The organism is Peribacillus sp. NPDC006672 (assembly GCF_050274955.1).
In the GTDB taxonomy this organism is placed as follows: domain Bacteria; phylum Bacillota; class Bacilli; order Bacillales; family DSM-1321; genus Peribacillus.
The window spans coordinates 460229-502440 of record NZ_JBNNOR010000002.1; the positions used below are offsets into that span (position 1 = coordinate 460229).

At 39.5% G+C, this 42212-nt stretch carries 46 protein-coding genes and 2 pseudogenes (1 of these 48 cut by a window edge); 14 read left to right on the forward strand and 34 right to left on the reverse strand.

Translation table 11 applies throughout. The features are described from left to right. The 8 genes from ACQKKK_RS05655 to ACQKKK_RS05690 all read right to left on the reverse strand — a co-directional run. On the reverse strand, nt 1-79 hold the 5' end (the start) of the coding sequence (locus ACQKKK_RS05655; RefSeq protein WP_427614696.1) for an enoyl-CoA hydratase/isomerase family protein. Its footprint begins 698 nt before the window's first position; 79 of the gene's 777 nt are visible here — the first part of the coding sequence; the start codon lies at nt 77-79; the stop codon falls past the left edge of the window. After that, entirely contained in the window at nt 76-381 is a 306-nt protein-coding gene (locus tag ACQKKK_RS05660) for an EthD family reductase (RefSeq protein ID WP_352922276.1), read from the reverse strand. Before ACQKKK_RS05660 ends, ACQKKK_RS05655 begins: the two co-directional genes overlap by 4 nt. Nucleotides 382-401: 20 nt before the next feature. After that, nucleotides 402-899 (reverse strand): 1,2-phenylacetyl-CoA epoxidase subunit PaaD, encoded by a 498-nt coding sequence (gene paaD / locus ACQKKK_RS05665; RefSeq protein ID WP_427614698.1) that lies wholly within the window; start codon nt 897-899, stop codon nt 402-404. A 25-nt stretch (nt 900-924) separates the two neighbouring features. Beyond that, a complete protein-coding gene (paaC, locus tag ACQKKK_RS05670; protein WP_427614699.1) occupies nt 925-1725 on the reverse strand; it encodes a 1,2-phenylacetyl-CoA epoxidase subunit PaaC in 801 nt (266 codons plus the stop codon). Then, complete coding sequence (gene paaB / locus ACQKKK_RS05675; RefSeq protein ID WP_427614701.1) at nt 1715-2074, reverse strand: 1,2-phenylacetyl-CoA epoxidase subunit PaaB; 360 nt, start codon at nt 2072-2074, stop codon at nt 1715-1717. The genes paaC and paaB overlap by 11 nt, the downstream gene beginning before the upstream one ends. An 18-nt stretch (nt 2075-2092) precedes the next feature. Then, on the reverse strand, nt 2093-3049 hold the full coding sequence (gene paaA / locus ACQKKK_RS05680) for a 1,2-phenylacetyl-CoA epoxidase subunit PaaA (RefSeq protein ID WP_427614703.1): 957 nt from the start codon (nt 3047-3049) through the stop codon (nt 2093-2095). Between the two features lie 131 nt (nt 3050-3180). Further along, on the reverse strand, nt 3181-3420 hold the full coding sequence (locus ACQKKK_RS05685) for a ferredoxin (RefSeq protein ID WP_427614813.1): 240 nt from the start codon (nt 3418-3420) through the stop codon (nt 3181-3183). 539 nt (nt 3421-3959) lie between these two features. Next, nucleotides 3960-5288: a phenylacetate--CoA ligase family protein gene (locus tag ACQKKK_RS05690; protein ID WP_427614705.1), complete on the reverse strand. Its 1329-nt coding sequence runs from the start codon at nt 5286-5288 to the stop codon at nt 3960-3962. Between the two features lie 280 nt (nt 5289-5568). Between ACQKKK_RS05690 and ACQKKK_RS05695 the strand changes: the two are divergent. Continuing rightward, nucleotides 5569-5751 (forward strand): annotated as a pseudogene (locus tag ACQKKK_RS05695) (DUF485 domain-containing protein); the annotation flags it as partial. A 24-nt stretch (nt 5752-5775) separates the two neighbouring features. On the opposite strand, the gene ACQKKK_RS05700 reads toward ACQKKK_RS05695, so the two are convergent. Further along, complete coding sequence (locus ACQKKK_RS05700) at nt 5776-7038, reverse strand: pyridoxal-phosphate-dependent aminotransferase family protein (protein WP_427614707.1); 1263 nt, start codon at nt 7036-7038, stop codon at nt 5776-5778. A gap of 132 nt (nt 7039-7170) precedes the next feature. Here ACQKKK_RS05700 and ACQKKK_RS05705 point away from each other — a divergent pair, with 132 nt between their 5' ends. Together ACQKKK_RS05705 and ACQKKK_RS05710 are read left to right on the forward strand one after the other, a co-directional pair. After that, a complete protein-coding gene (locus tag ACQKKK_RS05705; RefSeq protein WP_427614814.1) occupies nt 7171-7293 on the forward strand; it encodes a 2-oxo-4-hydroxy-4-carboxy-5-ureidoimidazoline decarboxylase in 123 nt (40 codons plus the stop codon). 438 nt (nt 7294-7731) lie between these two features. Beyond that, on the forward strand, nt 7732-7944 hold the full coding sequence (locus ACQKKK_RS05710) for a hypothetical protein (protein WP_427614709.1): 213 nt from the start codon (nt 7732-7734) through the stop codon (nt 7942-7944). A gap of 104 nt (nt 7945-8048) precedes the next feature. Here the strand turns inward: ACQKKK_RS05710 and ACQKKK_RS05715 are convergent, their stop codons facing one another. The 6 genes and pseudogenes from ACQKKK_RS05715 to ACQKKK_RS05740 all read right to left on the reverse strand — a co-directional run. Continuing rightward, nucleotides 8049-8192 (reverse strand): hypothetical protein, encoded by a 144-nt coding sequence (locus ACQKKK_RS05715; protein ID WP_427614711.1) that lies wholly within the window; start codon nt 8190-8192, stop codon nt 8049-8051. Between the two features lie 165 nt (nt 8193-8357). Further along, entirely contained in the window at nt 8358-8498 is a 141-nt protein-coding gene (locus tag ACQKKK_RS05720; RefSeq protein WP_153246179.1) for a hypothetical protein, read from the reverse strand. A 554-nt stretch (nt 8499-9052) separates the two neighbouring features. Further along, the gene (locus ACQKKK_RS05725; protein WP_427614713.1) at nt 9053-9958 is read right to left on the reverse strand and encodes a carbon-nitrogen hydrolase; all 906 of its coding nucleotides are present in this window, start codon (nt 9956-9958) and stop codon (nt 9053-9055) included. A 31-nt stretch (nt 9959-9989) separates the two neighbouring features. Continuing rightward, nucleotides 9990-11615, reverse strand: coding sequence for an amidohydrolase (locus ACQKKK_RS05730; RefSeq protein ID WP_427614714.1), 1626 nt, complete (start codon nt 11613-11615; stop codon nt 9990-9992). 27 nt (nt 11616-11642) lie between these two features. Continuing rightward, complete coding sequence (locus ACQKKK_RS05735; protein WP_427614716.1) at nt 11643-12998, reverse strand: APC family permease; 1356 nt, start codon at nt 12996-12998, stop codon at nt 11643-11645. A gap of 175 nt (nt 12999-13173) precedes the next feature. Further along, nucleotides 13174-13400: pseudogene (locus tag ACQKKK_RS05740) on the reverse strand (gamma-glutamyltransferase); the annotation flags it as partial. A 269-nt stretch (nt 13401-13669) separates the two neighbouring features. Here ACQKKK_RS05740 and ACQKKK_RS05745 point away from each other — a divergent pair. Next, entirely contained in the window at nt 13670-14257 is a 588-nt protein-coding gene (locus ACQKKK_RS05745) for a chromate transporter (protein WP_427614717.1), read from the forward strand. Beyond that, nucleotides 14257-14814 (forward strand): chromate transporter, encoded by a 558-nt coding sequence (locus ACQKKK_RS05750; protein WP_427614718.1) that lies wholly within the window; start codon nt 14257-14259, stop codon nt 14812-14814. Before ACQKKK_RS05745 ends, ACQKKK_RS05750 begins: the two co-directional genes overlap by 1 nt. Nucleotides 14815-14847: 33 nt before the next feature. Here the strand turns inward: ACQKKK_RS05750 and ACQKKK_RS05755 are convergent, their stop codons facing one another. The 3 genes from ACQKKK_RS05755 to ACQKKK_RS05765 all read right to left on the reverse strand — a co-directional run bounded on the left by ACQKKK_RS05755 (nt 14848) and on the right by ACQKKK_RS05765 (nt 16882). Next, the gene (locus ACQKKK_RS05755; protein ID WP_125161023.1) at nt 14848-15324 is read right to left on the reverse strand and encodes an Lrp/AsnC family transcriptional regulator; all 477 of its coding nucleotides are present in this window, start codon (nt 15322-15324) and stop codon (nt 14848-14850) included. Between the two features lie 248 nt (nt 15325-15572). Next, on the reverse strand, nt 15573-16151 hold the full coding sequence (locus tag ACQKKK_RS05760; RefSeq protein WP_427614720.1) for a hypothetical protein: 579 nt from the start codon (nt 16149-16151) through the stop codon (nt 15573-15575). Then, complete coding sequence (locus tag ACQKKK_RS05765; protein WP_427614721.1) at nt 16148-16882, reverse strand: hypothetical protein; 735 nt, start codon at nt 16880-16882, stop codon at nt 16148-16150. The genes ACQKKK_RS05760 and ACQKKK_RS05765 overlap by 4 nt, the downstream gene beginning before the upstream one ends. A gap of 870 nt (nt 16883-17752) precedes the next feature. Between ACQKKK_RS05765 and ACQKKK_RS05770 the strand changes: the two genes are divergently transcribed. The 3 genes from ACQKKK_RS05770 to ACQKKK_RS05780 are packed head-to-tail and all read left to right on the forward strand — an operon-like array spanning nt 17753 to nt 20286. Beyond that, on the forward strand, nt 17753-19081 hold the full coding sequence (locus ACQKKK_RS05770; RefSeq protein ID WP_427614723.1) for a sensor histidine kinase: 1329 nt from the start codon (nt 17753-17755) through the stop codon (nt 19079-19081). Next, nucleotides 19056-19730: a response regulator transcription factor gene (locus ACQKKK_RS05775; protein WP_427614725.1), complete on the forward strand. Its 675-nt coding sequence runs from the start codon at nt 19056-19058 to the stop codon at nt 19728-19730. Before ACQKKK_RS05770 ends, ACQKKK_RS05775 begins: the two co-directional genes overlap by 26 nt. Before the next feature lies 1 nt (nt 19731). Further along, a complete protein-coding gene (locus ACQKKK_RS05780) occupies nt 19732-20286 on the forward strand; it encodes a TVP38/TMEM64 family protein (protein ID WP_427614727.1) in 555 nt (184 codons plus the stop codon). Between the two features lie 360 nt (nt 20287-20646). On the opposite strand, the gene ACQKKK_RS05785 is transcribed toward ACQKKK_RS05780, so the two are convergent. After that, a complete protein-coding gene (locus ACQKKK_RS05785; RefSeq protein WP_427614729.1) occupies nt 20647-21852 on the reverse strand; it encodes a metallophosphoesterase family protein in 1206 nt (401 codons plus the stop codon). Between the two features lie 625 nt (nt 21853-22477). On the opposite strand from ACQKKK_RS05785, the gene ACQKKK_RS05790 reads away from it, so the two are divergent. Continuing rightward, nucleotides 22478-23278 (forward strand): SurA N-terminal domain-containing protein, encoded by an 801-nt coding sequence (locus ACQKKK_RS05790; protein ID WP_427614731.1) that lies wholly within the window; start codon nt 22478-22480, stop codon nt 23276-23278. 417 nt (nt 23279-23695) lie between these two features. Here ACQKKK_RS05790 and ACQKKK_RS05795 read toward each other — a convergent pair whose 3' ends face one another. From ACQKKK_RS05795 to ACQKKK_RS05825, 7 genes are all read right to left on the reverse strand, one after another. Continuing rightward, complete coding sequence (locus tag ACQKKK_RS05795) at nt 23696-25111, reverse strand: SpoVR family protein (RefSeq protein ID WP_427614732.1); 1416 nt, start codon at nt 25109-25111, stop codon at nt 23696-23698. A gap of 168 nt (nt 25112-25279) precedes the next feature. Next, nucleotides 25280-26359, reverse strand: coding sequence for a YkvI family membrane protein (locus ACQKKK_RS05800; protein ID WP_427614734.1), 1080 nt, complete (start codon nt 26357-26359; stop codon nt 25280-25282). Between the two features lie 163 nt (nt 26360-26522). Beyond that, nucleotides 26523-27632, reverse strand: coding sequence for an o-succinylbenzoate synthase (menC, locus tag ACQKKK_RS05805; protein ID WP_427614736.1), 1110 nt, complete (start codon nt 27630-27632; stop codon nt 26523-26525). A 13-nt stretch (nt 27633-27645) separates the two neighbouring features. Continuing rightward, nucleotides 27646-28440 (reverse strand): GNAT family N-acetyltransferase, encoded by a 795-nt coding sequence (locus tag ACQKKK_RS05810; protein WP_427614737.1) that lies wholly within the window; start codon nt 28438-28440, stop codon nt 27646-27648. Next, nucleotides 28433-29587 (reverse strand): M20 peptidase aminoacylase family protein, encoded by a 1155-nt coding sequence (locus ACQKKK_RS05815; RefSeq protein ID WP_427614739.1) that lies wholly within the window; start codon nt 29585-29587, stop codon nt 28433-28435. The genes ACQKKK_RS05810 and ACQKKK_RS05815 overlap by 8 nt, the downstream gene beginning before the upstream one ends. A gap of 54 nt (nt 29588-29641) precedes the next feature. Continuing rightward, nucleotides 29642-30484 (reverse strand): MurR/RpiR family transcriptional regulator, encoded by an 843-nt coding sequence (locus tag ACQKKK_RS05820; protein WP_427614741.1) that lies wholly within the window; start codon nt 30482-30484, stop codon nt 29642-29644. A gap of 202 nt (nt 30485-30686) precedes the next feature. Then, nucleotides 30687-31568: a radical SAM/SPASM domain-containing protein gene (locus ACQKKK_RS05825; RefSeq protein ID WP_289320918.1), complete on the reverse strand. Its 882-nt coding sequence runs from the start codon at nt 31566-31568 to the stop codon at nt 30687-30689. Between the two features lie 114 nt (nt 31569-31682). On the opposite strand from ACQKKK_RS05825, the gene ACQKKK_RS05830 reads away from it, so the two are divergent. After that, complete coding sequence (locus tag ACQKKK_RS05830) at nt 31683-31940, forward strand: hypothetical protein (RefSeq protein WP_427614742.1); 258 nt, start codon at nt 31683-31685, stop codon at nt 31938-31940. A gap of 25 nt (nt 31941-31965) precedes the next feature. Here ACQKKK_RS05830 and ACQKKK_RS05835 read toward each other — a convergent pair whose 3' ends face one another. Both ACQKKK_RS05835 and ACQKKK_RS05840 read right to left on the reverse strand, forming a co-directional pair. Next, entirely contained in the window at nt 31966-32304 is a 339-nt protein-coding gene (locus ACQKKK_RS05835) for a DUF3889 domain-containing protein (protein WP_427614744.1), read from the reverse strand. A gap of 49 nt (nt 32305-32353) precedes the next feature. Next, complete coding sequence (locus ACQKKK_RS05840; protein ID WP_427614746.1) at nt 32354-33322, reverse strand: M14 family zinc carboxypeptidase; 969 nt, start codon at nt 33320-33322, stop codon at nt 32354-32356. 132 nt (nt 33323-33454) lie between these two features. Between ACQKKK_RS05840 and ACQKKK_RS05845 the strand changes: the two genes are divergently transcribed. Continuing rightward, nucleotides 33455-33709, forward strand: coding sequence for a YhdB family protein (locus ACQKKK_RS05845; RefSeq protein WP_427614748.1), 255 nt, complete (start codon nt 33455-33457; stop codon nt 33707-33709). Between the two features lie 121 nt (nt 33710-33830). On the opposite strand, the gene ACQKKK_RS05850 is transcribed toward ACQKKK_RS05845, so the two are convergent. From ACQKKK_RS05850 to ACQKKK_RS05860, 3 genes are all read right to left on the reverse strand, one after another. Further along, nucleotides 33831-34358 (reverse strand): NADPH-dependent FMN reductase, encoded by a 528-nt coding sequence (locus tag ACQKKK_RS05850; RefSeq protein WP_427614750.1) that lies wholly within the window; start codon nt 34356-34358, stop codon nt 33831-33833. Nucleotides 34359-34574: 216 nt separating this feature from the next. Beyond that, nucleotides 34575-36305 carry a phospho-sugar mutase gene (locus tag ACQKKK_RS05855; RefSeq protein WP_427614752.1) on the reverse strand — a complete coding sequence of 577 codons (1731 nt, stop codon included), beginning with the start codon at nt 36303-36305 and terminating at the stop codon, nt 34575-34577. A 154-nt stretch (nt 36306-36459) separates the two neighbouring features. Beyond that, nucleotides 36460-38007, reverse strand: coding sequence for a GNAT family N-acetyltransferase (locus tag ACQKKK_RS05860; protein WP_427614754.1), 1548 nt, complete (start codon nt 38005-38007; stop codon nt 36460-36462). Nucleotides 38008-38271: 264 nt separating this feature from the next. Between ACQKKK_RS05860 and ACQKKK_RS05865 the strand changes: the two genes are divergently transcribed. After that, on the forward strand, nt 38272-38574 hold the full coding sequence (locus ACQKKK_RS05865; RefSeq protein WP_427614756.1) for a disulfide oxidoreductase: 303 nt from the start codon (nt 38272-38274) through the stop codon (nt 38572-38574). Between the two features lie 73 nt (nt 38575-38647). Beyond that, a complete protein-coding gene (locus ACQKKK_RS05870; RefSeq protein ID WP_427614757.1) occupies nt 38648-39118 on the forward strand; it encodes a thioredoxin family protein in 471 nt (156 codons plus the stop codon). A 68-nt stretch (nt 39119-39186) separates the two neighbouring features. On the opposite strand, the gene ACQKKK_RS05875 is transcribed toward ACQKKK_RS05870, so the two are convergent. Continuing rightward, nucleotides 39187-39606: a DUF5365 family protein gene (locus tag ACQKKK_RS05875; RefSeq protein WP_427614759.1), complete on the reverse strand. Its 420-nt coding sequence runs from the start codon at nt 39604-39606 to the stop codon at nt 39187-39189. Between the two features lie 225 nt (nt 39607-39831). Here ACQKKK_RS05875 and ACQKKK_RS05880 point away from each other — a divergent pair, with 225 nt between their 5' ends. Beyond that, nucleotides 39832-40749: an RluA family pseudouridine synthase gene (locus ACQKKK_RS05880; protein ID WP_427614761.1), complete on the forward strand. Its 918-nt coding sequence runs from the start codon at nt 39832-39834 to the stop codon at nt 40747-40749. Nucleotides 40750-40927: 178 nt separating this feature from the next. Here ACQKKK_RS05880 and ACQKKK_RS05885 read toward each other — a convergent pair whose 3' ends face one another. Then, nucleotides 40928-41182, reverse strand: coding sequence for a GlsB/YeaQ/YmgE family stress response membrane protein (locus ACQKKK_RS05885; RefSeq protein WP_427614763.1), 255 nt, complete (start codon nt 41180-41182; stop codon nt 40928-40930). A gap of 605 nt (nt 41183-41787) precedes the next feature. Then, nucleotides 41788-42212, reverse strand: a 425-nt coding sequence (locus ACQKKK_RS05890) for a transposase (RefSeq protein WP_427614765.1), incomplete at its 5' end; no start/stop codon positions are given.

Sequence of the window (42212 nt, forward strand, 5' to 3'; positions counted from 1 at the left end):
TCAGCTGCTTCGGCCGATTTAAAAAGATATAGCCAATGCCATCCCCGATTGACGTTTCAATGAATTGAAGCGCATTCATTTTACTTCTTCGCCTATCATCATCGTTACAAGTTTCCCGGCAAAGCCCATTAGGTCTTTCCCAGATGCTTTTCCTTCCGGGGAACGCATTCCTTGTTGTAATGCATCGTGGTCTTCATAATACATTTCACAAAGAATGTAATACTCTGAATCTTTGCCCATTGGGGTCCCGACTATTTTAGTAACCTCCATTTTTTGAAGGCCAGGAATTTTTTCCGTTATCGGACCATGTACATTGAAATAGTGCTCATCGAATTCTTCCTTGTTTTCAGGTTGTTTGTATAGCGCGATTAACTTTACCATTTTATAGAACCTCCATTTTATTAAATCATTTTTATCATCGGTTTCATCGCTTCGAACGGGTTTTTGCATGCTTTACAATATAAAATACTGCGGCAGGCCGTTGGACCGAAGATATTTTCCATCGTGACATATGTCGATTCACAATATGGGCAATCCACATGCCATGATCCATCACTTTTCATTTGTCGGGGAGGAGGGGAGATTCCGAAAACCTTCAATCCAGCTTTCCCCTTTTCCGTAATTCGATCGGATGTCCAGGAAGGGGAACGTAAAAATTCCACACTTACGTTTTTTACGGCAGGCAGCTGTCGAAGGGCTGTTTCCACATTTTTTTGAATGATCGGCAATGCCGGGCACCCAAGAAAAGTTGGCAGCATTTTTACAGAAACGTCCTGGCCTGAAACTGTCACGTCTTCAACCATCCCTAAATCCAGAATACTTACTGTATCGATTTCGGGATCTTTAACGTCTTCCAGGAGCTTATATAATTCTTCTGTGTCTAACTGTACGGTCGACATGATACCCCTCCCCTTTTCTATTGATTCACCATGAAGCTGCTCTATCTGTTGCGTACACTTCGCTTAACGTTTCTAACGCCTTTTCCAAATCCTCCGTATGCTGGCCATTACGACCATCACCTTGGGCCATTCCTATTTCAATGGTTGTTGCCAAGCCAACACTTTCAAAAATTGGGGTAATAGCCTCGATCCACTTTTTCTGTAAGTCAGCTTCGCCTTCTATCAAGCCAAGCTCAACCATTTCCTCACCATATTGTCCAAGTGAAAATACGCCAGCGAAATCCGGTATCGTTTTCTCAATCGCAGTCTTCATTCTCGAAACCGCTTCTTGGTGACCAGAACCCAGCAATTGGACGAACCATGTTTTCCAGTGCATCAAATGATAGTAAAGTTCCATCTGTACCTTTTGTGCCACTTCAGCAAGCGGTTCATATGAACTTGATTGAAGGGATTGAACCTTAATCGATTTGGCTTGGGTATAAAAATAATTCCGAACTACCGCAAACGCCCAATCATAATCCGGGTTTTTCATATAGTAACCAGGACCATTGACCAATTCGAGAATGATTGCATTACGCCGTTCCTTGGCGGGACGGTCGTGAGCCAGCTTATCAGCATCCCCTTCACCGAGTTCATCAAGCAATTTATAATATATGGCTGCATGCCCCATCGTGTCTTGTGATATCGAAGCGGATGCAACATCTTCTTCGATATGCGGTGCGAGTCCCAGCCATTCTGCACCTCGGTATGAATGGATGAAGTCATCGTCCGCCAGGTGCAGCAGCAATTCCTTGATTGCGATGTTTTTCAATGATTCATTCTTCATTTTTCACACCTCCAGCCCAAGACATTATCTCTTTTTCATCAAGCATTCCCTGCTCATACTTCCGCCATTTTTTCTTTAAATAGCCATACCCTTTTGTAGTCCTGTAATCTTTATTATCAATACGTTGAAGCGTTTTCTTTTCCTCAATCGTCATTTTCCGTATATTCTGTCTTTTGACGACCCAGATATCATCAACTGCTTCACGTCTCATGAAATTTTCTTGTGCCATCATGATGGCGATATCCTCATTGGGGGCAAGCAGGCTAAAGTGGTATTGAACGGGTGAAGATTGCGTTTTACGGCTAAATACTTCAAATTCTTCAAAGTAATTTTCTTGTCTAGTTTCCATATTGTCCTTCCCCCTCCCTTAGTTGATCTTTGGCGCTAACGCCTCGCGTACCCATTTATTATTTTCATATGAAATTCTTCGAAGACTTAAACGGTCCTGCGAACGGGGGCCTTCATTCCTTGCGAACACTTTCAATTTCCCCCAATCGGGTTGTTGGTAAATCCAGGTTTTCGATTCTTTATCAAACCTTAGTGTTTCATCAGGAATTGTAAAGCCCAGTGAAAGGATCCGCTTCACATACTTAGAAAAAAAGGCTTGGCGAAGCTCTTCATTCGTACTTGTCCTGATTCTGTACTTAATCGTTATATCCTGTTTAGATGAGCCCACTTCATTTTTACTGGGAGGTCCAAAGAAGAGTAATAAAGATTCCCACCAATAATTGATGGAGTCTTGAACCAATTTCCTTTGTTCTTCCGTTCCTTCAGCCAAAGCCATGATTATCGCTTCACCATGCTGAGCGTGAAAAACTTCTTCCGCGCAAATCCGCTGTAAAGCTCGGGCATAAGGTCCGTATGAAGCGCCAAGCATGTTCGTCTGGGAAATGATGGCTGCCCCATCAACCAGCCATCCAATCAATCCTGCATCGCCCCAGGATTTGGCTTCCATATGGAAGACATTATGAAACTTTAAATCTCCATTAAATAAATCTTGCATAAGGTCATCCCGTTTTTTACTGTACGGCTTTAGCAAATCCTCGGCGACTCGAAGCAATAATTGTCCATGCCCCATTTCATCCTGCACCTTTGCCATGATTCCAAGTTTCCTATTTAAAGTCGGGGCTTTAGGTACCCATTCCTTTTCTGGAAGCGCTCCCATTATTTCACTGATGCCATGCATCGATATTAACTTGATGAGTGTGCCCCGGTATTCTTCCGGCATCCAATCATCCGCTTCTATCTTTTCTCCTGCTTCGATTCGGGCAATAAATTGGTTTAGTTTTTCTTGTTCTGCCATATCATTTAAAAGAACGTTCATTGAAATCACCTCTCATATCTTAATATAACGTTTATATAACGTTATTATATTTTACCGTTATATTTAATGCAAGACTATTCCGTCTCTTTTTTAAAAATAAAAGGAAATTATCAGGAGGTTTTACGATTCTTTTAATCAACTAAAACTTTAAACGGTGAAGATTCCACTTTAATTGACACTGTTGGGCAGCCTTCCAGTGCATCATCCAGATCATCAAATAAATCTTCTGCGACCTCTGCAGTTCCTTCATTTTCATCCAGGATGACAAATGCCACCCCATCATCATTGTAATCAAAGATTTCCGGTACAGCGGCACCACACGCACCGCAAGCAATGCAAGTTTCTTGATCGACAACTGTATATTTAGCCAAGATGCCTTCCTCCTTCTCTATTTCAAGATTAGTTCCATCTTCTTTTTCATTAAGCTTGTGCCATGAAGGGTCTAAACCTTTTAAAATGGATCGATAAGTACCTTTGCATCGCTGATTGCAGTAGCTGCTTCTCCAAACCCACTGGCTCAACTTTACTTTCCCTTCATAAATGCAGATATCCCCAGCGGTATAAATCTCCGGAATGGTAGTTTCCATTCTTGAATTAACGACAATCGCATTTTTTTCAATATCAGATTCCAGACTTTAATCGGACCCAAAATCCATAGTTAACCACAGCGGCCTCCGCTTTATGTATCTTTCCTTCCCCTTCATTCACGTTTTCGAGCATCACATCGATTTCTTCCTGCTCCATGTATTTCAATCAGGACAGATGGAGTCATAAACTGAACGTCAGAATTCGCATGGTTTCAACGCTATGTTCATGAGCACTAAATTTCCCCTCGGTGTGCAATCTTTACTAGATTGGCGAAAGGTAGGAGCATTAAAACCCAACTAAAGGTACCCTCCTTTCCAGCCAGTTATAAACTAATCACTTCATCTTTCCGCTTATCAACGACACGAATGGCTTTTCCTTCTGAGCGTGGAATACTTTTTGGAATGTTGACAACAATATCCATCGTTACAAGACATGCAGATTTCATATGATGCTGAATCGTTTTCCTTAATATCTCTACATTTTCATGCGTTAAGTCTTCTTCAATCCCCTTATAGAAACCGCTTTCAATTTCAATGTGCAGTTCAACACCATCCATCTTCCCCTTCTTAACGAGATGAATCTGATAATGCGGCACAATTCCCTCCATTTGGAATAACACACGCTCTATTTCAGAAGGGAATACATTCACTCCCCTGACTATGATCATATCATCCGTTCTGCCTTTCACACGGGACATTCTTGTTGTGGTACGCCCGCATTTACACGGTTCATGGGTAATGGAGGCGATATCACCTGTACGATAACGAATGATTGGCAACGCTTCCTTTGTTAGGCTGGTAAAGACAAGTTCCCCATCTTCGCCGTCCTCAACTGGTTCAAGCGTATCCGGATTAATGACCTCGACAAGAAAATGGTCTTCTGCGATATGCAATCCATCCTGTGCTTCACGGCATTCTATCGCAACTCCTGGCCCCATGATTTCACTTAGTCCGTAAATATCGATCGCTTTCAAATTCAGTTTCCTCTCAAGTGTTGCCCTCATTGCCTCTGACCACGGCTCAGCTCCGAAAATACCATACTCAAGCCCATTTTCAGCAGGGTCAATCCCCATCTCCTCCATCTTTTCAGCGATATTCAAAATATAAGTAGGGGTTCCACAAATGCCGCGCGGTTTAAAATCATTGATGATCGTAATCTGGCGATCGGTATTCCCCCCTGAAATCGGTACGGTGGCAACCCCTAGCTTTTCTGCACCGCAATGGAGGCCCAGTCCGCCCGTAAACAGACCATATCCATATGCGTTATGGAAAATATCTGACTTGCGACCTCCTGCAGCTACAATTCCACGTGCGACGATCGTTGCCCAGTTCTCCAAATCGTTTTTTGTATACCCGACAATTGTAGGCTTTCCGCTTGTGCCTGATGAACCATGAATACGCGTTACTTCCTCCATTGGAACTGCGAATAAACCGAATGGATACTGATCACGAAGAGTCTGTTTTTTTGTAAATGGAAGCTTTGTCACATCGTTTAGAGTTTGAATATCTTCCGGATCAAGGCCCATCTCTTCAAATTTTTCTCTGTAATAAGAAACATTTTCATATACATGGCTTAACGTTTTTTTAAGACGTGCCATTTGTAAACTTTCCATTTCAGCACGCGTTGCCGTTTCAACTTCCGGATTGTACATTGTTTCAGTCCCCCTCAATTTTGCTCGTGTTCCATCCGACCCCTCGTTCATAACGGTTATAAAACGGATATCAAATTATCGTTATGATTCATTTTCAAGATTAATACGTCATTTATACGTTGTCAATGATGTTTTTTTCAATTCTACAAAAAAAATGACAGAATAAACAAAAAATATTTTTTAATTTACTAAATTTTCTGACCACGTTAATTTTAACAATGATGTATCACTTTTCCAACGGACGTTTTAAAATCGTACCATAACAAAAAGGGGGATTATTATGGAATCGCCGGTTAAAACGGGGCATTCACCAGCAGGCCATGACAGTGGAAACAAGTATCGTCAATTAATTAAAACGGAAGAATTCGAGGAACTTCTTCAAAAGAAAAAAGCTTTCATCGTACCTGTCACTCTATTCTTTCTTGCTTTTTATTTTGTTCTGCCTATGTTAGCTGCTTATACGGATGTATTGAAAGGTTTTATAAAATCAAAGAGTTCCCTTGGATGCAACCACTTTCTCCCTCTTTCCCACATACACATCGAGTGCAGCCTGCAAAGCCTCTCCCCGATTAACTTGGAACCCCTGGCGCAAAAGGACAGCTTCCAAGGAGGCCAATACAAAGAGAATGTTTTCTTTCCTGCAGCTGAATCCCATCGTCCCAATTCTCCAGATTTTCCCGTGAAGCGGACCAAACGAGGACGCAATCTCGATACTGAATTCATTCAACAGCATGGCCCTTACTGCTTCCCCGTCGATTCCTTTTGGAATTTCGATGCAAGTTACACACGGAAGTTTGTTTTTCCCATCCCCGAATAACGTTAGTCCCATCGCCTTGATCCCTTCAACGAGAGCAGCTTCGTGGAGTTCATGACGGGCAAAGCGCCTTTCCAGACCTTCTTCAAGCACAAGGCGCAATCCTTCACGCAACGCATAAATCATGGAAGTCGCTTCTGTATGGTGATTCAAACGGCGCGGTCCCCAATAATCCTGCAGCATACTTAAATCGAAATAATTACTGGTGATCGGACGGCGGACCGAAACCTTTTGGTTGTCTTCATCCGTCGCAATACCACGTTCCACCTTTTTGCGGGACTTGATGATCTCTTCTATTCTTTCATTATACGTAATCGGTGCCATACCCGAAGGAACGGACAAGCATTTTTGTGTCCCGCCTATCAATCCATCAATACACCATTCATCCACCTTTACATCGGTGCCCCCGATGGAGGCAACCGCATCCACCACAAGCAGGACACCCAATTCACGGCAGGCCAACCCGATTTTCTTCAAAGGCTGCATACGACCCGTGGAAGTTTCCCCATGTACGATTGCTGTTATTTTAGGGGAGACTTTCTTGATTTCCGAGATGACAGCTCGAGGATCGAACACCTCTCCCCAAGGGCATTCAATCGTATGAACTTCAGCTCCGTATCGCTCACAAATTTCCACCAACAAATGACCGAATCTTCCGAATATCGGGACCAGAACTTTATCACCTGGCTCAATGATGCTGCATAGAATCGCTTCATTCCCTGATCTTGAAGTGCCATCTATCGGGAACGCCCATTTATTTTTCGTTTGAAAAACCAAACGCAGCATTTCCATTACTTCATTCATGATATTAGTGAATGCGGGATCGAATTGCCCTAATATCGGTGTGCTCATCGCTCTTAAAACACGCGGGTCCACCTCGACCGGACCTGGCGTCATGATTCTTCTCATCGGTGCATTCAATTCTGAATATGCCATTTTACCCAACTCCTTCAATAGGCTAATTTATATAGTATTTCGCTTAAAACATCTATTCCCCTTTCCAAATTCGGAACACTCGTAAACTTTTAATAATCAACCTGCATCGATGCATGGTGGACATTGTGAGCAATAGATGAATATGAAAATTTCATATCATTGAAGCGGCAATACCTGAATAAATTTGGCTTTCCATTTATCCTGGCTGTACGCGGCAAAAAAAATACTTTTAACGAATCGTTATATACCTTATAAGGTAGTTGCTACAAGTGCTGGAACACTTGTTGGTTGGCCCAAACATGGTATTCGTACATTTTCTTTACTCGTTTTTTCCATTATCATACTCCACTCTTTTTTTTAAATGGAGTATTATCAGGAATATTTAAGCTTTTGTTCAGTTTGCTTCCTACATCTATATCAACTATAGAAAGAATCATACTTAAACTAATCCAGCGGTTTGAAAAGAAACTTGGTCGTTATACTATTTAGCAGAGGTTATTCTACCAAAAAATAATTGTGGTCAATACTATGCCCTTCTCTCCCCCCAAAATTAAAAGCCGCTTTTTCCTACGTAAAAAAAATTTATTGAAGTTAAGTTAGTAAATCGGATTATGAAAAAGATACATGTGTGGCCAAAAACAAGTATAAGAATGTAATAGAGTGGATAAACTAATAAAAAAGGAGTGGGAGATTATGGAGACTAAAACTAAAGAGGGAACTAAAGATATGTGGAGAGAAATCAATCAATGTATAACTCGAATAATTGATGAAAAACATGAATTATCATTTCAAAAGAAGAGTAATGACAATTATATGAATCTATATATTCAAACAGCCGTATTGCATACCTTATTTGGACTTTCAGAAGAGCTCAGGAAAATTGAAAGGAAATATACCGAATTGTGATATCTATCGGAAAGACCTGTGACAAGTTTAACCATTATTGTGGATTAGGATAAAAAACTCCCCTTAGGGATCCTTTTAAATACCAAAGTATCATCCTATCTATCCTAATCCACGTTTGCTTTCCATCTTTTAACCTTACTATGTAATAAGATCATTTCCGATACCAACAATTTGACCAACTTTATAACTGTTCCATTTTTCCTTGCCTTCCGAATAAATACCTCTTTATCATTCCAACTAATATCCATTTTGATTTCAACCCCCTCTACTTAATGAAGTGGAGTAAATAAAAATAACCTCTTAAAACACATGACAAAACCCCACCTGCTCCCATAGCAACTGATGGGGTTTCTAACTGGCTTCTACATCTACATCAACCGGGAGGTCCATCTTGTGCAATCACGCCCTTTCGTTTAAACGGCTAATTTACTGTATTCATCCAACTGATCTTTAGTTAGATTTTTGATGAAATGATCGATGTTTATCGACTCGATTTCATACCTTTCACAAATCTTTAAATAACTTTCATAAGCTTTATCATAAATGTTCATCATCTAGCCCCCTTCTGTTATATAACAATAAATTTAACTTATTAATAATATATAACAACCATAATTTCCCGTCAATTCATTTTTTCTGAAAATTCGGTAATAATTTCATTCTCTTAGTATTTCCCATATTGTTCTTCGCTAACCGTCATATAAAGAAAAAGCCGCCTTAGCGACAGATCCGAACCAAAAAAAGCTAATTCACCCGTTATTTCTCTAAAGCAAGAAATAGAATGCCTGTTTACATTAACGACCATTTGAATAGCGTAAAAAACCAACTCTCCATATAGGAAAATTAGTTTTTTTCTTTTAAACTATGGATTAAAGCAATGCAGTCAGTAATTATTTGTAACTGCTGCAAGCACATCTGTATTTTCAGTTGTACCACTAATAACTCCACCTAAAATTTAGGCCGTCCAACGGAGACTCCTCAGGAGCAAAGGGCGCCGAGAAGGCTCCCTGACCGCCCGCGGAAAGCGAGTGCCTGGATGATTCCGGCAAACTCGATCATTATCAGGTTTGTCTACAGTCTAAGCAGGTACTCCGGCCTGCTATTCCTTTTAATGATTAACTGAACAACGCCCTGTTCGCTCTCTTTTTGAAGAGGATGGGGTTAGAAGTATTTCTTTTTGTAATAAAGGGCCGTATGTATCGACACGTCGGTCTCTAAAGAATTGCAGAATTTTTCTAGTCTTTTCTATCTCTTTTAAATCAATTTCTTGCACAATAATTCCTTCTTTATCATCAAGTGAAGCTAAAATATTCCCTAATGTATCGCTAATGAATGAACCACCGTAAAAATTCATGTCCTTTTCCTGGCCCACTCGATTTGTCGCAGCAACAAATACACCATTAGAAATGCCATGAGCAGAAATTGCCTTTTCCCATGATGATCTTGTTGATATCTCGGGATGATCTGGCTCTGAACCAATAGCGGAAGGATAGAATAATATCTCTGCACCTTGTAAGCTCAAAATTCGGGCAACTTCTGGAAACCACTCGTCCCAACAAATCCCGACTCCTATTTTTCCATAAGCCGTTTCATAGACTGGATACCCAGTATTGCCTGGAACGAAATAATATTTTTCATGATACTGGGGACCATCCGGAATATGATTTTTTCTTGTAATCCCTAAACATTCTCCATCAGCATCAAATACAGCTGCACTATTAAAATAAATACCAGCACCTGCTCTTTCGTAAAAAGGGACAATCAAGACAATTGCTAATTCCTTTGCTAATTCACCCATTTCGGCTAATGTACCGCTATCTACATCTTCAGCTAAATCATAATTTTTCACACTGACCGTTTGCGGAAAATATTGCGAAGAAAATAATTCCTGTAAACAAACGATTTGTGCACCTTTATTTACTGTTTCTTTTATTTTCTCTATCGTTTTTTGAATATTTTGCTCAATGAATTCTCCGCAATGAATTTGGACAAGACCAACTTTTACTTTTGACATCTTCTCACTTCCTCACTTTTATTTTTTTATCTTATACAGGTTGGACGACCGGGTTTTCATATACGATTTTTCCATCCATGATCGTCATCTTCACTTCTGTTTCAAGAATTTCCTTTGTTGATATGCTAAATAAATTTTTATTCAATACAGCGATATCCGCTATCTTCCCTGCTTCCAATGTGCCTAATTCATTTTCTCTAAATGACCCGTATGCCGGTATGGCCGTGTAGTATTTTAACGCTTGTGCCAATGTTACTCCTTCCGACTCTTGCCACGCCTTCCCGGTTAAATCTTTTCTCGTGATTGCCTGATAAATGCCCATCATGGGATTTAGGGGCACTACAGGAAAATCTGTACCAAAGGCAATTTTAGCACCAGTATCCACTAGTGTTTTGATCGGATAATAGAGAGGTTGTTGTTTTTCACTGATCCTGGCTGTATATGCCCCACTTTCCATTAATTCAATGTGTTTAGGTTGAAAGGAAGCGATTACATCCAATTCCTTAAAGCGATGAACATCATCCGGATGCAATACCTCCACATGTTCAATGACATGTCTAGCATTTCTTTCTCCATTTACGTTTCTCGCTTCTTCAAATGCATCCAATGCTAAGCGGACAGCACCGTTACCAATAGCATGGAAACGAATTTGAAATTTTTCCTTATCTGCCTTTTTTACTAATTGTTTAATTGTTTCAGCTGGATAAGTTGTTCCGCCTTTTGTTTCAGGACGGTCTTTGTAATGATCCAATAAAAAAGCAGTATGACTTGTCACAACACCATCTATAAATTGTTTTAATCCAGAAAAGGTGAGCTTGTCTGACTGATAATTTTTTTGTAATTCCTTGGCGGCAGCTAAATCCATTTTTAACTCCGGCGAAAAGTGAATTCTGGTTGTTAGTAACCCTTCTCTCTCAAATTCCTTAAAAATTTCAAGATCGTCTAATGGATTTGGCGCAATTTTGGCTCCGTACAAATCATTAACGGATGTGATTCCCAATCTTTTCGTTTCATTAAGAAAGCCTTGGAATAATTTCACACGTTTTTCTTTCGGTAATTTGTATGCATGTTCTGATGCATACCCAATTGCTTGTTCAAATAGAAGGCCTGTCAGTTGACCAGTTTCGTCTTTTCCAATTTCTCCATATTCAGGATCTGGGGTACCCTTCGTTAATTGAATCATTTCCATTGCTTTACTATTGATCCATGCGTAATGCACTTCTGCATTGAATAATAAAACGGGACGATCACAAATATATTTATCTAGTGTTGTTCTATGTGGCAGCACTTTGTTCTTCCAATTGGTATGATCCCAACCAACACCAAATATCCACTTATCATTTGGTCTCGTTTCTGCAAATTCAGCTACTATTTTGGCTGCATCTTCTTCTGAAGCTGCATCAAATAATTTGGCACTATCTTTCTGTAAAATGCTTCCCATCATAATGTGCATATGAAAATCATGAAATCCCGGAATAATCAGTCCCTCTTCGATGTCATACACTTTTGTTTGCTCTCCAAGGCATGACATTATATCTTCTTTAGAACCAGTTTTAATAATTTTATTATCTTTAATAGCGATAGCTGCTTTTATTGGCTCATCTTGTAACCCAGTAAAAACATGTTGACCAGAAAGAATGATGTCTGCGTTTACCATTTTTATCCTCCTCGATTAATATAGCTTTTATGCTTGCATTTCTTTTTCAATCGCACTATCAATAGAAAGCTCTGGCGGCCGCTTACTAAACATTTTCGTATTTGAAAGCAGCATGATGAAACCAATTCCTAACCATCCCAGTCCGAGTAAAAGCGCCTTTGAATCAAGACTGGTCCATAACCAAATTGTGAAACCAGTACCAATCAGCGGCAATATCAGGTACTTTAGTGTGTTAATCCCGCTTCGCTGTTTTTCTTTAATGAAATAATGGGAAATAACTGAAAGATTAACAAATGTAAAGGCAACGAGCGCCCCAAAGTTAATAAAGGATGAGGCAGTTACTAAATCAATAAATAACGCAGATAAAGCAAAAATGCCCACTAAGATGATGTTGTGTGTTGGAGTTTGAAATTTTGGATGAATATGACCAAAAATTCTCTTTGGAAGAACTCCATCTCTCCCCATCGCATACAAAAGTCGCGAAACACTTGCATGAGCTGATAAACCAGACGCCAGCCCCCCGGTAATATAACCTGCTAGAAAAATAGATTGAAATAAATTACCCCCGATATACATAGCAATTTCCAAGGAAGCGGAATCTGGATCTTTAAAGGCCTGGAAATTTGGGTAAATAAGGTGACTGATGTATGAGATGGTGACAAACAGACCACCCCCTATTAATGCGACGAGGAAAATAGCCTTTGGTATTATTTTTTTCGGATTAATGGTTTCCTCTGAAAATGTGGTAACAGCATCAAATCCTAAAAAAGATAAACACAAAATGGAAGATCCCGCTAATACTAAAGATAGTGGTATATCTCCATTCACAAATGGAGAACTCATGAATAATGTTCCTGAGCCCATTCCGTTAAGTAACCCTTTAATCGAGAGGAATGTAAAAATAACTATTATTAAGAATTGACAGGCAACTAATAAAAGATTTATTTTTGTTGCTATTTTCACTCCAATTATATTTACAGTGGTGATTAAAATGACAAAGGTAATTAACCAGAAGGAAAAAGGAACGGAAGGAAAATATGCGTTTAAGTAAATGGCGATCAGTAATCCATTGATCATTGGCAAAAATAAATAGTCCAATAGGATAACCCAGCCTACCAAAAACCCAAGGTGAGGATTAAAAGCCTTTTGAGTGAATGTATATGCAGAACCGGCAACAGGGTAGGCCTTAACCATTTGACCATAACTATAGGCTGTAAATAACATACCAACTAAAGCTATGATATAAGCAGCAGGCACCATCCCTTTCGTTATTTCCGCAACAACCCCATAAGTAGAAAAAACTGTTGTAGGTGCCATATAAGCCAATCCAAATAGCACTAAAGGAAACACTGTTAACGAACGTCTTAATTTTGCATTCTCCATGTATCACTCCACCCTTATTCGTGATTAATTAACTAATATGCAAATACCATACCAAGCGGAGATTGATTATTTAACGGTTCAATTATCGATACATTCCCAATAATTACAATATACAGATTATTTAATAGATTAATATTTTTATGCAATCTTGCATCAATTATTTAAGGATGCATAATCTATATGCTTCAAGATTGACATTGTTTCCGGAGCGTCCACTTCCATTATTAGCACGAGTTTTTCCATCCTTCTTTTCATATATAAGCCAGAAAGTATCCCCAGCCCGGTCACATGCGGGTAAACTACACCCAAACAGGCACTGACTGCCACATCAAAAGAAATCCCCCCTTTTTCAAGAATTTTAATTCCTGCCATCGATGCAAGATAATGAGGGCTTACCACCATACTTTCGTTCCATTTATTTGTTTTCTCAGAAAATTAATGATGATTGTATTACATCTTGTTTCTTGTTCTTACGTAATTCAAATTTAAGTTTTCAAGACAAAAAGATGTTTTTTTTCATATTAATCATCCTATTTTATTAAAAAAAGATAATCATTCGTTCATTACGTAATTATTATCAAAATTTTATATACATTTCGAAAGCACTTTTGTTATCATTAATTCATAATCTTGGAAATGAATTCTAAATTTTAAAACATGGAGGAATCGTTTTGAAAAATCCATATACGGAATTGACGGTAGGGATGATGAGGACGGGGATTTTAGGCTTCGGCGGCGGGCCATCTGTCATCCCGCTCATCCGCCACGAAGCAGTTTCCCGCTATCACTGGGTCGATGATGATGAATTCGGGGACACTTTGGCAATCGCCAATACACTCCCAGGACCGATTGCCACTAAGATGGCAGCGTATCTTGGTTATAAATTAAAAGGGTGGCCGGGAGCCCTCGTGAGTGTGGCCGCCCACGTTTTACCTTCGTGCTTTGCGATGGTTTTCTTGATTGCGTTCATTAATGTTTTAAGTAATTCAGCAATGATCAGCAATATGATCGCAGCTGTAATGCCGGTTGTCGCCGTCATGCTTGGCCAAATGGCTTATGAGTTTGGCGAAAAGTCGATTAAAGGTTTAGGAAAGGTGCTTGGAATCACCTTTTTTGCGATTTCCTTTTTACTTCTGCAGATCATTTCCCTGCATCCAGGTATCGTCATTATGATCTTCCTTTTATATGGGGCGTTCCATTTTAAATTACGAAATAGATTGAAAAATAAAAAGGGTGATAGGAAGGAGGATTCCGCTTAATGGGTCTTATCATCATTCCAATTGGTGTAGCTGTTTTTCTAGCGTTTTTCATAGCCAATATTCTTGGTTACGGCGGAGGTCCAGCCTCGATTCCGCTTATGTATGATCAAATTGTCACCCGTTACGGCTGGCTTGATAATGCCGAGTTCTCACAAATGCTTGCGTTAGGAAATTCACTTCCAGGGCCGATTGCCACCAAAATAGCCGCATATGTCGGATATGATGTATATGGCTGGCCAGGATTTTTAACTGCATTGGCAGGCACCATCATCCCCTCAGCCGTTGCTTTGATATATTTATTAAAAATCCTGCGAAAATACAAGCGATCGCCTATCGTAAAAGGCATGTCCCTACTTGTGCAGCCCGTGATTACAATCATGATGTTATTGCTCACCTGGAATATGGCCGCTGATGCCGTCGGTTCCATCGGTTACATCCATTCAATCGTCATCGCTGGATTGGCCTTCTTGGCTTTAGGTAAATTCAAGATTCACCCTGCAATCGTAATCATTCTTGCCTTTGCGTACGGCGGCTTTATCATCCCACTCATACAATAATAAAAAATCCACCTAATCGGGGGATTTTTTTATTTAAAGCTTCATGCCCATCCTGCTTTTATAACGTTTAATGAGAATTTGGCAATCTACGCTGACAACACCTACGACCGCATACAGCTTCTCATTGAGAAAGCGTTCCATCTCCTGATTATCAGTGAATATTCCATGCATATGAAGTTTACTCGGACCGGTCATATGATATAAGCTCGTTACAGCCGGTTCACTTTCTAATTGCTGGGCGACCGATTCCAAATATTTAGGTTCAACCTCAACATTAAAAAATGCCGAAACATGGATGCCAACCTTAGCTGGATTTATGACCGCAGTGAACTTCTCGATCACACCGTTTTCAACAAGATGATTAATCCTCATCTGAACCGCCACTCTGGAGAGTTCCACTTTCTTAGCTAAGTCGGTATACGAAATTCGTGCATCTTCATGTAAAACCGATATGATCTTCTTATCGATTTCATCAACTTTCAAGCCGGGAATCTTAAAGTCCTCTGCCATCCTACGTAGCTCCTTTTCGATTTCTTATTCCATTATCGCAGAGAATAGCACCGGATCACAACAATCTTCCTTTTTACTTTCAAAATTAAGCTCCATTATAAAAACAGCGGATTTTATGAATGATCAATAGCCAAATATATAAACTGATACATGTAATGGCAAGCTAATTTTGTCAGCCCCTTTTCAATAGGCCCCCTCCAACTCATCCGCTTGAACAAGGAAAGGAACATTCACAAAGTTATCTCCTGTCATATAGCCATTTCCGTTAAAGGAGTGCTCAGGAACTGTCTCATTCCCATCCTTATCATAAAAATTAATCGCCAATTGTCAGGATACCTCCCGACTCCGTACGTTTTTCCATTAAGCGCAATGCTGTGCATCATTTCTATTCCAGGTTGATAGGTAGCTATGCCATCCGATACCATAAAATCTCTATCTTTTTTCATAAAAACCCTGATTTCGGAAATGTCATCTTTCGGATCTATATTCCACATGATTAAAGATTTTTCTTCTCCATTCCAAGCCTGTGGCTGACCGCTATTTTCCACAGAAGCCACTCTCCATTTATTTCGCTTCCAGACCCAAAAGCTCATCCCATACCCGTTATCTACGTTAATAAAGGGGACAAACACATGTGTATCATCCAAAAAGATTTGATCTTGTATGACCATCGGCTGAGCCTCAGAGAAGTTTGAGTTTATTCGTTCGATGACTTGTCTGTCCGATAGGAAGGGTTCCGGCGCTTTTGGAAATCGAACAAATGAAAGGATACCTCCAATCGATATAAAAGCCGTAATGAGAACTATTATTTTTGTTTTTTTAGTCATCCTTCTAACGCACCTCCAGTCAAAATGGATTCCTCTAGCCTGTAGTAAACCTGATGCCCTTTATTAGGTGTAATCAGTAGACCCTTTCCATCTTCTTCAATGAAAATGAGTGTTTCAAAACCTCTTCCTTTTTTAGGAACGGTACCTTTCAAAATATAAGGGAACATTTCTTTGTACCCGCTATCTTCATTGATTCCGTAATACCAAGATTCACTCTCGATCTTTTTTTGTTTCATCTTGTTCATTTGACTTTCCAACTCTTCTTTATTCAAAGTGACTTCAATGGAGTTCGGATGCGTCGCCATCAGCGAAGCACTTTTAACGTCCATCATATATGTAGATATGTCAGCATTAGGATACATCATTTCATCCAGCGGTATGGCTAAAAGTGAAGCACCCAAAAAGATGAAATTCGATAAGAATCCGAGCCAGGCAAATCGACGGAATCGCTGCCACCGCCCTTCATTTCCTTTCCTTCTCAATAACCATGATAATAGGGCAACTCCTATAGGGACAACGGGTACACTAACCACCTCATCTGATAGATTAAAAGTAAAACTATAAGTGATCATTCCTAGTACAAACACAACGAGAGCCTTCCATGCCTTAGGAGGACTTTCTTGTTTTTTATAAATAATGGCAAATGCTATACTAATCAGCATGTAACTGAATGCTATAAGGATTAAAGAGGGTGCATGCATATATTTTTCTACGTCAAATATTCCCTTCATTCTATCTAATACTCTCCTTTTTATCGACTTTATCCTTCACACGAACCCCTAACCATACCATATATACCTTTTTTTGTAACTAAAGGGTGCAAATGAGTATGACTGCAATCCCCCTCCTCATAAATTGAAGGCGGGGGTTTACAGCCCGTTTAATGCAGGATAAAAGTGTATGAATATCAATGTACCCATCATCAATCCTTTGTTTGAAAGGTCCTCGTGATATTTTTGTATTCCTCATCATTGAGAATGCCCATTTTTTTGAATAATGCGGAATAAGCCACTATTTTTTTTTGTGTACGGTTTGTACAACTCATATGAATCAGCTCCTTTTTTTACATAGTATTCAATCGCAACAAAATGTTTCCTAAATGCAAAACATTTTGTATAGACTAAAATAAAAAAACTGCCGATTTTTATCGGCAGTTTCAACTTGTTATACGTGATTAAAATAAGGTGCGCCGCGTTCTTTTGAAGAAGGTTTCTCACCGCCTCTAAAAATAATGAATGATAGCATGGAAGAAAATAGTCCGGCACTATCCAAAAGTGCTATATATTTCCCAATTGATTTTGCGCAGCAAATTCATGTTTTGTTATTTGTAGGAAGTGTCAAAATACAACCTGATTCCCATTTCCATATATCAAAACTTGACAGTTCGGGTCCATTAAAAAATGTTGTCCTTCTTGCAACCTGTCATCATTCGGATTATCGTTGATTAAGAGAATGCGAAGCAATTGTAAAAAAACTGCATACTTTCTTCATACTTTTTCGCTAAACTTACTCCATCGAATAAGAAGGTGAATATTTTGAAAATCTCCTTTAAGTTGGGACTATGTATTTTTGTTTGCATTTTTTTGATGGAAACCGTTTCAATGATTTACTTACATAATAAAGTAATCCATTCCCGTATCAATCAAGAATTGGAATCACTGAAAGCCCGTGGCAATAGTCATCGTGATGTGTTGGAAATCACTTATTCCAACTCAACCCTTCAGCATATCGCCCTGATGGAATCACATACCGATACAGATGTCTTGATAATGAATACAAGAGGAGATATTCTGATATCTTCCGAAAAGGTAAATGGGGGAATGAAAAAAATCTTAGAAAAAACCCTCCCCCAAGTACCACGAAAGGGTCTCATCATCCAATCAAGTTGGAAGGATGAAAGGTATATAGCTACAGTTACGCCATTTATCAGTGATAAAAAAAATGAAGGCTATATCTATATGTTCAAAGATACAAGGGATGTTGAAGATTTAATCGCTCAATTGAATAGACATTTCCTCTTTGCAACTGTATTGCTCCTTTTCTTCATGCTAATCACCATTTATTTTCTTTCAAAAGCTTTGACTAGACCGCTTATTGCGATGAAGGAAGCGACCACCAAACTCAGTAAAGGGAATTTTTCAGTGGCTGTACCAGTACGATCTCATGATGAACTTGGGGAACTTGCCCACTCTATTCAAAGCTTGGCTAATGAATTGAACTATTTAAAGAAGGAACGCAATGAATTTTTGGCAAGTATCTCTCATGAACTGCGAACGCCGCTAACTTATATAAAGGGGTACGCTGATATTGCCCGCCGAAAAGAATTGGATGCATCCGAAAGATCACGATACTTAGAGATCATCCATGATGAATCCCAACGATTAAACAGATTATTGGACGAACTATTCAATATGGCTAGAATGGATGTAAATACATTTACGATTTCAAAAGAAACCGTCCAGCTCTCTTCATTCCTGCAAACCATTCATGAAAAAGTGTTACCAGCTTTTACAAATAAAAAAATTCAATTGTATCTGGAATGCAAGGATCATTTATTCATAGATATTGATCCGTCACGGTTTGAGCAAGTCATTCTAAACCTGTTGGATAATGCACTGAAGTACTCGAACGAATATACAGTCACAACCATCCAAGCCACTGAATCGCTTGGCAAAATTTCCATCTCCATAATCGATCAAGGGGTTGGCGTTCCAAGTGAAGATATACCCCATATCTTTGACCGATTATATCGTGTCGAGAAATCACGCTCTAGAGATACCGGTGGATTCGGATTGGGGCTCTCCATCGTCAAGCAATTAGTGGAAGTTCAAGGTGGAACCATTTCAGTTAAAAGCAATTTAGAGCAAGGAACGTGCTTCACTATAACATTTAAGGAGATAAAATATGAAGACAGTGGTTCTTGTCGATGATGAACAGAGAATGCTTGATCTTATAGAGCTATACCTTATACCTCACGGATATACATGCATTAAGATGCAATCTGGACATGAAGCCTTACTGTTCTTAGAGCATGAACATGCTGACATAGTCATTCTTGATGTAATGATGCCTGAGATGGATGGGTGGGAAACATGCGAAAGGATCCGGGGATTTTCCAATATTCCCATAATCATGCTCACCGCCCGGGATGCTGCTGAAGAAATGGTGAAAGGGTTGAAAAAGGGTGCGGACGATTATGTAACGAAACCCTTTAATGGAAATGTTTTACTCGCCAGAATTGAAGCTGTTACACGAAGAGTACCTAATCACCAAGGTATGTTCTTTAAGGGGTTACATTTAAATGAATCCGCTTATGAAGCGGATTATGATTCCAAAACCATCCCATTAACACCAAAAGAGTTTTCCATGTTGTGCTTGTTTTTAAAATCCCCTGACCAAGTGTATTCCAGAGATCACCTGCTTTCAACCATATGGGGATTTAAAACGGATACGGAAGATCGGACAATCGATTCCCATATTCGCAATATTAGAGAAAAATTGCGCCATGCAGGTTTTCCAGTAGACCAACATTTGAAAACGGTCTGGGGCATCGGATATAAATGGAGTTCTGTGGATTGATATGGATTTCATTTCTGATGCATTAGCATCCAGCGGACCCTTTTTCATTGCTGTAAGTTTAGTATTGAACATATTGATTAGCGTTCTTGGTTTTATTCCAAGCGCATTCATCACGGCTGCCAATATCACCGGATTTGGATTTGAAAAGGGAGTGGCCCTTTCTTACATGGGAGAAATTGCAGGAGCAGTGGTCAGCTTTTGGTTATATCGAAAGGGATTTCAAACATTCAAACCCAAATTCATGAAGAACCGGTGGGCCATGTTGCTGCAAAAGTCACAAGGCTATCATGCATTTTGGATGATCCTAATGCTTAGAATCCTACCTTTTATACCATCCGGCGTGATCAACCTTACAGCAGCATTAAGCAAGACGGGAGTGATGGTTTTCTTCCTCGCCACATCCATCGGAAAACTGCCTGCCCTCCTTGTCGAGGCGTACTCGGTGACACAAGTAATGAAGGCTTCGAACGATGTAAGGATTGTTCTAATATTATTGATTTTGATCCTCGTACTCTTGTATTACTTTAAAAGAGGTAAGATTAAAGAAATGAAATAGTAGGAGACCATGTAAAAAGAAGATTATCTGATATTTTCATTATAAGTCAAAGTTATGATGAAATATTTTGATAACAAAGAAGTAATAAATAATGTCAAACATTATTTAAGGATAGATAAAAACGGAACCAATCAGCTTTATCTATCCTTTTTTGTAGTATTACAACATTATATTTGATACGGATAAATCAATAATTTCGTTATTCAAGAAATGCGCCCGATTTTCAGCTCGATAAATATAAATTAAAGAATTGCTCCTTTATTTAACGATCAATCAATTGGTAAAATTCGCCTTATAGAACAATTCTGTACAAAAATCTAGTAAATGGAAACAATGCTCTCTTAAAACTTCTTTGCCGCTTTACATTTTAATTTTCTTGTTGTTTTCTAGAGGCACTGGATCAATACTCTGATCATTAGGTGTCAAGTCGATGCCATAGTCCTTCGCGAATACCATGTGAGTTTCTACTAGAACCTCAGTTGTATTTTCATCAAGATTAAATACTCTGGCTCCGCGTAGTCTGTTCCTTTCTGCTCCCGGCAGGCCATAAGCACCGAACCCAGTACTGCCCGCATAACCAAGCAGGATTCCGTAATAATTGCCTACGTAAGTGTTTATATGATCATGACCGCAAAATACGCCCTTGACATCGCCTCTCTCCAGCATCGCTGAAAACAGTCCCCCGTTGATTGGTCCCATACACTCTTCTTCATTTCTTTCTCCTACTATACTATGCTTTTTAACGGCAATCTCATGATTAGAGTCTGTTCGTTGGTCTACGCTCGCATACCACATAAACCTGTGTTCCCAAAGAGGAATATGGATGAAAGCGAGAGAAGGAATTTTTTTTCTCCATTTTCTCTCTAATTTCTTTGACGTCTCATAATACCAATTAACCTGATTAAAACGAAGCCAGTCCCAAGTCGGATATCCTTGGAAATCTTGACCTGCAATGGTTTTTGGCGCATATCTTCCACTGTCAAGAAGCCAGAGGTTGAAAGCTGCCTTTTTTCCTTTTGAATCCTTTATAAGTAAATTCATGTTACCTGTCCCAGTAATACCTTCGACAGTAGGCTTGTTCATATTGTATTTATAAGAAAGATAGATTTTAAGCATGTCTTCCTCATTAAGACCGCCCGTCGGGGTAGAATCTTCATCATGATTTCCAAAGGTAATGGCCCACTTGATTCCTCTTTGTTCCATAGGATATGCGACATTGTTAATGGCTTGCTTCATCTCCATAGATGTATCGCATCCACCCGTAATAATGTCTCCATTAATCACAACAAAATCAGGTTTTTCTGTATCAAGCACTTTCTCCATAAGCTGTAATGTTCTTCGATCAATTCGTTCATCATCTTGTGTATCATTAAATTGAACGATTTTTAATTTTCCATTACGATTAAATTGAAGAGTAATGTCATCTTTTTCTTCCGCCAGTGCTTTAGTGCTAAATAAATCATCTGAAAGTCCAGAGAATCCAAGTGTTAAGGCAAGTGTACTCATTCCTCCAATCTTGATAAATTTCCGTCTATCCAATCCTTCATATGGTTCTTGATTTTTCAAAAAAAATCCCCCATTCTCTTCTAGTAACTGTTTTATAGGGATAAAGCTATCGATACGATGGTAAGCATATAGGAATACAAAAGATTATGAAGAAAAACTATGTAGTTCCAATTCAAAAGAACCATTACGATAAACAAAGTCTGCTTGTTTTCCATGTAAAAAATTGGATTTGTATATATATTATTACAAACTTACATTTTATCGAAGATCACCCTATAAAGGTCAGTTCTTACTTCATAATAAGATAAAATTATTAGTGGGGTATTAATGTTATATGAAAGGTAAGTAAAGAAAACAATAGAAGAAGGAATGTGAGATATCAAAAAATCCTTACTGATTCATCGGGGATATACGGTAATAGAAGGTAGTCTCCGCTATGAATGGATCGAAGTGCTTTCCCTTTTGTTCGTGTATGCCGGCCTGACTAACTCTTTTCAGCTATTGAATCGATGTAGGGTAAATTGGTTCATTTCCTTGAATGTTATACCCAATATAATGAGAAAATGCCTATACTATCTTCCTGTTTTCTGGAAAAAAGAATGAATATATTGTGTTTTAATGGGAAATTCCTTTATAATGCGCATTAGATGATTTTTTTAGCATTGAATACGAGAGGAGACTGAATATGAAGAAACTATTGTACCCAATCGTTATTGGATTATTGGCAGTTGTTCTAACAGCTTGTGGATCGAACGATGAAGCTGATAAAAAAAGTGACGGGAAAGAGACTAAAACAACTGAGGATCAGCAAAACAAGAATGATGAGAAAGAAACGGCTAAAGCAATTGAGGAACAGCAAAAAAAGATGGAAGAAATGCAGAAGGAACTAGATAAGCAAAAGGTGGATGAAAAGAAAACCGTGGCCATCGTCAATGACGAAAAAATTTCAGGTGTGGAATATAATACCGTTTTGTCCACGACACAAATGCAGATGCAGCAATTCGGACAAGACCCAACATCCAAAGAGGGAGCCAAACAAATTAAAGAGCAAACTCTCAACTCTTTAGTAGGGCAAACATTGCTTCTTCAAGCTGCTGATAAAAAGGGCTATACAGCTTCCAAGGCTGAAATCGAAAAGCAACTTGCCCAAATCAAAGAGCAATATGGAAGTGAAGAGAAATTCAAGGAAGCGATGAAACAAGCAGGCCTGAATTCAAAAATGTTGAATACTCAAATCGCAGAGAATATTCCATATACGAAGTACGTTGAAAAAGAGATCAAAGTGGAGAAAGCAACTGATGAAGAAATTGAAAAGTACTACGCCCAGTATGAGAAGCAAGCTAAGGAAAGCGGGCAGGAGGTACAGAAACTTGAAGAAATGAAGCCGGAAATCAAGAAACAGCTAGAGCAGCAAAAGAAACAAGAAAAGCTTGTGAAACATGTGGAAGAACTTCAGAAAAATGCTAAGGTCGATATTAAGATTTAATGACTAGAAGAGCTGCCAAATTGAACTGCATCCCAATTGTTAGACAACATCTAACAATTGGAGGTGCAGTTTTTTTGATTAATGGTCATCCTACTAACAAAACTGCAACAAAGTCCTCGATTCTGGCACATTGACTCAATTCCTTTTGAAGAAAAGAGCTGATGGCATGAAATGAATCAAGCGATTTATTCTATTTTATCGACAAACATCCCTCACGGCTTTCATTTTTTATAAGCCCGTTTTAGAGAACCGTTCGATTCTTTCTCCGATACCAAATGGTTCGCTGGCACCAGTTGATCTAAGGTAATCATTGAGCAAAATTCAAAGGAAATTTCAAAAGGGGTTAGGAATGTTTTAATTCCTAACCCCTTTTGTCTATAAACTGAAACTGCCGAGTGACCGGCAGTTTTTTCCGCTTTATAAATATTTCCGGTGAATACCTTTTCCATCATAAGAAAACAGGACTTCTTTTCCTTCCATGACTGACTCCATATGCACGGAGCGTCCCCAGAGCTGATGGATATATGGCATGACTTTCTCGAGGTATTTTAGATCTAGTTCAATATCTTCATACCAATGTTTTAGATAAAGTTCCCCATTACGCATGTAGTCTCCATCATTTACTGTGATATAGGGGAATCCGCCGTTAACCCTCATACTGACGAGTTGATCACGAACCTGTTCCCATGCCTTATCGACGATTTTATAATCCTTGCCCTGCTTTTGGAATAAATACATATCCTCCCGCATGACCAGGTCTTTGGTCAAATAATTGCGGAGAAAGGAAATATCCGATTCGATTTCCCTGACTTCGAACATCTTTTCCCGGCCAGATCCAGGCTTAACGCCCAGCTTGATCATTTCCTCGGTTGGATTATCATAGCGTTCTTCAATATCTTCAAGCACTTTCAATCCAAGATAATAAGGATTTATACTGGTCTTTGATGGCTGAACGACACCTGCGTTCAGTTTTGCGAACTCAATGGCTTCCCCTGAGGATAAATCCAATTCACGGATTATGCGTTGATGCCAGTAGGATGCCCAGCCTTCATTCATGATTTTCGTTTCCAGCTGCGGCCAGAAATAAAGCATCTCTTCCCTGATCATCGTCATGATATCCCGTTGCCAATCGGATAGGTCCCTGCTGTACTGTTCAATGAAAAGCATAATATCCTTTTCAGGCCTTGGCGGGAATTTTTTTCTTTTTTTAATGTTGGATTTCTTCGGTTTATCCTTATTATCAAGATTCCATAAATCATCGTATTGTGTGGCTGCCGGTTTCGTTTCCTCTTCTTCTTCCTCATCTTCCATCGTCCAGGCAAGCTTCGGTCTCATCAGCGACGGATCGATATGTTCTTCAATGGCTAAAAGTGCATCGAGGAAGGTTTCCACTTCCTTTTTGCCATGCAGGATTTCATAGTCACGGATTCTTTCTGCCGTGGCCGACATACTTTCCACCATATCTCTATTGGTATTATTGAAACGTACATTATTCTTAAAGAAATCACAATGGGCCAAAACGTGAGCAACAATCAATTTATTTTGTACTAGTGAATTGGAGTCCAGCAGAAAAGCGTAACAAGGATTAGAGTTAATGACCAGTTCGTAGATCTTACTTAATCCAAAGTCATACTGCAGTTTCATTTTATGAAACTGCTTCCCAAAGCTCCAATGAGAAAAACGGGTCGGCATCCCATAGGCACCAAATGTATAAATGATTTCTGAAGGGCAAATTTCATAACGCATCGGGTAAAAATCCAACCCGAATCCAGTTGCTATTTCTGTAATTTCACTAATGGCATATTCCAGAGCCTTTTGCTCCGCTCCATTCATCCGATATCCCCCTTGTCTTCCGCCTTTAAACTAATGTATGAAAAAAAGGAGGAAAAATGCCGTGATCATGAGTAAAGATCCTCGATAATAAAAAAACACCTTCATAAAGAAGATGTCTGTTCAAATGATTCAAGCCGTTCTGTACTCTATCTTAATTTCCCTTCTCTATTATAATTTTGCGCATTCCGTATTTACTGCCCCCTTTTTCGCTTTAGACCGAATCCAGGAAATGAAAAGCGCTGCAATGATTACAAAGCCTAAATATCCTGTGACGGGGTATACCGTTCCAACCAATTTTATGAAGCCAACGAAACTTGCAAGGAAGGCGAGAATCCCTACCATAATCACGGATATCTTGAAGCGTTTCGTGTCGGCAGGCACCAATCTGGCTGTAAATGCATACAGCATTCCGACCGAGGTATTATAAATCATTCCTAAAAGGACGATTGATAGGATATAACCCAACCATGGAGAAATCTGATTAGCTAATTGCAGGGTAGGCATTCCTGAGCCTTCTATGCCCCTCAAGTCGGACAACATCCCCATATTGATCAAGAATAGCAAGATCCCCAATCCGATACCTCCCATAATGCCTCCCATACCTGCTTCTTTCTTATTCTTAAAGGTCCCTCCCATTACGGCTAGCATGGCAATTCCGGCAGTCATATTATATGAAACATAAAGTAATGAACCCATCATCCAATTTCCAGTTGCAGCATTTCCTTTACTTGAAGATGAAATGATTTCATTGAAACTTAGATCGGATGTGAAAAATGAATAACCTGAAATAATAATCATGATAACGAATAAGAACGGTGTGACAGCACTAATGATGGACATTATTTTATTAACATTAAGTAAGAGCGTGCCAATCGTCAGCACTGTCATGACAATTGCACCAACTATACTGGGAATCCCGAATTGTTCTTCAAAAATCGTTCCGGAACCAGCAATCATAATGACTGTAACGCCAAACAAGAAAAATGTGATAATAACATCGACCACCCTGCCTAAATAGCGGCCACAAATATGTTCGATGATGCTTTTATGGGAGCGCGTTTGCAGAGTGCTCCCCAATTGTGTAACCTGCATGCCTAAGAATGCGAATAAGGCTGTCGCCACCACAATTCCAAATACACTGTAGATTCCAAAGCTAGTGAAGAATTGTAATACTTCTTGTCCTGAAGCAAAGCCTGCCCCAATGATGATTCCAATGTATGCCCCTGCAAGATTTACACTGTTTTTCATATCCGACCCCACCTCAATTAAATGATTATTCTGACAATTTAAGTTAAATGAAATATCCTCCCGTTCATCATTATCCTGTTGTCTAATATCCTCCCAGCTTCAAGTTAACAGGCCGATGTCCATGAAGCTGGGAGGTCCTTTTATTCCAACTCTTATTTACATATCATTTGGTATATCTTTTACTTTGGGAAGTGAATTCATCGACCGCAGCGTAATTGACTTCATAGCCAATGCCTGCCGCCTTTGGCACAGCTATGACTCCATCTTCCACTGTAACCTCTGGTTGAATGATGTCCTTATGCCAATAATTCGCAGATGCCGCCGTATCACCAGGCATCGTGAAGTTATCAAGTGTTGTCAATGCGATATTATGGGCACGTCCCACACCGGATTCCAACATGCCTCCGCACCAAACCGGAACATTTCTTTCTTTACATAAATCATGTATTTTCTTCGCTTCCGTTAAACCGCCTACTCTGCCAATCTTAATATTAATGATTTTACAGCTTCCCAATTCAAGGGCTTTTCTAGCATCTTCCACGGAATGTATACTTTCATCCAAACAAATCGGTGTTTTGATTTCTGCTTGTAATGTGGCATGATCGACAATATCATCTGATGACAAAGGCTGCTCGATCATCATTAAATCAAATTGATCAAGTTGTTTCAGTAATTCGATGTCTTTCATCCGATAAGCGGAGTTTGCATCCGCCATGATCGGTACATTAGGATATCGATTGCGTACTTCCTTTATTACATCTACATCCCAACCTGGTTGAATTTTTATTTTGATTCTTTTATACCCATCCTTCAGTCCATCTTCTATCTTCTTCAGTAATTCAGGTACCGTTTTTTGGATGCCGATACTGATTCCAACATCGATTTTTTTTAGTTCCCCGCCTAAAGCCGTACTTAATGGGACATTCTTTTCTTTTGCATATAAATCCCAGATAGCTCCCTCAATTGCCGATTTTGCCATATTATTTTTCCGAATGTGTGAGAACATATCCGATACGTCACAAGGATGTTCTATTTCTTTATCCAATACAAGCGGAATCAAGAAATCTTCCAGCATCGTCCAATTGGTTTTTATGGTTTCTTCGTTATACCAAGGTGCAGAAAACGCAACTGATTCAGCCCAACCTGAAAGCCCCTCTCCATTTTTCACTTCCACAAGTATGAATTCCTTATCTACAAATGTTCCAAAGCTTGTTGTAAATGGAGCTATCAAATCCATATTTAAATGACGTAAACGCACTTCTTTTATTTTCATCTGGATTCCCCTCTTATTCTTGTTTTTTTAATAAGTAGTTTTGAATGGTTTCACCTTGTTCCCGTGCTATTCCGACTGCAACATATCCTTTGGCAAAAAGTGTTTTGAATAATTCGCCCGTTTTCGACCGCCAATCAATCGCAAGGCGGAGATCATCTTTTTTGATTTTTTGAATATCTGTCGGAATGGGTATAGCGACCACGTCGGCATTGGTTTCCAAATGATAATCCTTGATGTAAGGAAAGCCTTGGTCATTCATTTCTGTGGTTACGATGTGTATGGCTTTATCAGGAAGTGGTGTCTCTTCCTTTGCTTCCTGCCCTATATTCCATTCCACCATGAACCGATCAGTGGACAATCCTTCATTGAGGGTATCCTTCATATTTCCATAACAATCTTCCATATATGTTGAACAAACCGCTTTTAGTTTACCGATATTCAAGTTTGCGTTCACACTTTCCAATGGATCATATGTCCATGTAATTAGATCGTAGCCTTTTTTGAGTGCTTCTTCTTTTTGTGCCAGTTTAAGTAATCTGCCGTAGCCCTTCTTTTGATGAGCCGGATGGATGGCTAACATATGTGAACAAAGAAACACCCTTCCATCCTTAAATCCCGGGAAACTGTATTGAAATCCAACTAACTGGTCATTGAGGTAACCGCCTAAAACAAGTCCTCCGTTTTTGACTGCGGTAATCGTCTGATGGGTAGGAACGCAATCCATGCCCCATACAAGGGTTTCAAGTCGCTGCACTTCTTGTAAATCCTCTAGTGTTGTTAGGGATTTAATGATTAATTCATCAGTCATGTAGGTGTCCCCCCTCTCCATATTTCTCGAAAGTAAGTATGATGGCCTTAGTCAGGATTTCAATTCCCGATAACAAAGCATCTTTGTTGAAGGTCATGTTCGGATGATGGAGCCCTGGTGTCAAATCACAGCCCAATCCAAGCATCGTCGCCTTGAGCTCGGGTCTTTTCAGCGTATAAAAATGAAAATCTTCTCCTCCAGTTGTAATGACAGGCGCTACCAGATTTTCTTCCCCGAGTGTATCGGCTATCGATTCAGCCATTATTTCCTGGGCTTGTTCGTTCACAATTGCTGCAGCAACGTTGGTGCCCGGTTCGAGTTTCATTTCAACTCCATGGACAATGGCCAAAGATTTGGCAACCTTTTCCACCTTTTTAGTGAGTTCTTCCATAACAGCATTATCCTGAGCCCTTAAATCCAATGAGAAAGTGGCTCTCCCTGGGATGATATTGGAACTTTCGCCCCCAGCAAAAAACTGCGTCATTTTTACTGAATAAGGGATGGACGGATTGAGATGGATACCATTTAACAAAGTGACGAATGCTGCTCCTATCTCGATGGCATTTTGCCCTTGATGCGGTCTGGCTCCATGTGCATCCGTCCCCGCTATTTCTCCTTTAATGAACTGGGCAGCCCCATGGACAATGGCTGGAGCCGCCTGCCCATCCTTCACTTCCTCAACTGGCCTTAAGTGCACTCCATAAAGGAAATCGACATCATCCAAAACTTTCTCTTCAATCATCTTCAAGGCGCCCGTACCTTTTTCTTCAGCAGGCTGAAAAATGAATTTCAGCTTACCTCTTGGTCGAAAGTCCATTTCCTTCAATACCAGGAAAACTCCAAGCGCCAAGGTCATATGCCCATCGTGTCCACATGAATGATTGGCCTGAAACGTCCCATGTACCTCCTGCCAAAGTGCATCGATATCCGATCGTAACCCGACTGTGAAATTCCCATCCCCGATTTCCCCAATCACCCCTGTACAGTCTTCGAATGATTTTACCTTACAATGATTTTCCATTAAAATATTGGAAATGAACGCTGTCGTACTCACTTCATTCCAACTCGTTTCAGGATGTGCGTGTAACTGGTCGAAGATATCGATAATACGCGGCCTTAATTTTTCGATTGATAGTTTGATATCCATTACTGTCTCCCCCTTAACTCCTAGCTTAATTGGCATGATTATACGAACTTTATTTCAAAAGAAATATTCGTCTTGATTGAACGCATCATATATAGCCTTTCTTTTTTTAAAACCCTGTTCATCTTTAATCGATACACCAGCTACTAAACTATTCAATAATGAGAATAAAACCGGTGCCGTATCGATAGTGGAGGTCCTTGGTGTTGAAATAGGCAATAAAATGTCAGTGAAGTCAGCAATCGGAGCCAGTTCAGAATCCGTTACGCCAATTACAAATGCACCCGCTTGTTTGGCCATTTCCGTGATTTTCACAGTTTCTTTCACATAACGGTGAAATGAAACTGCTACAAAAACGGAATTTTCAGTCAATTTATTCATCAGTAAAAAAATATCATCAGTATCCGGCCTATATAAATGGACCTCTTCCCTTACAAGCCTTAGTGTAAAGGTTAACCAATGTGCCGCTGAAAACGATAACCGATGTCCCGATATCAAAACATTGTCAGCTGCCGCCAATTTATCAACCGCTTTAGAAAAATCTTCATTTGATAAATTTTTGATTGTCTTTTCGATACTGACGATATCCTGCCCCATCACTTGAGCCATGAAGTTTGGCTGATTCGCAGCTTCAAGTTTTGAAGAATGATATTCATTCAAACTGCTGCTCTCGAATATCAACTGATTGCGAATAAGTTTTTGAAGTTCCGCAAATCCACTTAACCCCAATGAATAACAAAAGCGGATGATGGTCGTTTCACTCACGCCTATATCTTTCCCGAGCTTTTGAGCTGAAGTGACTGCAAATGTATGTGAATGTACTAACAAATATTTTGCTACCTTTTTTTGGCCAGTTGATAAACCAGGGAATACCTCTTTAACTTTTTGCTGTAATTCCATAAAACATCCCCTCTGAAGCAAGATATGAATCCAAAACTTTTAATATGACAATATGAAGTTTTGACTTCACCAATAATAATGAGTATTTTATCATGGGAGTTTTAATAAAACAATAATATTCAGAATTTTTAATAAAAGAAATCTCAATATACTTCAATCACAAAAAAACCACGAAGATGAACTCCATGGTTTCCTTAAATATTTATTTTTTATGACGCTTTGCATAGCCACATCGTTTACATAATTCTTCAACTGCACATCTTCTTGAAAAACCATCATACATATTTTTAGCCCGTTCACCATTTAAAATGTCTTCAAGTGACGTTTCAAATATATTCCCCAGTGGAATTTTCCCTTCACTATCCAAACAACAAGGTACGACTGTACCATCCACCAAGATGCCTAACTGATCTCTAAGAGCATAGCAGAAAATATTCTCATCGATAATGTCACGGTCCAATTCTGGCCACTCGAATTTTTCAGCCATGTTTATATAAACCCGGTCCTTCAATTTAATATTATTCTTCTGCTGAAGAGCTTCACTTAAACGAATGTCCAAGGAAAGCTTCTCCTCCAACATGCTGAGAATATCGTCGTTCAGGCCATTACTTGCTTTTAGTTCATCCGTATCCATATTCCATAAACGAATGGCACAAATCATTTCACTTTTTTCATTTGCCTCATTTATGAAATCGACAATATTACTGACATATGAGTCGAGACTATTGCTCGTATCGTTTGCCTCGAAGCTATGAAGTGAAATATTCACCTGACGAAGGGCTTTTTTGGAAAGCAGCTTTTCTTTGACCTTTTGAATCAAAGTACCGTTCGTTGTTATATTCACCTTCAGGTCATTTTCTGCACTGATATCCAGGAATGTACCCAAATTTTTATTTAAAAAGGGTTCACCCATCAGATGAAAATAAATGTGATCGGTGTGCGGTTTGATTTTCTCGATTACATGTGTAAACCCTTCAGGATCCATGAATTTCAGAGTCCTTTGCAAGCTGGAGCTAGGACAAAAATTACACTTCAAGTTACATATATTTGTAATTTCTACATAAACTTTCTTAAACTTTCTCATTTTCTAATACCCCTACAATCAAGCTTATTGTTTCAATCTGATACTAACTATACTGGTTAGCTGCTCATAAATGCAATGAAAACTTCATGGCAGCGGATATTAAGGAATATATCGATGAAAACAGGAATATATCGGCGAAAACAGGAATATATCGATGAAAACAGGAATATATCGATGAAAACAGGAATATATCGGCGAAAATCGGAATATATCGACGAATACAGGAATATATCGACGAAAATCGAATTATATCGACGAAAATCGAAATATATCGGCGAAAACAGGAATATATCGACGAAAACAGGAATCCGATATCCACTATTTTCGGTCGATCCTTTAAAGAAATCAGAAAAAAACATCTTCTCGAGATGAAGATGTTGGCTAAAATTCAAACTTTTTATTTTTGTTCTGAACTTACTTTCCTTTTTTGCTCAGTGACCTTTAAACTAAGTAATTTTTCATTTTTCAAATCATGCTGTACGGTCACGATGACATTGAACTCATTTCCCTTATCCTCGACTAAAAATCTGAAATCGTCTTCGACAAGATTTTCCGCTACAGTTTTTCTACCCTTATATTCGTAATCGGTAACGTCAACTTCTGGATAATCTGCCTGCACTACGGCAATCGCAATCTTTCCGTATTTTTCGTAATCGGGTTTTTGGGCCTGTGCTGAAATGGACCCTGCTTGGATAATCAAAAAAATCCCCATTAACATCACGATGACTTTTTTCAAAATTCTTTCCTCCTCATATTTTCCTCTTAATATTATTATGCAAGATTGTTCATTTGTTATGCAGCTGCATCGCTTCTTTTACAAGCATGATTCCAACTGATCGATTCCTTTTCCATTCCTCAGGAAATACACTCGATGGAGGATTGGTTTCATCCACTAAATAACTAAGTTCGATTGTCATTCCCGGGCGGTGGAATTCAGTTATGAACCAATCTGTAAATCCGCTTCCTACCGCTTCTTTCTCCGGAAAGGTCAGTTCATACCCAGTCAATTCCGATGTTTTTTTGGCAATTCCATAATCCCTCACCATATTTTCCCGTTTATTTTTGTAATGCCAAAAGATTTCCCTTCCTGAGGTATGATAGGAAACGGCAAGAAGGGGATCGATTTCCCTTGTAAAATGCGCAAGCGCTTTAACTTCAGCTGCTTCAAGTGGTTTTTCCCCTTTATAAAATTGATAAGATGGTTTTTTTTCATGACTCATGACTTCTTTCCATCCAGACGGATACTGCCTATTTAAATCAATGCCCTTGGCGTTGGCTTTCCATCGCGACCAATTCTTGCTATATCGGTTCATTTTCCATACTGCTGCCTTTTCAAGTATATTTAAATTTGATAAATCTCCTTGCTGGATGCTGACTCCATCCGGATTAAGCATCGGAATGAACCAGATGCTAACTCCATCCAATGATCCCGACGGATATCCTCCAACAGGCTTGCCCGCTCGATAGGCGGCTGCATAGTCTTCAAGCATGCTCATTAAAAGTTTGGAGCTGAGCCATTCTCGACCATGATGTGATCCCACAAGCAAAATCGATTTTTTCCCTTTTCCTAACTTGACTGCTTTTATATCTTTTCCCTTTTCAGTTTGCCCGATTATTTGAACGTCCAATTCATACTGGTTTTGGATTCTTTGCAGATCCATTTCCATCCACTCAGGGGAATACACTTTTTCTGCGAGTGTGGTTTCAGGAAAAAAAAGCAGGACAAATACTCCAATTACCATTATTTCTCTCATGTACTCACCTTTTATTTTTATTCAGGTAAAAAGCAACAACCGCGGTCCAAATACATCGCCACTTATTGTAAGGAAATGTTCAGTCAGATCTGAACAAAATACAAATAGCTCCTTATTAAGGGGGAGAACTATATGAGGAATGCGGATTATGATCAGGCATTGTTTCACACACACCGTTCTGATTGGGACAGTTTGCTGGTATTGATGGTTCGGACGAAAGATCATTTTCTTTCGAAAAAAATAGAACATTTTTTGCACGCATACCGGTTTGAGCATGATTACCAAATTGTTCAATCCCAGCTTTATGCACTGCTTCGTTATCTAGATCATGCGGCAGAAAAAACAAGTGATTATTTAAGTGAACTTCCAAGCTTAAATCAACTATAGTTTTTGCAAAACGGGAAAATTTATACAAGAAGATTGATTTTCGGGGATTTGACTTTGGCTGGTGGAACCCTTTAAAAACAAGGAAGGGTCAGGTATGTAAAAATACCTGACCCTCATTTCATTATTTTTTCATTGTTGCAAACGCAGCTGCATACATTTTAAGATCTTCAATTAGACCTTCCACAAGTACGGCAGACTCTTCAAATAAACCATCATTTTCATAATCGAAGCAATGTGGATCCAGAACCAATTGTTTGGCGATCACATTTGCATAAAGACTGCGGCCCACTGTTCTCATTGAATTCAAAGCGTTGATCCCGCCTTTTCCTCCGCCGGAGACAGCCAATAAAGCTACTGGTTTATGCGTGAATTGTTCACTGCTTAGAAAATCTAAGGCATTTTTCAAAGCTCCACTCATGGAACCATGATATTCCGGGGTGGTCAGGATCACGCCATCCGCTTCCTCAATGCTTTTCCGAAGGCCTTGAATCACTTCCAATTGATATTGCTCACCTTCACCTGAATATAGAGGGATCTCACTATTGCTTAAATCAATAAGTTCCGCTCCGTATTTCTTGGAAATGTAGCGTGAGGCTATCCCTGTACGCCCTTGTTTACGTGGTGAACCATTAATGATTACTAATTTCATGAATATTCCTCCATTATCCCTTATTGCTGCTCACTCTAAATTCAATAATCTACCGATGTTTTCCGAGGTCACTTGCCAATACAGTATACCAAAACCGAAACCGAAATCCCTTGAATTTTGCTCATTTACGCTACAAAAATCCCCAGAGGCCACTTTTAGATATTTTTACACAAAAAAACGAAAGACCGGAAATCTTTCGTTTTGCTTTTCATACCTTTAAACTAACGCTTCAATCTTGCCCATGAAATCTGCCATGACTCCCGATAACTTGGACTCAGCTTCTGGCATTGATTTACCTTGGACACCGAAATAGAATTTAATTTTCGGTTCAGTACCAGAAGGACGGAGGCACACCCATGTACCATCCTCAAGGAAATACTTCAATACGTTTGATTTCGGAAGCTCAATCAGTTCTTCACCATTGGAAAGTAACGTACGCTTTTTGCTGCTTTGATAATCTTCTTCAACGACTACTGCGATTCCAGCTATGCGAGCAGGCGGATTTTGACGGAATTGATTTAAGATTCCTTGAATCTGTTTCGCTCCCTCAATGCCCTTTAAAGTTAATGAACGCAACCCTTCTAGGTAGAAGCCATATTTTTCAAACACATTCAGTAACCCTTCATAGAGCGTCAATCCCTGCTTTTTATAATAAGCACAGACCTCAACAGCCAGCACTGCCGCTTGAATGGCATCTTTATCACGTGCAAAGTCTTTAATTAGATAACCATAGCTTTCTTCATATCCAAACAGAAAGCTATGTTCCCCGCTTTCGTTATACTGATTTATTTTCTCGGCGATGAACTTAAACCCGGTAAGTACATCAATCGTCTGTAAGCCATAGGACTCCGCAATCGTCCTCCCAATTTCCGAGGTGACGATTGTTTTTAAGACGACTCCATTTTGGGGAATATCCCCTTTTTCTCTTTTCTGGGACAGTAAATAATCAAGGAAAAGGGCGCCTGTTTGATTTCCAGTCAGGACAACATATTGACCCATCTCGTTTTTCACAGCAATTCCAAGCCGATCGGCATCTGGGTCCGTTGCTATCAATAAGTCCGCTTCCACTTTGTTTCCAAGCTCGATTGCCATTTCAAATGCAGCTGGTTCCTCTGGATTTGGAGATTTGACTGTCGAAAAATCAGGATCTGGCAGTTCCTGGTCCTTAACGATATGCAAATTTTGATACCCTAAGCTTTGCAAAGCCCGTCTGACGGATTTATTTGCCGTTCCATGAAGCGGCGTAAAGACGATTGACACATCTATTTCCTCGGCAAGCTTTGGATTCTCAGGAACAGTGAGCAACTCCCGATTATATGCTGCATCCAATTCCTCCCCAATCATTTTGATGAGGCCCTTCCCTTTAAGAACTTCCGCTGCTTCAATCTGAATTTCAAGCTCATTTTCAATGGCATCCACGTAGCTGATCACTTGATCCGCTGCTTCCGGTGGCAATTGTGCCCCATCTGGTCCATAAACCTTGTAACCATTATATTCAGGCGGATTGTGGCTTGCCGTAATGACAATACCAGCAAAAGCATTCAGCTCGCGAACGGCAAATGATAATTCTGGTGTTGGACGCAATTCATCGAATAAATATGCCTTCACCCCAAATGTTGCCAAGGTTTTAGCTGCTTCGAGTGCAAATTCCGGAGACTTATGTCTCGAATCATATGCAATCACAGTCCCTCTTTCTTTCGCCTCTTCCCCGAACGAAGAGATATATTGGGCCAATCCAACCGTTGCCTTCCTTACAGTATAAAGATTCATCCGGTTTGTTCCAGCTCCGATTTCCCCACGCATTCCGCCTGTTCCAAATTCTAAATTCTTATAAAAGGCATCTTCGAGTTTTGCTTCATCCCGCTGCATTTCCTCAAGGAGGACACGTAATTCCCCATTTAAATTCTGGTACTCTGCCCAAGTGGTGTATAAAGATTTCCAATCCATCTCCAACATCTCCTCCCAAACACCTTATTTGTTATTATTATGTAACTGGCTTACATATACAAAATTATCATATATTTTCCAATAAATGAAGTAAAGGCTCGTAATGAATAGAACCGCTTCAAGCGTTCTTCACATCACGAGCCTGTATACCTCTTTATTTTCCGCCTTTTTGATAATGCAGTTTATAAATATCATGGCGGCGGTCTTTCAATTGCCTTACAGTACCTGACTGCCGTTCTCGCCGTAAGATCTCCAAATCAACATCGCCAATCAGGACCATCTCAAGGTTCGGGCTGGTTTCTCCGACTATGCCGTCACGCGCAAATTCGAAATCCGATGGAGCGAATATTCCCGATTGAGCATATTGGATATCCATATTTTCCGTTTGCGGCAGATTCCCCACCGTTCCGGAGATGACGGTATAAATTTGATTTTCCACAGCACGGGCCTGGGCACAATAACGAACGCGCAGATAGCCTTGCCTGTCTTCTGTACAAAATGGAGTGAATATGATCTTGGCTCCCATATCGGTAGCAATCCGGGCAAGTTCCGGAAACTCAATATCATAACAAATTTGTATGGCGATCTTCCCGCAGTCCGTATCAAAGACACGAACGCGGTCACCTGCGTTGATGCCCCACCATTTTCTTTCATTCGGTGTGATGTGAATTTTATATTGCTTTTCAATCGTCCCGTCACGACGGAATAAATAAGCGATATTATAGATGTTGTCATCATCTTCTTTTACGAAATGGGAACCGCCGATGATATTGACGTTATACCTTACAGCTAAAGTGGTGAACAATTCAATGTACTGCTCCGTGAAATCGGACAGTTTCCGTACAGCCAAGCTTGGTGATCTTTCATTTAAGAAAGACATCAACTGGGTAGTGAACAATTCTGGGAATACGGCAAAATCCGCATTAGCATCCGAAGCCACGTCAGTGAAATACTCAACTTGGTTCGCGAAGTCCTCGAATGAATCGATTTTACGCAGCATATATTGCACGACGCAAATCCGTACCGGTTCGGATGTTTTATAATAACGTTTTGTTTTCGGCTGATAATCGACGTTATTCCACTCCATGAGAGTAGCATACTTATTGGATTGCAGATCATCCGGCAAGTAATTTGGATTGATCCTCATTAGCGTGAACCCATTTAAAAGCTGAAACGAAAGGACTGGGTCATATATTTTATGCAATTGCACCTCTTTCACATATTCCCTTGGTAGCAATTCCTCCGCATGTTTATGGTAATTGGGGATCCTGCCGCCAATAATGATGCTTTTTAAATTCAAATGGGCAACAAGTTCTTTCCTTGAATCATATAGTCTTTGACCAATTTTCATCCTGCGGAATTTAGGATGGACCATGACCTCGATTCCATATAAATTATAACCGTCCGGATTATGATTCGTGATGTATCCATTATCAGTTACATCATCCCATGTATGGCGATCATCATATTCGTCAAAATTAATGATGAGGCTGGAACATGAGCCAATCACTTTTCCATCATATTCAGCCACAAACTGTCCTTCTGGAAAAATCGCCAGATGGCTCTCAAGCTGTTCTCGCTTCCAGGGAACCATTCCAGGAAAGCAACTCGACTGTAGAGCAATTATTTCATCTATGTCTCCTAGCTTCATATTACGTATTTCCATTATTTTTTCATATTTATGCAGGTCCAAATTTGGCATTTTCCTCAGACTCCTTTAATCTCTTCCGTAAGAATTATACCCCTTATTCAAAAATTAAAACAACTGAACCTACCCAAGGTTTTCATAATTCCATTGATAAACTCCATTCTTAATGTCCCTTAAAAAGAATATATATTTTACAGACGCCGTCCATACATACTATACTTTTCATGAGAGCAATAAGAGATGGGAAAGAGGAACCATGAACAATACAAAACGCATTGTGGAAAACTTATTGTTTTGTAGCCTGGTCTGCTTCCATCATTGCTTTTTCAGGAAGCTTATATCATTACTGAAATCAAGCAATATGAACCATGTTCGCTCTGTTGGTATCAGCGGATCATCATGTATCCTTTTACAATCATTTTAGGAATTGCAATCATTCGAAAAGATTATTGGATCAGCTTTTATACCATGATACTATCCGCTATCGATGCATTCATTTCCACTTACCATTATTTGATACAAAAGGTCTCATTCCTTTCTGACAACACCCTTCCATGCGGAAGGGTTTCATGTACAGGACAATATATTAAAATATTGGGTTTTATCATCACCCCATTCTAGCCTTGACTGCATTCGTCATTATTTTTAGATGCAGTTACATCGTATGGACAAGATCCAAGGAGGTTGCAGCTTAATGAAGAAAATGGCTATAATTTTAGTAATAATCGCCGCGCTATTTGTCCTGTTCGGCGTTTTTACAAACATGAAAAAAGAAGAAAAATCAAAAGGAAATCCATACGGCAAAGATAAGCTCGAACCAGCTACTGTCGATCAGCTGGATGATCCCAATTATCAAAACTTGATCCTGCCTGAAGAATTAGAGCAGGACCTTCAGCAAAATAAAGATATGACCGTTTATTTCTATAGTCCTGATTGCTCAGTTTGTCAAAAGACTACACCAATCGTAGCACCTTTGGCAGAAAAATTGGGAATCGACCTCGTTCAATACAATCTTTTGGAGTTTGAAAAAGGATGGAGCGATTATGGCATCAAAAAGCAGCCGACTATCGTTCACTATAAAAATGGACAGGAACAAGAACGGATCGTTGGCTTTAATGAAGAGGAAACCTTCAAGAAATGGTTCGAGGACCACGATATTAATTAAGGATGGAAAAAATGAGCCGGCCCTAACGGAAATGCTTCACCCGTTATAGCCGGCTCATTTTTTTTGACTTATACTAAATATTGATTCGCCACCTGGATATCCACCATCTGCATATCATTACCCGCTTCATGGTGTATATGTGAAAAATGGTCATAATAAAAAGGGAAGAATATTCCGCATTCATTCAATAGAGTGATGTTATGTTGGAACAATTCTTCAGACTTAGATTCCATCACTATAGAATCTTCTCTCTTCTGTTTGTTCAATATCGACATGAGGACTTGAAGACATGTCATAACTTGAAATGCATCTCTTAATGTTGCTAAGTAAGTAAAAGAACTTTGATTCGGCTTCAAAACGCCAATCTCACGAAAATGAAGGATTTCATTTTCCGTAAAATATTTCGGAAATACAGATTCGTAGAAACGAGAAACGAGACTCGCTATTTCTTGCTCTTGTTCTTCAGTTGAAGAAAAGACCGTCTTCACTAAAAAAACCACCTTTTTTCAGATCCGTTAGACCTATCTAATATATGTATATTCTAGGACAAGCGATTTCTTTCTCCATAGAATAACATAAAAATTGTAAAAAATATGTGGTAATTTCCACCACGAAAATCTTAGCAATAGGTCCAAGGTTATTTTTTCATGACTTATCTTTAAATATTAAATATTTTTTCATTTAAACCACAACCAAATAAGGCGAAAGTAGGAATGGAATTGGAAGATTTCAATATAACTAACCAACATTTATTAATAGAAGTTATGGACAGCTGGAATGGATTAACATTGGAAAAGCTTTTTAGGGAGCGGTGGAAAGCCCCAAAGAAGTTGGTGCATGAGTGGAGGATGAGTAAAGAAGTGACAGTGAACGGCAATTCCGTCACATGGTCAACTGTCCTTACTGAAGGAGATACGATCAGCATCCCCTTGCTGGATCAAGCTGAAAATGAAACCGTTAAATCGGCAGACTTAGGAATAACCATCTTATATGAAGATGACGTGTTGTTGATAGCCAATAAACCGGCTGGAATGGATACTCACCCTTCCCTCCCCGGTGAAGCCCACTCTCTCATCAATGGAGTGGCGCACCACCTTCGGCAAACCGGACAGACCTGTATGATCAAGCATATTCATAGGCTTGATAAAGATACCACCGGTGCGGTCCTTTTTGCCAAAAACCGCCTCATCGGGTCCATGCTGGATAGAATGTTGGAAGCAAGGGAAATCAAAAGGACTTACCTTGCTTTAGTCGAAGGAAACATAAAAAAGGATGAAGGCGAAATCAAAGAAAAAATTGGCCGGGACCGCCACCATGCCACAAGACGAAGGGTTTCCCCTTCAGGCCAGACCGCAGTTACCCATTATCGGGTGCTCAATCGCGATCCCAAGAAAAACTTGACGCTCGTCAGCTGCACATTAGAAAGCGGCCGAACCCACCAGATTAGGGTGCATTTCAGCCATTTGAATCACCCCTTGGCCGGAGATACCCTTTATGGAGGAAGAAGGACTTTTCCACGTCAAGCCCTGCATGCACGAAAAATCGAATTCATCCACCCCATTTCCGAGGAAAAGTTGATTATTGAAGCTCCCTTCCTGGATCGACCTGAAATATTCAATGTTCACATCTAATAGAAAAACACCGTTCCATTTCGGAACGGTGTTTTGCATTTCAGTTTAATGCACTAGCGGGTCGGTTATTTGATGCTGGGACACCCTCAACTGTGGACGGATTAATCTGCATCGTAGATTAAATCCTTCAGGTTAGCTAAAAAAATAGCTGGCCACCTGGGCCAGCTTTATTTTGTATTTAAGATGCTTTTCTCATACCCTTTAAAATTAGGCTTAAGATGAAAACAAATACGATTGCACCAATCAATGCTGGAATGATAGCGAAATCTGATACTGAAGGTCCCCAGTGCCCAAGAATTAATGAACCTAACCATGCACCAACAAAACCAGCGATAATGTTGCCGATAATTCCAAATGGTACGTCACGTCCAACGATCAGACCTGCTAACCAACCAATGATACCTCCGATAATTAATGACCATAAAAATCCCATAATATATTTCCTCCTTCAAATTAGTTAATTTTTTTAATCTCTACAGCAGACTCCAAGAAATCTCATCACTTCTTTATTGTCATGCCCTTTTTTCAGTTCTGTTAACTTTTACATTCAAATGGTATAATGCCGATTACGCATAATATCTAATGAATGTGAATGTGTTAGTTATTGGGTAGAGTTAGCTAGCTATAGCCCTTGAGGAACTGATTGGACAACCCTCAATGTGTTAGTGAATTTTTTCTTTTTGTTTGCCGCTGTACTCATTATTTTCCCCGTTTAATTAATCTAAAACCTAATTTTTTTTAAAAATATTTGGCAACGAAAACAGGAGTATTAGACATGAAGAACGGGTATACAATATGTCACACAGTTAGTATTAGCAGTAACTGTCTCAAATATGTTCATTAGGAAAAAAGAAAAAGGATGCCCCTTTATTAAACTGTACCCTGTAGAGTAGACACTTTAAAAAAAGTGGCTGCCCTACGAGGCTGCTGAAAAACTCACGTTTTTCTAACTAGTACGGTAAATCAAATTAAAAAAAGACGATTCTCATTCGATACTTGAATGGAAATCGTCTTTTTTTGCTTCTGTTTGTCACTTTTTCAGGCCATTAATTTCAATATTCTTTTCAAGTTAACGGTGAAAATAGCCATTGCTCCTTGTAATTCCATGCCAAGTAGACCCGAGGATTTTGCAACATCATACCCGTGCCTGTGTTTCAATTCACTGTTTTTCGCTTCAATTTTATAACGTTCTTTTGATTTTTCTTTAAAATATTCACTCTCCTGGAATGTAGCCTGTTCTATATGTTCATTGGATTTAATACTGACAGAATAGGTCTTGCTTTTCGCTCCTTCTTTATAACAGCCTTCTTTAAAGGGACAAATCTTACACTTTTCTACGTCGAAGTAATAGGTATCTGTTTGATTCGCCCCTACATCTTTTTTGCCCTGGCGAGCTTTCCTGATAGCCAAATGCCCATCTTTACAAACGTACATTCCTGCATCCTTGTTAAATTGAAATTCCT

Bases quoted from the DNA above. Each gene is read 5' to 3' on its own strand.
- ACQKKK_RS05780 (WP_427614727.1), top strand. From the start codon at position 19,732: ATGGATTTCATTTCTGATGCATTAGCATCCAGCGGACCCTTTTTCATT.
- ACQKKK_RS05870 (WP_427614757.1), top strand. From the start codon at position 38,648: ATGAAGAAAATGGCTATAATTTTAGTAATAATCGCCGCGCTATTTGTC.
- paaD (WP_427614698.1), bottom strand. From the start codon at position 899: ATGTCGACCGTACAGTTAGACACAGAAGAATTATATAAGCTCCTGGAA.
- ACQKKK_RS05830 (WP_427614742.1), top strand. From the start codon at position 31,683: ATGAAAACAGGAATATATCGGCGAAAACAGGAATATATCGATGAAAAC.
- ACQKKK_RS05845 (WP_427614748.1), top strand. From the start codon at position 33,455: ATGAGGAATGCGGATTATGATCAGGCATTGTTTCACACACACCGTTCT.
- ACQKKK_RS05850 (WP_427614750.1), bottom strand. From the start codon at position 34,358: ATGAAATTAGTAATCATTAATGGTTCACCACGTAAACAAGGGCGTACA.
- ACQKKK_RS05810 (WP_427614737.1), bottom strand. From the start codon at position 28,440: ATGACTGATGAATTAATCATTAAATCCCTAACAACACTAGAGGATTTA.
- ACQKKK_RS05755 (WP_125161023.1), bottom strand. From the start codon at position 15,324: ATGGCAGAGGACTTTAAGATTCCCGGCTTGAAAGTTGATGAAATCGAT.
- ACQKKK_RS05795 (WP_427614732.1), bottom strand. From the start codon at position 25,111: ATGAATGGAGCGGAGCAAAAGGCTCTGGAATATGCCATTAGTGAAATT.
- menC (WP_427614736.1), bottom strand. From the start codon at position 27,632: ATGAAAATAAAAGAAGTGCGTTTACGTCATTTAAATATGGATTTGATA.
- ACQKKK_RS05825 (WP_289320918.1), bottom strand. From the start codon at position 31,568: ATGAGAAAGTTTAAGAAAGTTTATGTAGAAATTACAAATATATGTAAC.
- ACQKKK_RS05790 (WP_427614731.1), top strand. From the start codon at position 22,478: ATGAAGAAACTATTGTACCCAATCGTTATTGGATTATTGGCAGTTGTT.
- ACQKKK_RS05715 (WP_427614711.1), bottom strand. From the start codon at position 8,192: ATGGATATTAGTTGGAATGATAAAGAGGTATTTATTCGGAAGGCAAGG.
- paaB (WP_427614701.1), bottom strand. From the start codon at position 2,074: ATGGAAACTAGACAAGAAAATTACTTTGAAGAATTTGAAGTATTTAGC.
- ACQKKK_RS05660 (WP_352922276.1), bottom strand. From the start codon at position 381: ATGGTAAAGTTAATCGCGCTATACAAACAACCTGAAAACAAGGAAGAA.
- ACQKKK_RS05885 (WP_427614763.1), bottom strand. From the start codon at position 41,182: ATGGGATTTTTATGGTCATTAATTATCGGAGGTATCATTGGTTGGTTA.
- ACQKKK_RS05690 (WP_427614705.1), bottom strand. From the start codon at position 5,288: ATGTACAATCCGGAAGTTGAAACGGCAACGCGTGCTGAAATGGAAAGT.
- ACQKKK_RS05750 (WP_427614718.1), top strand. From the start codon at position 14,257: ATGGGTCTTATCATCATTCCAATTGGTGTAGCTGTTTTTCTAGCGTTT.
- ACQKKK_RS05770 (WP_427614723.1), top strand. From the start codon at position 17,753: ATGATTTACTTACATAATAAAGTAATCCATTCCCGTATCAATCAAGAA.
- paaA (WP_427614703.1), bottom strand. From the start codon at position 3,049: ATGAACGTTCTTTTAAATGATATGGCAGAACAAGAAAAACTAAACCAA.
- ACQKKK_RS05815 (WP_427614739.1), bottom strand. From the start codon at position 29,587: ATGGATATCAAACTATCAATCGAAAAATTAAGGCCGCGTATTATCGAT.
- ACQKKK_RS05855 (WP_427614752.1), bottom strand. From the start codon at position 36,305: ATGGATTGGAAATCTTTATACACCACTTGGGCAGAGTACCAGAATTTA.
- ACQKKK_RS05840 (WP_427614746.1), bottom strand. From the start codon at position 33,322: ATGAGAGAAATAATGGTAATTGGAGTATTTGTCCTGCTTTTTTTTCCT.
- paaC (WP_427614699.1), bottom strand. From the start codon at position 1,725: ATGAAGAATGAATCATTGAAAAACATCGCAATCAAGGAATTGCTGCTG.
- ACQKKK_RS05860 (WP_427614754.1), bottom strand. From the start codon at position 38,007: ATGCCAAATTTGGACCTGCATAAATATGAAAAAATAATGGAAATACGT.
- ACQKKK_RS05760 (WP_427614720.1), bottom strand. From the start codon at position 16,151: ATGACTAAAAAAACAAAAATAATAGTTCTCATTACGGCTTTTATATCG.
- ACQKKK_RS05735 (WP_427614716.1), bottom strand. From the start codon at position 12,998: ATGGAGAATGCAAAATTAAGACGTTCGTTAACAGTGTTTCCTTTAGTG.
- ACQKKK_RS05800 (WP_427614734.1), bottom strand. From the start codon at position 26,359: ATGAAAAACAGTGTAAATCTTGCAGGGGCATACATTGGAATCATCATT.
- ACQKKK_RS05725 (WP_427614713.1), bottom strand. From the start codon at position 9,958: ATGTCAAAAGTAAAAGTTGGTCTTGTCCAAATTCATTGCGGAGAATTC.
- ACQKKK_RS05820 (WP_427614741.1), bottom strand. From the start codon at position 30,484: ATGGAATTACAGCAAAAAGTTAAAGAGGTATTCCCTGGTTTATCAACT.
- ACQKKK_RS05765 (WP_427614721.1), bottom strand. From the start codon at position 16,882: ATGAAGGGAATATTTGACGTAGAAAAATATATGCATGCACCCTCTTTA.
- ACQKKK_RS05730 (WP_427614714.1), bottom strand. From the start codon at position 11,615: ATGGTAAACGCAGACATCATTCTTTCTGGTCAACATGTTTTTACTGGG.
- ACQKKK_RS05880 (WP_427614761.1), top strand. From the start codon at position 39,832: ATGGAATTGGAAGATTTCAATATAACTAACCAACATTTATTAATAGAA.
- ACQKKK_RS05720 (WP_153246179.1), bottom strand. From the start codon at position 8,498: ATGATGAACATTTATGATAAAGCTTATGAAAGTTATTTAAAGATTTGT.
- ACQKKK_RS05775 (WP_427614725.1), top strand. From the start codon at position 19,056: ATGAAGACAGTGGTTCTTGTCGATGATGAACAGAGAATGCTTGATCTT.
- ACQKKK_RS05700 (WP_427614707.1), bottom strand. From the start codon at position 7,038: ATGGCATATTCAGAATTGAATGCACCGATGAGAAGAATCATGACGCCA.
- ACQKKK_RS05710 (WP_427614709.1), top strand. From the start codon at position 7,732: ATGGAGACTAAAACTAAAGAGGGAACTAAAGATATGTGGAGAGAAATC.